General features: G+C 37.2%; 48 protein-coding genes (1 of these 48 running past the window's edge). 17 read left to right on the top strand and 31 right to left on the bottom strand.

Features of this window, described 5'->3' with window-relative positions:
• The 3 genes from GJU43_RS20795 to GJU43_RS20785 form a co-directional block, all read right to left on the bottom strand.
• Positions 1 to 1,540, bottom strand: the 5' portion of a protein-coding gene (locus GJU43_RS20795; RefSeq protein ID WP_154343582.1) for a RagB/SusD family nutrient uptake outer membrane protein. Its footprint begins 23 nt before the window's first position; the window shows 1,540 of its 1,563 coding nt (coding positions 1-1,540); it begins with the start codon at positions 1,538 to 1,540; its stop codon lies beyond the left edge, outside the window.
• An 11-nt stretch (positions 1,541 to 1,551) separates the two neighbouring features.
• Positions 1,552 to 4,719, bottom strand: a complete 3,168-nt coding sequence (locus GJU43_RS20790; protein WP_154343580.1) for a TonB-dependent receptor — start codon at positions 4,717 to 4,719, stop codon at positions 1,552 to 1,554.
• A gap of 312 nt (positions 4,720 to 5,031) precedes the next feature.
• On the bottom strand, positions 5,032 to 5,910 hold the full coding sequence (locus tag GJU43_RS20785; protein WP_127339733.1) for an AraC family transcriptional regulator: 879 nt from the start codon (positions 5,908 to 5,910) through the stop codon (positions 5,032 to 5,034).
• 301 nt (positions 5,911 to 6,211) lie between these two features.
• Between GJU43_RS20785 and GJU43_RS20780 the strand changes: the two genes are divergently transcribed.
• The 7 genes from GJU43_RS20780 (at position 6,212) to GJU43_RS20750 (ending at position 15,881) form a co-directional block, all read left to right on the top strand.
• Positions 6,212 to 7,339, top strand: coding sequence for a glycoside hydrolase family 26 protein (locus GJU43_RS20780; protein WP_229655100.1), 1,128 nt, complete (start codon positions 6,212 to 6,214; stop codon positions 7,337 to 7,339).
• A 123-nt stretch (positions 7,340 to 7,462) separates the two neighbouring features.
• The gene (locus GJU43_RS20775; RefSeq protein WP_154343579.1) at positions 7,463 to 8,854 is read left to right on the top strand and encodes an MFS transporter; all 1,392 of its coding nucleotides are present in this window, start codon (positions 7,463 to 7,465) and stop codon (positions 8,852 to 8,854) included.
• Positions 8,855 to 8,882: 28 nt separating this feature from the next.
• Complete coding sequence (locus GJU43_RS20770; protein WP_154343577.1) at positions 8,883 to 10,073, top strand: glycosidase; 1,191 nt, start codon at positions 8,883 to 8,885, stop codon at positions 10,071 to 10,073.
• Positions 10,074 to 10,079: 6 nt separating this feature from the next.
• A complete protein-coding gene (locus GJU43_RS20765) occupies positions 10,080 to 11,270 on the top strand; it encodes an AGE family epimerase/isomerase (protein WP_370455674.1) in 1,191 nt (396 codons plus the stop codon).
• A gap of 26 nt (positions 11,271 to 11,296) precedes the next feature.
• Positions 11,297 to 12,529, top strand: a complete 1,233-nt coding sequence (locus tag GJU43_RS20760; protein WP_154343573.1) for a glycoside hydrolase family 26 protein — start codon at positions 11,297 to 11,299, stop codon at positions 12,527 to 12,529.
• 11 nt (positions 12,530 to 12,540) lie between these two features.
• Positions 12,541 to 13,830 carry a cellulase family glycosylhydrolase gene (locus GJU43_RS20755; protein ID WP_154343571.1) on the top strand — a complete coding sequence of 430 codons (1,290 nt, stop codon included), beginning with the start codon at positions 12,541 to 12,543 and terminating at the stop codon, positions 13,828 to 13,830.
• 62 nt (positions 13,831 to 13,892) lie between these two features.
• Entirely contained in the window at positions 13,893 to 15,881 is a 1,989-nt protein-coding gene (locus tag GJU43_RS20750; RefSeq protein WP_154343569.1) for a glycoside hydrolase family 97 protein, read from the top strand.
• A 64-nt stretch (positions 15,882 to 15,945) separates the two neighbouring features.
• Here GJU43_RS20750 and GJU43_RS20745 read toward each other — a convergent pair whose 3' ends face one another.
• The 6 genes from GJU43_RS20745 to GJU43_RS20720 form a co-directional block, all read right to left on the bottom strand.
• Positions 15,946 to 16,914: a zinc-binding alcohol dehydrogenase family protein gene (locus GJU43_RS20745; RefSeq protein WP_154343567.1), complete on the bottom strand. Its 969-nt coding sequence runs from the start codon at positions 16,912 to 16,914 to the stop codon at positions 15,946 to 15,948.
• Between the two features lie 97 nt (positions 16,915 to 17,011).
• On the bottom strand, positions 17,012 to 17,581 hold the full coding sequence (locus GJU43_RS20740) for a Crp/Fnr family transcriptional regulator (protein ID WP_154343565.1): 570 nt from the start codon (positions 17,579 to 17,581) through the stop codon (positions 17,012 to 17,014).
• Positions 17,582 to 17,596: 15 nt separating this feature from the next.
• Complete coding sequence (locus tag GJU43_RS20735; RefSeq protein ID WP_154343563.1) at positions 17,597 to 18,553, bottom strand: aldo/keto reductase; 957 nt, start codon at positions 18,551 to 18,553, stop codon at positions 17,597 to 17,599.
• A gap of 595 nt (positions 18,554 to 19,148) precedes the next feature.
• Positions 19,149 to 21,443, bottom strand: a complete 2,295-nt coding sequence (gene bglX, locus GJU43_RS20730; protein WP_154343607.1) for a beta-glucosidase BglX — start codon at positions 21,441 to 21,443, stop codon at positions 19,149 to 19,151.
• A gap of 358 nt (positions 21,444 to 21,801) precedes the next feature.
• On the bottom strand, positions 21,802 to 23,181 hold the full coding sequence (locus GJU43_RS20725) for a sialate O-acetylesterase (protein ID WP_154343561.1): 1,380 nt from the start codon (positions 23,179 to 23,181) through the stop codon (positions 21,802 to 21,804).
• Positions 23,171 to 24,265: an SGNH/GDSL hydrolase family protein gene (locus GJU43_RS20720; RefSeq protein WP_154343559.1), complete on the bottom strand. Its 1,095-nt coding sequence runs from the start codon at positions 24,263 to 24,265 to the stop codon at positions 23,171 to 23,173. Before GJU43_RS20720 ends, GJU43_RS20725 begins: the two co-directional genes overlap by 11 nt.
• A 190-nt stretch (positions 24,266 to 24,455) precedes the next feature.
• Between GJU43_RS20720 and GJU43_RS20715 the strand changes: the two genes are divergently transcribed.
• Positions 24,456 to 24,968 carry a C40 family peptidase gene (locus GJU43_RS20715; protein ID WP_154343557.1) on the top strand — a complete coding sequence of 171 codons (513 nt, stop codon included), beginning with the start codon at positions 24,456 to 24,458 and terminating at the stop codon, positions 24,966 to 24,968.
• 82 nt (positions 24,969 to 25,050) lie between these two features.
• Here GJU43_RS20715 and GJU43_RS20710 read toward each other — a convergent pair whose 3' ends face one another.
• Both GJU43_RS20710 and GJU43_RS20705 read right to left on the bottom strand, forming a co-directional pair.
• Positions 25,051 to 26,634 (bottom strand): murein L,D-transpeptidase, encoded by a 1,584-nt coding sequence (locus GJU43_RS20710; RefSeq protein WP_154343555.1) that lies wholly within the window; start codon positions 26,632 to 26,634, stop codon positions 25,051 to 25,053.
• A gap of 153 nt (positions 26,635 to 26,787) precedes the next feature.
• Positions 26,788 to 27,210: a DUF1573 domain-containing protein gene (locus tag GJU43_RS20705; protein ID WP_154343553.1), complete on the bottom strand. Its 423-nt coding sequence runs from the start codon at positions 27,208 to 27,210 to the stop codon at positions 26,788 to 26,790.
• A gap of 162 nt (positions 27,211 to 27,372) precedes the next feature.
• Here GJU43_RS20705 and GJU43_RS20700 point away from each other — a divergent pair, with 162 nt between their 5' ends.
• From GJU43_RS20700 to GJU43_RS20690, 3 genes are read left to right on the top strand one after another with little or no spacing between them, the layout of a single operon-like run.
• Positions 27,373 to 28,635 (top strand): sensor histidine kinase KdpD, encoded by a 1,263-nt coding sequence (locus GJU43_RS20700; RefSeq protein ID WP_154343551.1) that lies wholly within the window; start codon positions 27,373 to 27,375, stop codon positions 28,633 to 28,635.
• Positions 28,632 to 29,312: a response regulator transcription factor gene (locus GJU43_RS20695; protein WP_154343550.1), complete on the top strand. Its 681-nt coding sequence runs from the start codon at positions 28,632 to 28,634 to the stop codon at positions 29,310 to 29,312. Before GJU43_RS20700 ends, GJU43_RS20695 begins: the two co-directional genes overlap by 4 nt.
• A gap of 58 nt (positions 29,313 to 29,370) precedes the next feature.
• Entirely contained in the window at positions 29,371 to 30,135 is a 765-nt protein-coding gene (locus tag GJU43_RS20690; protein WP_154343548.1) for an MBL fold metallo-hydrolase, read from the top strand.
• Here GJU43_RS20690 and GJU43_RS20685 read toward each other — a convergent pair whose 3' ends face one another.
• A complete protein-coding gene (locus GJU43_RS20685; protein WP_154343546.1) occupies positions 30,136 to 32,340 on the bottom strand; it encodes a radical SAM protein in 2,205 nt (734 codons plus the stop codon).
• Between the two features lie 145 nt (positions 32,341 to 32,485).
• Here GJU43_RS20685 and GJU43_RS20680 point away from each other — a divergent pair, with 145 nt between their 5' ends.
• A complete protein-coding gene (locus tag GJU43_RS20680; RefSeq protein WP_154343544.1) occupies positions 32,486 to 36,544 on the top strand; it encodes a T9SS type B sorting domain-containing protein in 4,059 nt (1,352 codons plus the stop codon).
• A gap of 64 nt (positions 36,545 to 36,608) precedes the next feature.
• On the opposite strand, the gene GJU43_RS20675 is transcribed toward GJU43_RS20680, so the two are convergent.
• The 5 genes from GJU43_RS20675 to GJU43_RS20655 all read right to left on the bottom strand — a co-directional run bounded on the left by GJU43_RS20675 (position 36,609) and on the right by GJU43_RS20655 (position 41,476).
• Positions 36,609 to 37,886, bottom strand: coding sequence for an MFS transporter (locus tag GJU43_RS20675; RefSeq protein ID WP_154343542.1), 1,278 nt, complete (start codon positions 37,884 to 37,886; stop codon positions 36,609 to 36,611).
• A 184-nt stretch (positions 37,887 to 38,070) separates the two neighbouring features.
• Complete coding sequence (locus tag GJU43_RS20670; protein ID WP_154343540.1) at positions 38,071 to 38,604, bottom strand: hypothetical protein; 534 nt, start codon at positions 38,602 to 38,604, stop codon at positions 38,071 to 38,073.
• Positions 38,605 to 38,640: 36 nt separating this feature from the next.
• On the bottom strand, positions 38,641 to 39,330 hold the full coding sequence (gene prfH, locus GJU43_RS20665) for a peptide chain release factor H (RefSeq protein WP_154343538.1): 690 nt from the start codon (positions 39,328 to 39,330) through the stop codon (positions 38,641 to 38,643).
• A gap of 11 nt (positions 39,331 to 39,341) precedes the next feature.
• A complete protein-coding gene (locus GJU43_RS20660) occupies positions 39,342 to 40,733 on the bottom strand; it encodes an RtcB family protein (protein ID WP_154343537.1) in 1,392 nt (463 codons plus the stop codon).
• The gene (locus GJU43_RS20655) at positions 40,733 to 41,476 is read right to left on the bottom strand and encodes a hypothetical protein (protein WP_154343535.1); all 744 of its coding nucleotides are present in this window, start codon (positions 41,474 to 41,476) and stop codon (positions 40,733 to 40,735) included. Before GJU43_RS20655 ends, GJU43_RS20660 begins: the two co-directional genes overlap by 1 nt.
• 485 nt (positions 41,477 to 41,961) lie before the next feature.
• On the opposite strand from GJU43_RS20655, the gene bshC reads away from it, so the two are divergent.
• The 3 genes from bshC to GJU43_RS20640 all read left to right on the top strand — a co-directional run bounded on the left by bshC (position 41,962) and on the right by GJU43_RS20640 (position 45,606).
• A complete protein-coding gene (gene bshC, locus GJU43_RS20650) occupies positions 41,962 to 43,551 on the top strand; it encodes a bacillithiol biosynthesis cysteine-adding enzyme BshC (protein ID WP_154343533.1) in 1,590 nt (529 codons plus the stop codon).
• A 119-nt stretch (positions 43,552 to 43,670) separates the two neighbouring features.
• The gene (locus GJU43_RS20645) at positions 43,671 to 44,942 is read left to right on the top strand and encodes an acyltransferase family protein (protein WP_154343531.1); all 1,272 of its coding nucleotides are present in this window, start codon (positions 43,671 to 43,673) and stop codon (positions 44,940 to 44,942) included.
• Positions 44,943 to 45,186: 244 nt separating this feature from the next.
• On the top strand, positions 45,187 to 45,606 hold the full coding sequence (locus GJU43_RS20640; protein WP_154343529.1) for a nucleoside-diphosphate kinase: 420 nt from the start codon (positions 45,187 to 45,189) through the stop codon (positions 45,604 to 45,606).
• 75 nt (positions 45,607 to 45,681) lie between these two features.
• Here the strand turns inward: GJU43_RS20640 and GJU43_RS20635 are convergent, their stop codons facing one another.
• The 3 genes from GJU43_RS20635 to GJU43_RS20625 all read right to left on the bottom strand — a co-directional run bounded on the left by GJU43_RS20635 (position 45,682) and on the right by GJU43_RS20625 (position 47,283).
• Positions 45,682 to 46,401 (bottom strand): hypothetical protein, encoded by a 720-nt coding sequence (locus GJU43_RS20635; RefSeq protein WP_154343527.1) that lies wholly within the window; start codon positions 46,399 to 46,401, stop codon positions 45,682 to 45,684.
• Between the two features lie 164 nt (positions 46,402 to 46,565).
• Positions 46,566 to 46,862: a DUF721 domain-containing protein gene (locus GJU43_RS20630; RefSeq protein WP_154343525.1), complete on the bottom strand. Its 297-nt coding sequence runs from the start codon at positions 46,860 to 46,862 to the stop codon at positions 46,566 to 46,568.
• On the bottom strand, positions 46,843 to 47,283 hold the full coding sequence (locus GJU43_RS20625; RefSeq protein WP_154343523.1) for a hypothetical protein: 441 nt from the start codon (positions 47,281 to 47,283) through the stop codon (positions 46,843 to 46,845). Before GJU43_RS20625 ends, GJU43_RS20630 begins: the two co-directional genes overlap by 20 nt.
• Positions 47,284 to 47,516: 233 nt before the next feature.
• Here GJU43_RS20625 and GJU43_RS20620 point away from each other — a divergent pair, with 233 nt between their 5' ends.
• The gene (locus tag GJU43_RS20620; RefSeq protein ID WP_154343521.1) at positions 47,517 to 48,581 is read left to right on the top strand and encodes a serine hydrolase; all 1,065 of its coding nucleotides are present in this window, start codon (positions 47,517 to 47,519) and stop codon (positions 48,579 to 48,581) included.
• A 132-nt stretch (positions 48,582 to 48,713) separates the two neighbouring features.
• Here the strand turns inward: GJU43_RS20620 and GJU43_RS20615 are convergent, their stop codons facing one another.
• From GJU43_RS20615 to GJU43_RS20565, 11 genes are all read right to left on the bottom strand, one after another.
• On the bottom strand, positions 48,714 to 48,893 hold the full coding sequence (locus tag GJU43_RS20615) for a hypothetical protein (RefSeq protein ID WP_154343519.1): 180 nt from the start codon (positions 48,891 to 48,893) through the stop codon (positions 48,714 to 48,716).
• Positions 48,894 to 48,901: 8 nt separating this feature from the next.
• Positions 48,902 to 49,855, bottom strand: a complete 954-nt coding sequence (gene ftsY, locus GJU43_RS20610; RefSeq protein WP_154343517.1) for a signal recognition particle-docking protein FtsY — start codon at positions 49,853 to 49,855, stop codon at positions 48,902 to 48,904.
• A gap of 247 nt (positions 49,856 to 50,102) precedes the next feature.
• Positions 50,103 to 50,255, bottom strand: coding sequence for a DUF4295 domain-containing protein (locus GJU43_RS20605; protein ID WP_154343515.1), 153 nt, complete (start codon positions 50,253 to 50,255; stop codon positions 50,103 to 50,105).
• A gap of 7 nt (positions 50,256 to 50,262) precedes the next feature.
• Positions 50,263 to 50,445 (bottom strand): 50S ribosomal protein L33, encoded by a 183-nt coding sequence (rpmG, locus tag GJU43_RS20600; protein WP_017495179.1) that lies wholly within the window; start codon positions 50,443 to 50,445, stop codon positions 50,263 to 50,265.
• 27 nt (positions 50,446 to 50,472) lie between these two features.
• Positions 50,473 to 50,709, bottom strand: coding sequence for a 50S ribosomal protein L28 (gene rpmB / locus GJU43_RS20595; RefSeq protein ID WP_008468080.1), 237 nt, complete (start codon positions 50,707 to 50,709; stop codon positions 50,473 to 50,475).
• 71 nt (positions 50,710 to 50,780) lie between these two features.
• The gene (locus GJU43_RS20590; protein WP_154343513.1) at positions 50,781 to 52,034 is read right to left on the bottom strand and encodes a CinA family nicotinamide mononucleotide deamidase-related protein; all 1,254 of its coding nucleotides are present in this window, start codon (positions 52,032 to 52,034) and stop codon (positions 50,781 to 50,783) included.
• A gap of 222 nt (positions 52,035 to 52,256) precedes the next feature.
• Positions 52,257 to 52,601 (bottom strand): Hpt domain-containing protein, encoded by a 345-nt coding sequence (locus GJU43_RS20585; protein WP_154343511.1) that lies wholly within the window; start codon positions 52,599 to 52,601, stop codon positions 52,257 to 52,259.
• The gene (locus GJU43_RS20580; protein ID WP_154343509.1) at positions 52,601 to 53,212 is read right to left on the bottom strand and encodes a fumarylacetoacetate hydrolase family protein; all 612 of its coding nucleotides are present in this window, start codon (positions 53,210 to 53,212) and stop codon (positions 52,601 to 52,603) included. The genes GJU43_RS20585 and GJU43_RS20580 overlap by 1 nt, the downstream gene beginning before the upstream one ends.
• 98 nt (positions 53,213 to 53,310) lie before the next feature.
• Entirely contained in the window at positions 53,311 to 54,081 is a 771-nt protein-coding gene (locus GJU43_RS20575; protein ID WP_154343507.1) for a 3'-5' exonuclease, read from the bottom strand.
• A gap of 163 nt (positions 54,082 to 54,244) precedes the next feature.
• Positions 54,245 to 55,594 carry a dihydrolipoamide acetyltransferase family protein gene (locus GJU43_RS20570; protein WP_154343505.1) on the bottom strand — a complete coding sequence of 450 codons (1,350 nt, stop codon included), beginning with the start codon at positions 55,592 to 55,594 and terminating at the stop codon, positions 54,245 to 54,247.
• Between the two features lie 84 nt (positions 55,595 to 55,678).
• Positions 55,679 to 56,842, bottom strand: coding sequence for a glycosyltransferase family 2 protein (locus tag GJU43_RS20565; RefSeq protein WP_154343503.1), 1,164 nt, complete (start codon positions 56,840 to 56,842; stop codon positions 55,679 to 55,681).
• Positions 56,843 to 57,007: 165 nt separating this feature from the next.
• Between GJU43_RS20565 and GJU43_RS20560 the strand changes: the two genes are divergently transcribed.
• Positions 57,008 to 57,616, top strand: a complete 609-nt coding sequence (locus tag GJU43_RS20560) for a hypothetical protein (RefSeq protein ID WP_229655099.1) — start codon at positions 57,008 to 57,010, stop codon at positions 57,614 to 57,616.
• Positions 57,617 to 57,671 lie beyond the last annotated feature (55 nt).

The following is a 57,671-nucleotide window of genomic DNA, read 5'->3' as shown; positions in this document are numbered from 1 at the left end:
GAGCCTCTTTTAACTTTGGATTTTTTCTAACATCATTTGCCGGTTTAGGAAAAATAAAATCTGTTTCTACCGGTGTGTAATGTTTTACACCTTCGTAATCAGAACCTCTGTCCTGTTTCGAAATGATATCAATCGCTTCTGCTCTTGGCAATCTTCCGAGGTCATACCAGAATTCTCCCTCGAAAGCAAATTCAACTCTTCTTTCCTGAAACAACGCTTTTTTGGTTAATGGCGTATTGACATTCAATTCACTTAAACCTGCTCTTCTTCTGATTTTATTATACGATTCTTTTGCATTAGGGTCACTTGTTTCATTAGCACCCGCCAATATTGCTTCAGCATGAATTAACAGCACATCTGCATAACGCATGATATAGTTACAGTTACTCATAGAACCCCATCTGTCCGCAACACCTGTTTCACTGGTTGCCTGACCCACTACATATTTTTTTACAGCTGCACCGGTTGCATCTAATACGTTTGGATATTTTGTTTTATCTAATGTAAAACCAACTACATCATCTCCTTTTAATGCCGGATAAGAATCTCCATAAATCATGTACGACTCTTTTCTTCTTAAATCCCCTACTTCGAAAGCCTGCTGAATATCATTCGAAGGAATATAAACTGCACCATACGAGGCATTATCATTTAAAATATCAAGACCATACTGAACATTTGAAGGATTTCCTGCCTGATATTCATTGACCGCTCCGGACCATTGCCAGGAATAAATAGACTCTTCGTTATTATTTTTACTGGTCAGGAACAAATCTCCATAGTTAGGTAAAAGTCCAAATTCTCCTGAATTAATTACTTTTTCAGCCATTGCTCTGGCGTTGGTATAATCTTTTTGATACAGGTATATTTTTGCCAAAAATGATTCTGCAGTTCCCTGTGAAACAAATACATTTACCGTACTTGAACCTCTTAATCTCACTTTTGGCTTCAGGTTTGCTGCGGCATATTTCAGATCGTTTTCGATAAACTTATAAACATCTTCAATTCTGTTGTTATTTACCATAGGATTTTTAGCCAATGCTAAATTATCTTCGATAATAGGTACAGGACCAAATAATCGTACCAGGTAGAAATAAGAAACTGCTCTGAAAAAATGTGCCTCTGCGATTGTATTCTTAATCACATCCGGACTCACTCCTGCTTTTGCATTGGTATTCAAATTATTAATCAGATCATTTGATTGGGCAACGATACCAAAACAAGATCTCCACGGATCTGATAAAATGAAACTATCCGACGTTAATTTGAACTGGATTACCTCATTCCCGTCAACATTTGACCAGCAGTTTCCGGAAGACATTTCGGAAAGCGCGAAAAAACACTTTGTAAAAAAGGGAGCCCACATTCTTCCATACATTCCGTAAGTGGTACGTTGTACCTGCTCATCTGACGTATAAAAATTATCACTTACATATCCGTCCTGGGTAGGTCGGTCCAAATAATCCTCACTACATGAAGCAGATAAAGCCAGCAAAGCCACTACTGCTAAGCTTTTAAAATTTATTTTATATATTTTCATAATAGTTTTTATTAAAATTCAACATTCATTCCAAACGTAATGGTACGATTGGTAGGATAACGCCCTGAATCAATTCCGCTCAATAAAGCATTCTGATTATAGTCTCCAATTTCAGGATCATAACCCGTGTATTTGGTGAAAGTGTACAAATTCTGAACACTTGCATAAAATCTTAGTTTGCTTAGTTTGGTTTTAGAAAGAATATCTGAAGGCAGGTTATAAGCAAAAGTCAGTTGTGAAATTCTCAAAAACGAACCGTCTTCCACATAACGATCTGAAATGGCGATATTAGGATGTCCGTCTCCACCGTCAGGTCTTGGATATTTAGCGTTCGGATTGTCCGGTGTCCAGAAATCTGCTGCTTCTGCCAGTTGATTTTCGTAAAGACGCTGGTTTTTTGTTGCCGCTCTTCTCGTTAAGTTCATTACTTTACCTCCCTGAGAACCCTGAAGGAATACGGTAAGGTCCAGATTTTTATACTTGAATGTATTGTTCAGACCATACGTAAAATCAGGCATTGGATTTCCAATATAAGTCAAATCTTTTTCATCAATTAGCCCGTCTTTATTCTGATCTACGTATTCTACATCTCCCAAAACACTTTTTGTAGCTTTGTTACCGGTAAAAGGGATAGGCGCATTTGCCAATTGCTCGTTTGTACGAATGATTCCAACCGTCTGATATCCGTAAAACTGACCTATTGGCTGACCCACTTCACTTTTAGTAACTGTTTTGGTGGTGTACCCGTTCACCTGAACTTCTTTTATTAAATCAAAATTTTCGGCTAAACTTAGTAGTTTGTTGTTATTTTTAGAGAAGATAGCTGTTACATCCCAGGAAAAATTTGGACTAAATTTATTAGAATATTTCAATGTAGCTTCTATACCCTGGTTTCTCATGCTACCAAGGTTTACGGTAGGAGCAGCCAAACCACCCTGATACTGTTCTAAACCTGTAACATACGTTGGCAATGGCAGTACAAATAAAAATCCTGAAGATTGTTTTCTGTAAACGTCAACACTCGCATTCAATTTTGATTTAAACAAACTAAAATCAAGTCCTAAATTGGTATCTTCTGCAGTCTGCCATGTAAGACCCGGATTTGCGATATTACCAGCGGTAAAGAAATTACCTAAAGCCGATTTGATGGTTTGTATATTAGAAAGATACAATCCTCCGCCCACAACCTGATTTCCCGTTTCTCCGTAACCCACTCTGAATTTGATATTGTCTACGTAATCTTTTGTATTTTCCATGAATTTCTCATTGGAAAGATTCCAGGCTCCGGAAATGGCAGGAAAGTAACCCCATCTTTGATCTTTGGCAAAATTAGAACTACCATCAGCTCTTATCGTACCCTGAATACTGTATCGGTTATCAAAACTATAATTAAAAGTACCGAAAAAAGAGTACAGGGCATTACTTCCTTTATATTCACTTGCCACCAATGTATCCTGATCTCCAAGATTTATGGAGTGAACATCATTACTTAATAGTCCCCCAATAGACTGGCTGTTTCCAAACCAGGTTGCATCAGTAGCTTCCTGAGCTCCAATAAAATTAAAACTGTGTTTCCCTAAAGAAAATCGGTACGTCAGCATGTTTTTAATATTCAGCTGATACCAGGTATTCGCTCTCTCCTGAAGCTGGTTTACTTTATTTACAGCAGCTCCCCAAACATAAGTAGGCTGAAAGGCTTCAAAATTCTGAAGCGAAGTATTTGCTCCCAATTCGAAACGGTATTCTAATCCTTTCGCTAATTTAAAAGTGGAATAAAAATTCCCCTGGAAGTTCTTTTGTACTAAATAATTCGTATTCATTAAAGTACTGGCAACCGGGTTAATCCAGGCACCCTGCGAACCATCCTGCGGAGGTCCTGCATAACTGCCATCCAGATTTCTAACGGCAACATCGGGAGTAGATAATATAGTGGTACCTATAATACCATCACTGTACCCTTCAATCGTAATGTTCTGATTCGTGATACCTGCTGTTAAACTCACGCCCATCGTCAACCAATCTTTGACTTTTGATTCTAGATTAGTTTTAAAAGTATATCTTTTGAAATCAGATCCGATCACCACACCATCCTGATTCAGATAAGATCCTGAAACATAATAATTCGTGCTGTCACTCGCTCCTGAAAAAGACAACTGGTGGCTTGTCATTAAGGCTGTTCTGTATATTTCGTCCTGCCAGTTGGTTCCGTTACCCAAAACAGAAGGAACAGCAAACTCGTCACGCGGTGCCACACCATAATATTGTGCCAATGCATTTTGTTGTGTCGCGTACTGGCTTAAATTCATTGTTTTAAGCAGTCTTGTTACATCCTGTACCGAAAATGCAGTATCGTATGTTATTCTTCCGGCGCCTTTTTTACCTTTTTTAGTCGTAATAATAACCACTCCGTTAGAAGCTCTCGAACCGTAAATAGCGGTGGATGCAGCATCTTTTAAGATATCCATCGTTTCAATATCATTCGGGTTCAAAAAGGCCAGAGGGCTATTGGTCACACTACCTGTATTGGTTCCGATGTATCCACTCACAATCGTTCCTCCCGTAGCCTGACTGGTAGCATCACCCGAAATTGGAATACCATCTACTATATATAAAGGTTCGTTACTGCCTCCTAAAGAAGCATTTCCTCGAATTTTTACCGAAACACTTCCTCCAGGTTTACCGGAATTATTAGTAACAACAACACCCGCAGCCCTTCCCTGAAGCATCTGCTCTATCGTAACTTGCTGGGAATCCTTAAAATCTTTTGATGATACAGAAGAAACGGCACCTGTGATATCTTTTCTCTTCTGGCTTCTGTACCCGACATTTACCAATACTTCACGCAAATCTTCAGCGTTAAGTCGCAGTACCACATTAATGGGTCCGCCATTTTTTACATTAATGGTCTGAGTAACATATCCAATAAATGAAACTGAAATGCTGGAGTTAGCAGGAGCATCAATAGTATACTTTCCATCAAAATCTGTTGAAGTCGTTTTTTTAGTACTAACTACCGTAATATTTGCTCCGGGTATAGAAAGGCCCTTATCATCAGACACGACTCCTGTAACTTTTACCTGAGCAGTAATAAAATTACTCGTCAGTAACAAAAATAAAATCAAAGGAACCGCTATGTGGTTAGCATTCCAATGAATGAAATTAGTCATTAGTTTTTTCATAATAATGTTTGGTTAGTTTAAATTAGTATTGTTATAATTAAGCAATAAAGAGTTGGTTATTATTTTCTTAAATTATTTAACAAATCTATAACAGAAGGAAACATTAAATCGATAGTATTATATCATTTAATGATAATATTTTTACTATACTCGTTTAAAAAAACATATATAAAAATAATTTCAGTTAAAAATTACATTATTCGCAATGAGCATCTGGTATTTGAATACAAATTATAAATTAAAATTAACGAATCACTAAAAATGCAAACGATTTCGTTAAAAATAATATTTGTTTGTGCAAAAAAAGTATCACTACAAAATACGCTTTAATCCAGAAAAATCTTCCCTATACTGACTTGGCGTACAATTTTTAGTAGCTTTAAAACTACGATTGAAGTTCGCAATATTATTAAAGCCGGATTTAAAAGCAACCTCGGAAACGCTCATATCCTTTTCTACGAGCCAACGCGCCGCATATCCGATACGGATATCATTTATATAATTGACAAAAGTTTTGCCTGTTCTCTTTTTTATAAACCGATTAAAGGAAATAATCGACATGCTGGCCACATTGGCAACATCTTCCAGCGTAATCTTTTCTGCAAAATGTTTCTGCACATATTCATAAACCAGCTTCATTTTATCATAGTCATCAAACGTATCGTAATCTACTGTATAAGTAGAAAGCAATCGCTGATTCCTGGAGTTAGCGAGATCATACAATAAAGAAGTAATTTCCAAAAAGTAGTCCATACCATCTAATTTAGAGAGCCTTACCAATCTTGGTGTTAATTCTTCGGCTACTTTTTTGGAAAACAAAATACCATGAATCGAACGATTAAACATATCACGAATCGGATTCATAATACGTCTTGAAAGTAACGATTCATGAAAAAGATCATTATGAAACTGAATGGTAATTTCATGAATTTTTTTACTCGTACATTTATTCAATTCCCAGCCGTGATACAAATTTGGTCCGATTAAAACCAGTTCAACATTGTCAATCTCTTCTATATTATCTCCTACAACGCGCTTTACCCCTTTTCCGTTTAAGATAAAATTGATCTCAAATTCCGGATGATAATGCACCGGAAAATCGAAACTGTCTTTCACTCTGTCGAAAACTAAAAAACTATCTCCGGCCGAAAGCGGCGCAATTTCTCTGTAAAAATTCTTGGAACTACTCATCTTAAATCGGTTTTTAGAAGTGATATTTGATTTTTTTATTTGCAATAATATGATATATAATTGATAAAATAATATTAATTATACGATAAACATCCGTTTATCTTTGAAAAATAGAATTATCATTTTTACAAAAAGACTATTAATAATAAACATTAATCATTTTTAATATAATATCTTTTTAAAGTTTTAATAATTTTAGGCGACAAAGCATATTGAATTATCGATTAAAAAAACAAGCAGCCGGAAAGTGGTATTAATTTAACGATCAGCACCTATAACACTGAAAACAAACTTATTCGTAATGAAAAAAAATATTTTAATGTTCATAACTTCAGTATTTATAGGGACTTCCTGTTCTTCACAGCCTATGGGAACTAATACTAATTTGTCACTTTCAGATAAAAAAGCAACACCCGAAACTGTTTCACTATACAAAAAATTGAATCAGCTCACTCAAAAAGGCTTTCTGTTTGGCCATCAGGATGATCTCGCGTATGGTGTAAACTGGAAATATGAAGACGGACGCAGCGATGTAAAAGACGTTACAGGTGATTATCCTGCCCTATACGGATGGGACATTGCCGGTTTAGAAAAAGACGACACGAATAATATAGACGGTGTTCCTTTTGCCAAAATGAAACAATACATCCAAGAAGCCAATCAAAGAGGCGGAATATCGACCATAAGCTGGCATTTTGACAATCCCGCCACCGGAAAAAGCGCCTGGGACAACACCCCAAATTCACTAAAGACTATTTTGCCCGGCGGAGAAAACCATCAAAAATTCACTTCATGGTTAGACAAAGCGGCAGCTTTCTTCCTTTCCTTAAAAGACAATAAAGGGAAAAACATCCCGATTCTTTTCAGACCTTATCACGAACTTACCGGAGGGTGGTTTTGGTGGGGAAAAGGCAATTGTACCCCGGAAGAATTTAAAGCTGCATGGAAATTTACTTTCGAATACCTGCAAAAGAAAGGGGTTCATAATTTAATTTACAGCTACAACACCGGCAGTTTTGATTCTAAAGAAGACTTTTTGGCCCATTATCCGGGTGACAATTATGTCGACATGCTGAGTTTTGACGCTTACCAGAATAATGATGATAAAGAAGGTAAAAAGTTTATTGAAGGCGTTCAGAAACAATTTAAAATCCTAAATGAAATCGGCTTGGAAAAACACAAACCTATTGCGCTGGCAGAAGCAGGATACGAGGCCATTCCCGATGCCAACTGGTGGACCGGAACTTTACTAAAAGCGATAGGAGATTATCAAATCTCTTATGTTTTATTGTGGAGAAATCATGGCTGGCAGGAAAAAGAACAAAAAATGCATTATTATGTTCCGTATTCCGGACAGGCAAGCGAGAAAGATTTTGTGAATTTTTACAAGCTCGACAAAACATTATTCGAAAAAGATATTAAAAATTGAGAATTAAAAATCTGCGTGATCTGCGTGATCTGCGTGATCTGCGTGATCTGCGTGCAAAAAAAATCAGCACACAGAAAGAAAACAACTAACTAAATAGAAACCACAACAATTAAAAAACACCTGATGCACGACAAAATTAGTTTAAAAGAAAAAGTAGGTTACGGTCTTGGAGATGCGGCATCTTCGATGTTCTGGAAAATCTTCAGCATGTACCTTTTATTTTTCTACACCGATGTTTTCGGATTGGCGCCAGCCGTTGTCGGAACCATGTTTCTGATTACCCGAATCTGGGATTCCTGTTTTGATCCTATTGTTGGAATCATTGCTGACCGGACAAAAAGCAAATGGGGAAAATTCAGGCCTTATTTGTTATGGGTGGCCGTGCCTTTTGCCGTCATCGGAGTCCTAACTTTTTACACACCTGATTTTGACGAAAAAGGAAAAATCATCTATGCCTATGTTACCTACTCGGCCATGATGATGATTTATTCTTTAATAAATGTTCCGTACGCTTCTCTTTTAGGTGTCATGTCGTCTGACCGAAAAGAAAGAACAACACTTTCCTCTTACCGCATGGTTTTTGCCTTTGGCGGAAGTCTTCTGGCGCTGTGGCTAATTGAACCTTTGGTAAATTATTTCGGCGGAAGCCTGAACTCTAAATCGGGCTGGCTGGCTACGATTTCAGTATTTGGCGTGATCACAACGGCTTTTTTCTGGGGCTGCTTTTTCTTCACGAAAGAAAGGGTAAAACCTATTGCTGACGAAAAAAACGATTTAAAAGAAGACTTAAAAGATTTACTTAAAAATAAACCCTGGTGGATTTTACTGGGAGCCGGAATTGGCGCTTTGGTATTCAATTCCATCCGTGACGGAGCGGCAGTGTATTACTTTAAATATTATGTAAGCGGCAATATAAACTTTGACTTTTCATTATTTGGAACTGATTTTCACATGACGCCAACCTCCATTTATTTGGTTTTAGGCCAGGCAGCCAATATCATCGGAGTGATCATTGCAACTCCTATTGCAAACAGAATAGGTAAAAAGAAAACTTTCTTTGGTGCCATGGCTTTGGCAGCGCTTCTGAGTCTGATTTTCTATTTCTTCGGAAAAGACGATATTTTCCTTATTATGGGTTTCCAGGTACTGATCAGTATTTGTGCAGGCTGTATTTTCCCTTTAATCTGGTCCATGTACGCTGACAGCGCCGATTATTCAGAATGGAAACAAGGCCGCAGGGCAACAGGACTGGTATTCTCCGCTTCCTCCATGTCACAAAAATTCGGATGGACCATTGGCGGTGCGGGAACCGGATGGCTTTTGGGCTATTATGGCTTTCAGGCCAACGTAGAGCAAACCGCAGTGACTCAAAACGGAATACAATTAATGTTAAGCATACTCCCTGCAATCGCAGCAGTTATATCAGTAGCTTTTATTTTGTTTTATCCTTTATCCGAAGAAAAATTACAAACCATAGAACAGGATTTAAACGAAAAAAGAGACCCCAATAATTAAAACAATACAGATACAGAAATCGATTATTATGACAACAATAGCCACTTCAACTACATTTCAGGATAGAAAAGTAGCATTAGAGAAAGAACATAAAACACTGATTGAGCAAAAAAATACTCCTCAGGACACCATCGGAAACGGTATATACCAACGCTACAAAAATCCGGTAGTTACGGCAGCCCACGTCCCTTTAAACTGGCGTTTTGACCTCAACGAGGAAACCAATCCTTTCCTGCAGGAAAGAATCGGAATTAATGCCGCCTTTAACGCAGGTGCCATCAAATGGAACGGAAAATACCTGCTTGCCGTTCGCGTAGAAGGAATCGACAGAAAGTCTTTTTTCGCGATAGCGGAAAGTCCAAACGGAGTGGATCATTTTAAATTTTGGGAAAAGCCCTGTGTGATTCCACAAACTGAAGAACCGGACACCAACGTGTACGATATGCGTCTGATTCACCATGAAGACGGTTGGGTATACGGTATTTTTTGTACCGAAAGAAAAGACCCGAAAGCACCAAAAGGCGATACCAGTTCGGCGGTAGCCAATGCCGGAATCGTCCGCTCGAAAGATTTGGTAAAGTGGGAGAGATTGCCTGATTTAATTTCGAATACCGGCCAACAGCGCAATGTGGTTTTGCATCCTGAATTTGTAAACGGGAAATATGCTTTATATACGCGTCCACAAGATGGTTTTATTGATGTCGGAAATGGCGGCGGAATTGGCTTAGGCTATATCGACGATATGACCAATCCGGTGGTAAAAGACGAGAAAATCATCTTTGGAAAAAAATACCATACGATCTATGAATTAAAAAATGGTGCCGGCCCTGCTCCCATCAAAACAGAAAAAGGATGGCTGCATTTAGCACACGGCGTTCGAAATACCGCTGCAGGTTTACGCTACACCTTATATATGTTCATGACTGATTTGCATGACATTACCAAAGTCACTCATGTTCCTGCCGGACATTTTATGGGCCCTGAAGGTAGCGAAAGAGTGGGCGATGTATCCAATGTATTATTTACCAACGGCTGGATCGAAGACGCTGACGGAACTGTTTTTATCTATTACGCTTCCTCAGACACGAGAATGCACGTCGCGGTTTCATCGGTAGAAAAATTAATTGATTATGTAATGAATACCCCTGAAGATACTTTTATTTCGGCAGGTTCTGTCAATACAATCATCAGTCAAATTGATAAAAATAACGCAATCTAATTGATAGTGCTAGTACAACTAAAGCAACTCAAAACCGAAGTATCAGCAGAGCTTGAAAACATTTTAGACTATTGGTCCAAAAACTCGATTGACATCCAAAATGATGGATTCGTCGGGCAGATCGACCATAACGAAAACGTAATTGAAAATGCTGAAAAAGGAGCTGTTCTGAATGCCAGAATCCTATGGTCGTTTTCTTCGGGATATCAGGTTACCAAAAATGAAGCACATAAAAAAATAGCACAAAGAGCTTTTGAATATGTATCGAATCATTTTTACGACACCGAATCTGGCGGTTTATTCTGGAGTATCCATGCCGATAAAACACCAAAGGATACTAAAAACCAAATTTACGCTTTAGCTTTTGCTATTTACGGATTATCAGAATATTATGTTATTTCTAAAGAAGATAAAGCGTTAGAAATCGCTATTATTCTATATAAAGAAATTCAGAAGCACAGTTATGATCGGGTAAACAAAGGATATTTGGAAGCTTTTACCAGAGACTGGCAGCCTATCGAAGATCTGCGCCTGAGCGACAAAGATGCCAACGAAAAGAAAACGATGAACACGCATTTGCACATCGTAGAAGCGTATGCCAATTTGTTTAAGGTCTGGAAAGACAAAACGCTTCAAAGCGATATTATTGAACTTTTACAAACCATAGAAAAACATTTCATCAATACTGAAACCGGGCATTTACGTTTGTTTTTTGATGAAAACTGGATTGAAAAACCAGACATGATCTCCTACGGTCATGATATCGAAGCGGCCTGGCTTTTATTGCAGTGTGCAGAGATTTCAGAAGATCAGACGCTCATTGCTAATTATAAAAAACATGCCGTTCAGATGGCAGAAGTGACCAAAGAAGGCCTGGACTCCGATGGCGGTTTATGGTACGAATTTGATGCTGAAAAGAACGAACTGGTTGCCGAAAAACACTGGTGGGTTCAGGCCGAAGCCTTAATTGGCTTTTATAATGCGTATCAACTTACCGGCGATGAAAATTATTTAGACATCGTTTTCAAAAACTGGGATTTTATTAAAACCCACATTCTGGATACTCAAAACGGAGAATGGTTCTGGGGAATTTACCGCGATTACTCTTTGATCGAAAAGGATAAGGCCGGTTTCTGGAAATGCCCCTATCACAATAGCCGAGCCTGTTTAGAACTTATTCACAGAATAAAAACCTAACCGAACTAACTTAACTAACCTGACCCATGAAAACTACACTTCTTAAAACAGCATTTATAAGTTTATCGATGTTGACGGTTCTAAGCTGCTCGTCTGATAACGAAAACACCGGTGATGAAGTCATCATTGATCCGCCAACGCAGAGTGATCCTTTAACGACCACAAACGTAACCAGTTATATCGTTGATGCAAATGCCACCAAAGAAACTGTGGCTTTATTTTATAATTTAAAGAAACTCGCCAAAACCAAAACAGCTATTGGTCAGCAGGATGCTTTTAACAGCTACTATATGGATGCCGGCGGGGATTCTGATATTAAAAAAAATACCGGTTTTGACCCTGCTGTTACAGGCTCTGATTTTATGTTTATTACAGACAAAAACAACAACAATCAGTCTGGCAACTGGTTTTTCCAGCAAGAGCAAAAAATAATAAGCGATACCAAAGCAGCTTATGCTAAAGGCATGATCAATACTTTTTGCTGGCACCTGAGAGAACCGAACAAAGAAGAATCTTTTTACGCTTCCGACATGACAACGGAACAAAATACTACCGCCTTCAAAAGTATTTTGCCGGGCGGAGCCAATCATGAATGGTACAAGAAAAAACTCGATAAAATAGCCAGTGTAGTTTCAAACTTAAAAGCTACAAACGGCGAATTGATTCCGATCATCTTCAGACCTTTTCATGAATTTGACGGAAACTGGTTCTGGTGGGGAGCAAACTTTTGTACGCCGGAAGAATACAAAAAGTGCTTTCAGTTTACAGTTGATTATTTAAAAAATACCAAAGGCGTTCACAATATCCTCTACGCTTTTTCTCCGGACAACTCGTATACCACAGAAAGCAATTATTTAAGCCGCTACCCGGGCGATAAATACGTAGATATTTTGGGAATGGACAATTATGGTGACTTCGATAATAAAGGACAAAGCGGAGCAAATACCGCCAATTCTAAATTAAAAATGATAGCTGATATAGCCAAAAACAAAGTAAAAATTGCTGCTTTGACCGAGACCGGTTATCGCGTTACGGAATCAATTGCTCCGGTAAAAGATTGGTTTTCCGTTTATTTGTACAGTGCATTAACATCGAATAATATAGAAGTGAGCTACGTATTATTTTGGAATAATAACAAAGACGGCTATTATGTTCCGAATGCCTCGGTTTCGAATGCGGGCGATTTTAATGCTTTCAGCAAAAAAACAAGATCGGCATTACTAAATTCGCTGCCTAAAATGTACGAGTTTCCAAAATAAAAAAATAAATTATGAAAAATAATTTCCTAAAAGCACTTGGTTTAGCGTTACTTTTCTCGACAATGGCTTCTAAAGCACAGGAAAGAATTACCGTTAAAGGAACCCAATTTTACAAAGGAGATAAACCCTACTCCTATATCGGAACCAATTACTGGTATGGAAGTCTGTTAGCTTCTAAAAAAATCGGAGACCGAAAAAGATTGCTGCGTGAACTGGATTTGTTAAAAAAAGAAGGAATTGATAACCTGAGGATTCTGGTGGGTGCAGACGGCGGAAAATATGATTTTACCGTTCGTCCTGCTTTACAATACGAACAGGGAAAATATGATGAAGATTTACTGGACGGTCTGGATTTTCTGATTCATGAAATGAGCAAACGCAAAATGTATGCGGTTTTGTATTTGACGAATAACTGGGAATGGTCGGGCGGAATGTCGCAATATTTAGAATGGAATGGAAAAGGCCCGATTCCGATTCCCAATATCGCCCCGAATACCTGGCCACAATTTATGGCGTACACGGAACAATTTCACAGTTGTGCCCCTTGCATGGAAGGTTTGAACAATCATGTAAAGTTTATCATAGGAAGAACAAATAAATATTCCAAAAAGAAATACACCGAAGACAACACGATTATGGCCTGGCAGGTTGGAAATGAACCACGTACCTTTACAGCGGAAAACGAAGCCAAATTTACGGTTTGGCTGAATAACATTGTCGACTTAATTGACAGTTTAGATCAAAATCATTTGATTTCAACCGGTTCTGAGGGCTTAAACAGTTCGAATGACAGCATGGAAATTTTTGAAAGAACACATCAAAATCCGCATATTGATTATCTGACCATGCACATCTGGCCCAAAAACTGGGGCTGGTTTAAAGCCGATAATGCTGAAAAAACGCTGCCAACAACGCTTGAAAATACCGGAATTTATATCGACAAACATGTAAAAGTGGCTAACGACCTGAAACGTCCGATTATTATTGAGGAATTTGGACTGCCCAGGGAAAATGAAAGTCTGGTCAGCAGTTCTTCTGTTGCCAACAGAGATGTTTTTTACAATTATATTTTTGGCCGTGTGGCTGAAAGTGTGGCCAATAACGGCCCGTTGCAGGCTGCCAACTTCTGGGGATTTGGCGGTGAAGGAAAACCGGTTACAGCCGATGGAAAATGGAATCCCGGAGATCCTTTGACTACAGATCCTCCGCAGGAACCACAAGGACTGAATTCCGTTTTTTCGACGGATAAATCTACTTTGGAGATTGTAAAAAAATACAATCTAAAACTTAAAAAAAATTAAACCATATAAGTCAGGCTTTTTTTAAATGAACTTATATAACTTATATGGTAAAAAAAAACAGCATGAAAAAATTATTTATTTTGTTTCTTGTCCTGATTGTAAATCTTTCTTTTTCACAGAAGGGAAAGGAATTTATACTGAAATCTCCTAACGAAAAAATTGAAATCCGGATTCTGGTGAACGACAAAATCACCTGGACTATTTCTCATGAAAAAGATGTTATTCTGGCGCCTTCAACCATGTCAATAACTTTAGGCGAAAATCAGGTTTTAGGAAAAAATGCGGTAGTTTTAAATTCGAAAACTGCAACGGTCAACACTTCATTTGATGCTCCGTTTTATAAAAAGAAATCGGTTAAAAACAATTACAATCAGCTGACTGTAAATTTTAAAAATGATTTCAGTGTTGAATATCGCGCTTTCGATGATGGCGTTGCCTATCGTTTTGTTACCAAAAAGAAAAAAGACATTACGGTACAATCAGAAGAAGTGGTTTTGAATTTCGACCAGGATTTCCCTACTTTAATGCCATATGTCCGTGATCTAAGAAACCCGAAAGACCCTTATATTTCTTCTTTTGAAGCTCATTATGAAAATAAAAAAATCAGCGAATTTGCAAAAGATACCCTGGCATTTTTACCTTTTTTAATTGACTATAAAAATCATAAAAAAGCAGTATTTCTGGAAGCCAGTCTCGAAGATTATCCGGGGTTGTTTGTCACCAACAATCCGTCGAAATCGGGTTTTGAAGGTCGTTTTTCCCACTATCCTTTACAGGAAAAAAATGGCGGATTCAATAATATTAACCGATTGATTACGGACAGAGCTGATTATTTGGTTCAGACAAAAGGAACCCGAAATTTCCCCTGGAGAATTGTTGTCATTTCAGAAAATGACAGTGCTTTGGCCAATAACGATATGGTTCAGAAATTATCGGAACCTACCCAAATAAAAGACCTCAGCTGGATAAAACCCGGAAAAGTAGCCTGGGACTGGTGGAACGACTGGAACATTTATAACATTGATTTTAAAGCCGGAATTAATACGGAAACATACAAATATTACATTGACTTTGCCTCCAAAAACAAAGTGGAATATGTCGTTCTGGACGAAGGCTGGAGCCTCGAAGAAGACATTATGAAACACAACCCAAATGTGGATCTAGAAGCTTTGCTTGCTTACGGGAAAGAACGAAACGTGGGAATTATTTTGTGGAGTTCCTGGATGGCTTTGACCAAAAATACAGACGGGATTTTAAAGAATTACGTCGATTTGGGAATCAAAGGATTTAAGGTTGATTTCTTAGATCGTGACGATGCTAAAATGGTGCAATCAGTTTATGATATTGCCCAAAAAGCAGCTGATCAGCATTTGCTTCTGGATTTTCACGGAATGTATAAACCAACGGGAATTCAGCGTACTTTCCCCAATATCCTGAATTTTGAAGGGGTAAAAGGTTTAGAAAATAACAAATGGACACCCAATGACGATGTTCCGACTTATGATTGTACCATTCCGTTTATCAGAATGGTGGCCGGCCCAATGGATTATACGCCGGGTGCGATGCGGAATGCCACCAAAAGTGAATTCAAACCCAGTCATTCCAACCCAATGAGTCAGGGAACCAGATGCCATCAATTGGCCTTGTACACAATTTTTGAAGCGCCTTTGCAAATGATGGCCGATAGTCCGACAGCCTATATGAAGGAACAGGAAAGCACCGATTTTATAGCCAAAACCCCAACCACTTTTGACGAAACCGTAGCTTTAGACGGAGAAGTTGGAAAATTCGTGGCAATTACGAGAAGAAAAAATACAACCTGGTATTTAGGGGCCATTACCAACTGGGATTCCAGGGACATTACAATTGATTTTTCTTTCCTTGAAAAAGGTAAAAAATTCGAAGCTGAAATTTTCTCCGATGGCTTAAATGCCGATAAAGCGGCGACAGATTACAAAAGAGAAATAATTACAGTTGACTCTAACACAAAACTAAAATATCATTTAGCACCGGGCGGTGGATTGGCTGCAATTATTCAGCTAAAAAATTAAACAAAAAACATGTAGAGACACATAAACGCTGCTTCTCTACATGTCTTTTATTAAAATTACACTTTTAAATTGTAATTACTAATCTTTTTCCATCAGGGATAGTTTCACTCCAGGCTTTTTCTATGTCTTTTAGAGCTACAGCAACCGTTTCAATCACTAACTTTTTCGATACCGCCAAGTCAAACATTTCGGGTAAAATTTCTGTTATTAATTGCATCATTTCCGCTTTCGTCCAGCTTCCGAAACCTGAACCTGACAATTGAAGATCGACACTTCTTAAAATTTCTGACGATAGCTGGATAGTATCCCCAGCCAGAGAACCCACAGAAACAAATCTGGTTTTAGGCGTAAAAGAGCCATTCCCTTTCAAAGATTTTAGAATTAATTCCGCTGAGTGTCCCCACAAATAATCAATTATAATATTAATTGGTGTCGTACTGTGAATCTTTTTTATGTGTTTTATAAAGTCTTCATCCGGCTGCGTCAGAAGGACATATTCATCTGCACCTAAATCCAATAAGCCTTTTAATGTTTCTTCCTTTCTTCCGGTCACAACTATTTTTTCTGCTCCGTAATGTCTCGCCAGCTGAATGGCTATTTTTCCCGTCACACCTGTGGCGCCGTTGATTAAAACCGTTTCTCCTTTCTGAATATCGACTCTAAATCGCAACGCCATGGCAGAACCTGCAACCGCATTCGGTAATGCTGCTGCCGTACAATCGTCAAGACCTTCGGGAACTTTTACCATTTTATGTTTATCCACAACGGCTTTTTCAGCAATCATTCCCGTCACGCCCAAGGCATAAACTCTCGTTCCGTCTTCCAGGAAACCAACACCATCGCCTCCGGCCACTTTTGCCGTTGCTTTATCGTCTGCCGAATAATGTTTTCCGCTTGCTATGTTTTTGTCTAAATTTTTAACTGCCGAAGCTTTAACGTTCATTAATAACTGATTTTCATTCTCGATAATGGGATCCGGGAAATCAGTGTACTGTGGTAATTCTCCTTTTTTATAAACTACTGCTGCTTTCATATTTTAAATTTTTAAGTGTTATTTAAATTTTATGAAGCAAAATTAGTCTGCGGTAAATGACCAGGCGATAACATTTGTTATCAAATGCAGTTTCCGGTTATTTTAGCATTTTATTTTTTATCCTGCTTAAATGAACAGAGGTTATGCCGAGATAAGAAGCGATGTAATGCTGGGGAATGCGTTGTATCAGCTGTGGCTTTTCTTTTAAGATATTCAGGTAGCGCTGTTCAGGCGAATCTCTTATAAAAGAGACAAAATGTTTCATATAATCGAAAGTACGCTCAAAAAGAATATCTATAAATTTTTCCCGTATTTCCGGAATTTCAATTAATTCGCAGAGGATGCGGTCCATCTCTTTTTTATCAGCATACCATAAAATGCTTGGTTCAATGGTTTCGATCGTTACCGGGCTTGGGATTTTCTTTCTGAAACTTTCAATAGATGCGACCATTCCGCCTTCCAGAAAAAATTGCATGGTGAGGTCTTTTCCATCTTTATTAAACCAGCATCTCACACAGCCTTTTTCAATAAAAAAGATGCGTTCTGAAATTTCGCCTTCGTTTAAAAGAACGGTTTTAGAAGGAAGCTCCAATTTGTTGAAACAATTGAAGTAACGCTCCCATTTCTGGTCTTCTATAGGAAATTTATTTTTAAGATGATCAAACATGGGAGCGCTGGTAAATTATTGCAGAATGCTTTCTATTGCATTTATTTCATCTGATGAAAAATCAGGGTTTTGCAGGCAGTCAATATTATTGTTCAATTGTCGAACAGAGCTTGCACCAATCAAAACAGAAGTAATTCGTTTGTCTTTCTGTAACCAGGCCAAAGCCATTTGCGCCAAAGACTGATTTCTGTTCTGCGCAATTTCATTTAACTGCACTAATTTCTGAATGCGTTCAGGTGTTACCTCAGCTTCTTTTAAATGTCCGTTTGGATTATGCGCTCTGGAATTTTCCGGAATTCCGTTTAAATATTTGTCCGTTAAAAGACCCTGTGCCAAAGGCGAAAATGCGATACAGCCCACTCCTTTTTCTTCCAAAACATCCAGCAGACCATTTTCTACCCAGCGTTCCAGCATGGAATATTTGGCCTGGTGAATTAGACATGGCGTTCCCAGTTGTTTCAAAACATCAACGGCCACTCTGGTTTCTTCTGCCGAATAATTACTAATTCCAACATACAACGCTTTTCCACATCTTACAGTGTGATCCAAAGCCATCATCGTTTCTTCAATTGGTGTTTCGGGATCGGGACGATGTGAATAAAAAATATCTACATAATCTACATTCATGCGTTTTAAACTCTGGTCTAAACTTGACAGTAAGTATTTACGGGAACCCCAGTCTCCATAAGGCCCGTCCCACATGGTATATCCGGCTTTGGTTGAAATTACGATTTCATCGCGCAGGTTTCCCTGAAAATTATGCCATAATATTTTACCAAAATTCTCCTCAGCAGAACCCGGAACCGGTCCGTAATTGTTCGCTAAATCAAAATGCGTTATTCCTTTATCAAAAGCTTCTTTAGCGATACTCTCGGCATTTTCGAAATTATCTACTGATCCGAAGTTATGCCATAATCCTAAAGATATTTCAGGTAATAATAAGCCGCTTTTTCCACATCTGTTGTATTTCATTTTTTTGGTTTAATGGTTTGAAGTTTTTAGGATTTAAAAATACAAAAAAACTCTCGCAGATTTTGCAGATTATGGAGATTAAAAAAATCAACAAACCCTGCAGTGTTTAAACCAAACTCCAAAACTCTCGCAGATTTTGCAGATCATGGAGATCAAAAAATCTGTCAAATCTGCAAAATCTGCGAGAAAAATATTTTCTTCTCTAACGTAAAATAGTAAACCCGACAGGTTTTAAAACCTGTCGGGTTTACGTTTTCGGTTCAATCAGATATTTTTTTTTCCATTATTGTAAAAAATGAGCTTCAAAACTCTCGCAGATTTTGCAGATCATAGAGATTAAAAAATCTGTCAAATCTGCAAAATCTGCAAAATCTGCGAGAAAAATATTTTCTTCTCTAACGTAAAATAGTAAACCCGACAGGTTTTTAAAACCTATCGGGTTTACGTTTTCGGTTCAACTAGATAATTCCCTTCATTATCATAAAAAAACAGCTCCGAAACTCTCGCAGATTTTGGAGATTATGGGGATTAAAAAATCTGCCGAATCTGCAAAATCTGCGAGAAGAATATTAAAAAAAAAAAAAAAAATTGTTTTTTATTTTAATTCAAAACCACTTTCCAAGCCTTTATCCGAACTTCCTCCCACCATGATTTTGAAGGTTCCCGGTTCAATCAGATAATTTCCTTCATTATCGTAAAAACCCAGTTCGTTATCTGTTAACGTAAAAGATATTGTTTTCGTTTCTCCTTTTTTTAACTCCACTAATTCGAACCCTTTTAGTTCTTTTATTGGTCGGATGATACTGGCAAATTCATCGTGAATATACAATTGCACCACTTCTTTTCCATCATAATTTCCGGAGTTGGTAAGTTCAACCGAAACCTCAACGGTTTCTCCTTTTGCAAAAGAGGTTTTGTTTACTTTCAGGTTTTTATAATCGAATTTGGTATAACTCAAACCAAAACCAAACGGAAACTGAGGTGTTTTTTCTACATCGGAATAATGTGACCAAAATACATTTTTATCACTGTCTGTTGGTCTTCCCGTGCTGTATTTATTGTAGTAAATCGGTACCTGACCTACATTTCTCGGGAAAGACATGGGCAGTTTCCCACTCGGATTGTAATCGCCGTATAAAACCTGTGCTACGGCATTTCCGGTTTGGGTTCCTAAATGCCAGGCTTCCACAATGGCCGGAATATGTTCCGCTGCCCATGGAATTGTTAACGGGCGTCCGTTATTTAAAACCAAAACGATATTGGCGTTCACTTTATAAATTTCCTCCAGTAATTCCTGTTGAACGCCCGGCAGATCAAGATGGGTTCTGCTGCGCCCTTCCCCACTCTGAAAACCGTGCTCGCCTAAAACCATTACGACAACATCTGCTTCTTTTGCGGCTTTTATAGCGGCTTCAAAACCGCTTCTGTCGTTGGTATTCAAAACCACTTCATTTAAGAAAGACGTTTTTCCAACTACCAGATCAGCCCCTTTTTCAAAAGTCAGTTTATTGTCCTTGTACTGCTGCATTCCTTCCAAAACCGAAACGGACGTATTGTCATCAGAAGCAATTCTCCAGCTTCCCAACGGACTGTTTTTATCATTTGCCAAAGCTCCGATTAAGGCAATTTTTTGTCCGGATTTCTTTAGCGGAAGCAGGTTTTTATCATTTTTCAACAGTACAATCGACTTTTTCGCCATATCCAGAACGCCTTCATTATTGGCTTTATTTCCCACAACTGCTTTTTCTCGTTTTTCGTCGCAGTATCGGTACGGGTCATCAAAAAGGCCCAATTCAAATTTTACACGCAAAATTCTTCGAACGGCATCATCCAGCAAAGCTTCTTTTACTTTTCCTTCTTTTACTAAATCAGCCAGTTTTGTCACATACAAATACGATTCCATATCCATATCAGATCCCGCCACAACTGCTTTCAAAGTTGCATCGCCTTCATCTTTTGCATAACCGTGTGCGATCATTTCACGAATGGAAGCATAATCTGAGATCACAAAACCGTCAAACTTCCATTTTCCTTTCAGGATATCTCTTTGCAGGAAAACATTTCCCGTTGCCGGAACACCGTTTAAGGTATTGAATGAATTCATAAACGTTCGAACTCCAGCGTCTACAGTAGCTTTAAACGGAGGCAAAACCGAATTGTACAATTTAGAATTGCTGATGTCTACGATATTATATTCTAATCCGGCTTCAACATAACCGTATGCCGCGAAGTGTTTCGCACAGGCCGCAATGGTATTCACTTTAGCCAAATCGGCAATTGTTTCTCCCTGAAAGCCTTTTACTCTCGCATACCCAATTTTACTGCCCAGATACGGGTCTTCCCCTGCACCTTCCATCACACGTCCCCAGCGCGCATCGTTCGAAACATCTACGTTGGGGCCAAAAGTCCAGTTAATTCCTGATGCAGAAGCTTCATCTGCTGCAATCGCCGCCGATTTCTTAATTGCCTCCAGATCCCAGCTTGCCGCTTCTGCCAGTGGAATCGGGCTTAATGTTTTATATCCGTGAATGACATCAAAACCAATAATCAACGGAATTCCCAAACGGGTTTCTTCTACAGCAATTTTCTGTACGGCACGAACTTCTTTTACTCCGCGAACGGTAAGCATAGAACCTACCAGTCCTTTTCGTAAATGTTCGTATTTCAATTCGGCCGTTCCGCCTTTTGGAGCGGGTCCCGTAACATCCCAAAAACCATTATACTGATTCATCTGTCCTACTTTTTCCTCGAGCGTCATTAAGGGCAAAAGCAGGTCGATACGTTGTTCAATTGTTTTATTTTTATCCAGATATGGTTTTTTCTGTGCATTCATATTTCCAATGGTCAGCAGGGCAAAAAGCCCAATAGTTATTACTTTTTTAGTATTCATGATAGTATAATGGTCAGATAGTTTCATAATTTGGGCGTGTCCCTCCGGGTCGGGCTATTCGCTGCAAGTCCTCGCACTTCCTTCGTCAGGCTGTGGGCTTTCCACTACTATCCCTCACGCGAATGGGTAATGAGATAATTTTGTTCTTTTTAAGAGCTATCCCGATTTCCTCCATCTTGTCATCCTGAGGAACGAAGGATCACACTAGAAACTCCGCACAAATAATCGTCAATCCTTGTCGAATTATGAGTGTGATTTCTCCTCTGTCGAAATGACAAAAAATGTAATAAAACAACAAAAAAACCAGCGCCAATCTGTTTAAACCTGTAAAACCCGTGGGCAAAAATCTAAAATCTTCTTACTCCGTAATAAAACAGGATGCCGGCAAATTGGTTTTATTAAACAAATCCGATTGTATTGTATTTCCCCAGGCAAAACGAGCTTTTACCGGGGTCGTCACTTTTTTGCTTGTCAAAATCACCTGATCGTTTTTAATTAACGCTTCTGCTGTATAAAAAACGCCATCGGCTCCGGCCAATTCGAATTGATTTGAAGTCTTATTTTTGAAATGCAATCCTTCAGCGTAATCAAACGAAACTATTCCTTTATTTTTATCCACTTTAAAATCCTTGTAAAGAGGTCCGTTTACCAAATTAGAATTGGTTTTATAAGTATGGGTCAAAGCCAGATTTGCCAGACGGATTCCGACATCTTTTTTATTCTTAGGGTGAATATCGATTGTATCCGAGATATCGCTTATGACGACCATTCCGGTTTTGGTTATTTCTTTAAGTAGTTTTCTTTGGGAATCTCTTACGATAACATTCGAGAAATTATTGCTGCCTGTTTTATAAGGCGCGATCTGCACATAATAAAAAGGGAAATCATCCTGCCAGGCTTTTCTCCAGGAAGTAATCAAAGCCGAAAGTGTCTTGTCGTAAACGGTAGAACCCACATTCGATTCGCCCTGATACCAAAGTGTTCCGGCAATTTTAAATCCGACAAAAGGATAAATCATGGCATTGTAAGCACGTCCGGGTTGTCTTGGGCCGTATTCCTGTTCGTTTAGTTTTTTGGCATTTTCCAATAAAAGCGGATCGTTATTCACCACTTCTTCCGCTATCCAGATTTCTGCAGGAGTTCCGCCCCAATTGGAAGAAATTAAACCGATTGGAACATTTTTTAAATCTTCTCGTAAACGCTTCGCAAAAAAGTAGCCGACAGCACTGAAATTTTTCATGGTTTCCGGAGTCGATTCTGTCCAGCTTCCCAATAGATTATTTTGTGGCGTGGTTGCGGTTAATTTCGGAACAGTAAAAAACCTAATATTCGGATTTGTGGCCTTTTTCGCTTCTTCCTCCCCATGATCAATTCCCCAGCTTGCTGACATTTCCATATTCGATTGTCCAGAACAAACCCAGACTTCACCGATTAAAATATTCTTCAAAACCACTTCATTGTAGCCTTTTATCGAAATGGTGAACGGTCCTCCGGCCTCGGGCGTTTTTATTTTCAGTTCCCATTGTGCCTGATTGTTTGCCACAACTTTATATTCCTGATTATTCCAGCTTGAAATTAATCTGATTTCTTCCTTTGGATTGGCCCAGCCCCAAATTTTAACTTCGGAATTTCGCTGTAAAACCATATTATCACCAAAAATATTCGGAAGGGAAACGTTTGCCATCATAGTAGTGGAAATCAACAGAAAGAAAACAAACTTAAATATATTATTTTTCATTTAGCAATTTTTTTAAAACCGGAGCATAAGCATCCGCCATTACTTTTTGGTCTGCAACATCGGGATGTCCTAAACAGCCTTTTGGAGTCATCGGTTTAAATTTGAAAATCACAATCGGTTTATGTGTTTTATCCTCTTTAAAAGCATCTTTAATTTTGTTCAGGCAATCTTCAAACAGAACTCCCTTTTCACCGCCCACCATAGGACTGTTGGTAATGACTATTTGTGTTTTTGGATTGTGCGTATAGAGCATTTTTATAAAATCAATATAATTCGAAATATATTTTTGGGCATTAAACGGCAGGCGCTCTTTTTTGCCATCTCCTCCCGAAAAATCATTGGTTCCTAAAGCAATACTGATAATATCAGGCTGAAAAGCAAAATCGTATTTAGGTTTGGAAGGATCTTTTGTCAGGTAAAGATTCCCGTATAAGTCGGGCATAATACCTTCTTCCTTATTTTCGTCATTCCAGTTTCTGTACATTCCGATTCCGGAAACAGAACTCATGAGATAGGCTGCACCAATTGCTCTGGAAAGAACCGGTCCGTAAGCATAATACCCATTATGATGGTCAAAATATTCGCCTTTATCACAAGGCACATCGGAATCGTCACTCGCCGCACCACAGGTTATGGAATCTCCAATAAATTCAATTTTCTTTTTCTTTCTGGAAGCAATAGGAGCCAGTTTGGCCGTGGTTCCGGCAAATAAAATATTTCCGCTTTGGGCTTCCGTATTTTTATAAATGGTAAGATTATGCACTTTCTTATTCGAAGTGATTGTTATCGGAAAGGATTGTGCCTGGCCTTTTTCAATTCTCAATTTCCCCATATACTTGCCGTCCAAAACCAACGCCACGTAATTATGATGCTCATAGTGATCTACACTTTGTAAGGAAACCGAACAGGTATTACCTGTAAAATTGAAGGACACGGAAGAAGCGGTTCCAATCAGAATCACGTTATTATCCTGAAGTTTATCCACACGGCCTTCATAAAGAAAGTTGTTGTTTTTATTTTGTGAGGTCGAAACAACGCCAATCAGCAAAAACAAAATTAAAAGCGGTATTTTTTTGAGAAACATAATTTATTTGTTAAAATATAAATGAGATTCACAAAGATACCAGAAGTAATACGTTCAAAAAGATACTAAAACGTCAAAAAGCAATAAAAAAATACCATCTGCGGTTCTTATTGTTTATTTCCGGTCTTCTTTAAACAGCTTTGATTTGACAAAGTAACACGCTATCTTTAGCCATTAAACCCCTCTTCTTATGAAATTCCCGCTTTATATCGTATTTGCTTTTTCTGTCTTATTTCTTTCTTTTTGTAAAAAAGAAACCAAAACCGTCCTTCCGGTCCTTTCACAAAAAGAAAAAAATCAAATCGCTGACCGGGATTCCATTATTGATTATGCCAAAAAATATCTGGGGACTCCTTATTTATATGCCGGAAATGATCCTCAAAAAGGATTCGACTGTTCCGGATTTGTCAGTTATGTTTTTAAGAATTTTAATGTAAGCTTACCCAGAAGCTCCAATAGTTATAAAAACCTCGGAGTAGCACTAGATCCCGAAGATTTTAAGGTGGGAGACATTTTGGTTTTCTACGGCTATAAAGACAGGACAGTTGTAGGGCATCTTGGCATTATTTGCGAAGCCGATGGAATGCACTCCAAATTCATTCACGCTTCTTCCGGAAAAGTAAACAGCGTAACGATTACGGCACTAGACACGGAACATTATACCAAACGTTTTTATAAATGTATTAATGTTTTATCGAAATAGATAAGCCTTTTTTTTCCAACTAATTATTTCTATAGCTTTTCTTTTGTAAAATAATTTGTTGCCTTTTTCTTACTACTGCAACTTATTCTTCAGTCAGTAATTTGATCAGGCTTTCGTCTCTGCTGTACACATCGTTATAGAAATTCAATTGTCCTTCCCGGTCTACCCAGGCGGTAAAATAACCGATATAAACGGGTACTTTCTTTTTTAGTGTATACCAGCTTTCTTTACCGGCATGCATGGCCTTATCAATTCGTGCGGGTGTCCATTTCGGGTCATTTTGTAATAGTTCGATCGCTAATTCTCTTGGTTTTGCTACACGCACACAGCCATGACTAAACGCCCTGCTTTCTCTTTCGAACAAACTTTTGGCTGGCGTATCATGCAAATAGATATTGTTTGAATTTGGAAATAAAAATTTTACCAGACCAAGGGAATTATTTACGCCCGGTGCTTGTCGAACGGCACCATTGTTCCATTCTAAATGTTTTTCTGACAGATAATTTTTGTTTTTAGCCATACCGGGTTTGATCTCCTTATTAATAATGCTCTGGGGCACATTCCAATACGGACTGAAAACAATATTGCTCATCATGCCGCTGAAAATAACGGTTTTGGTCATGGCTTTTCCAACCACAACGGCTGAAACAAAACTAATTTCATGATTGCGAATCAGGTAGAGTCTAAACTCCGGAATATTGACTTCAATGTATTCTTTCCCTTTTTCCAGTTCGGGGTCGATCCATCGGCAACGTTCCATGTTTGCGATAATGGTTTTGATTCTTTCGGCAACAGGAACATTCAGATCCTCAATATGCTCCTTTAAAATAATATTCTTAGGTGTCTTTCCGTGATGTATTTCGTAGTTTTTCATCGCAGCAATTAAAATCGAATCGCAAACGGCGCTTTTGTTGTTTTCTTTTAGTTCTCCTGTTACCGCAAGCCTTTCTCTGATCTGCGCTATTGCTGCTGCTGAATCTCCAGGTTTTAAATTTTTAAAATCCTCTCCGGCTTCAATCGTTTTCCATCCTCCTTTTTTCTCAATTTCGCGATATTTTTTAAGTGCATCACGAAGTTTATAATATTGACTGAACATTTTACTTTTATTATCATCATTGATTGTAGCATGTTCGAAAATAGAATCTGAAAACGCCTGATAATTTACTTTTTTACGGGGTAAAAGCCATTGTAAAGAGGTTGATGTTTTTTCGTCTACACCGCTAAACACTTTTTCCGCATAATAGAAATATAGGTTTGTAATCATCAGATCGGTATCTGCCTGAGATAATTTATTGTCTGAAATGCGTTCAAAAATGGGGTTTATTTTTTCATTATACGGAAAATTGGCTTTCAATCCTTCTTCTTCCAGTCCTTTGTACTTATTGAATAAAGTACTTCCAAACTCAACGATTCCTTTATTATCCAGCCATAACTGAATAGAACCTTTTTTCTTATAAAGCGCTAAAACATCTCCCTGAAATTTAACCAATTTCGGATACGTCTGATAAAATTTAGAAATAGCAACACTGTCTATCGGTATTTTAAGTTCGGGAACTATTTGCTCTGCAGCATTTTTTGGGTTGCCTTCCTTATCACTGGATTTAGAATTACAGGAAACAACCATAAAAAGCATCATCAATGCGGCTAGCGGATATAAAATTTTCATACTTATATTTTTAATAAAAATAAACAAGTTTTTACAATAACATCTCTTTTGCAAAAAAATAAATACCGACTTAACAACAACATTATGAAAAAAAAAAACTCCGGATACATTACATATCCGGAGTTTTCCCCTTTATAATCTCAACCTTTTATTTTAGATCACCGTTCCTTTTAAAGTAAGGATTTTTGGTGTTGTCTCTGCGCTTGTAGTTACCGTAACTGTTTTAGTGAATCCGCCTTTATTAGCTGCATTATAAGTAGCAGTCACCTTAGCCGATTTACCAGGTAAAACGGGCTCTTTGGTATAATCTGTTGCTGTGCAGCCACATGACCCCTGAACACTTGTAATAACAACGGCTGTTTTTCCGGTATTTTTAAATTCATATACAATTGCTTTTGGAGTTCCTTGTGGAATTTCACCAACATCAATCGTTTCAGCTTTCCATACAATCGTAGCAGCTGTTGTTTTTGTCGTTTCTTTTTTCACATTAGAAACTAGTGTTTTTACCGGAGCAATTGCTGAAAAGGACATTAATCCTAAAACTAAAGCCAACATCGAAATTTTTATAATTTTCATCGTATTTTATTTAAATGGTTAATGGTTACATTTTATATTTCAAAGGTACTTTGTAAGAATTCAATGGCGTGTTAAGTGGTTTCAAATGTTTGTTAATGACCTGTTAATGGGTGTTTTTAATTTAAATTTTGACTAATATTACACCTGTAAATCTGATTTCTTTTGAAAATAAATAAACTCAACAGCATTATCCTCCTTGGACTTGTGGCTATTATCAGCATACTGGTCGCACAATTACTATGGACCAAAGAAGCCTTCAATCTCGAACAAAAAAAACTGAGCCAGAAAGCACATATTGCTTTACTTGAAGTCGCCCGAAAACTCTATGAAGGAACGAATCACGAATTGCCGGCGGTAAATCCGGTTCAGAAAATTGCCAATGATTATTATATCGTTAATGTCGAAAATGATTTTGAGCCTGATATTTTAGAATTTTATTTAAAATCAGAATTCAAAAAAATGAACATTACCACTGATTTTGAATACGCGATGTACAACTGCCAGAGCGATGAAATGGTTTATGGCAATTATATTTCACTGTCCCAGAAAGGAAAATCAAAACAAACGGTTTACTTTCCAAAGCACAAAAATCTGGTGTATTATTTCGCCGTTCGTTTTCCCAATGAAACGACTTATTTATTTAGTTCAATGCGTTTTTGGTTTATACTTTCTACCGTGCTGATTCTTATTTTACTGATTTATGTGTATTCGATTTTTACACTTTTGCAGCAAAAAAAATATTCCGAATTACAGCGTGATTTTATCAATAATATGACGCATGAATTTAAGACACCTCTGTCTTCTATCTTAATTGCTTCCCAGTATTTAATTGAACAGAATGCTATTAAAGATGATAAAAAGCTCCACACGTATACCGATATCATTATCAATCAGAGCCATAAACTGAACAATCACATTGAAAAGATCCTGAATGTAGCTAAATCGGATCATACCTCTTTGGAGTTAAAAACAGAATTGGTTTTAATTGTTCCGGTTATTGAAGAGACAATTACGAATATTCAGCTAAAATATCCGGAAGCCAATATTGGAATAGAAACAAATGATCCTGATTGCAGCATAGAAACTGATGTTTTTCATTTTACCAATTTAGTGTATAACTTACTGGACAATGCGGTAAAATACTGCAATGAAAAATCGGAAATTCTCATTCGTATTTCCAAAGAAAACCAGTTTTTGAAATTAGAATTTATTGATAACGGAATTGGAATTTCACCTAAAAATATCGCTTCTGTTTTTGATAAATTCTATCGCGTTCAGAATGAGAAGAGTAACGAAGTAAATGGATTTGGTCTTGGGTTGTATTATGTAAAAGAAATTTGTAACTTACAATATTGGAAAATAAATGCCACGAATAATTTAGAAAAAGGTATTACGATAACGCTGACAATTCCTTATAAAAAATGAAACAGTTTAAAATTTTATACGCCGAAGATGATGAAACATTAGCGTTTCTGACCAAAGATAATCTGGAACAAAACAAGTATAAAGTCACGCATTGTTCTAACGGAAAATTAAGTTTAGAAGCTTTCAAAGAGGAAGTTTTTGACATTTGTATTCTGGATATCATGATGCCAAAAATGGATGGCTTTGAACTGGCAACTGCGATCCGGAAAATTGATGTAGATGTTCCTATTATTTTTCTTTCTGCCAAAACTTTGAAAGAAGACCGCATAAAAGGCCTGCGTTTAGGTGCCGATGATTACCTCATCAAGCCTTTTAGTATTGAAGAATTACTGCTGAAAATCGAAATTTTCCTAAAGCGTTCACAGAAAAACGGGATCAAAAAATCTGTTTACGAAATTGGCAAATATCAGTTTGATACCCAAAATTTTATCCTTTTTAATGAAACGGAAAAAATTAGTCTGACACAGCGTGAATCTGAACTTTTGAAACTCTTTGTGGACAATAAAAACCTGGTTTTAAAAAGACAGCAAATCCTTACTTCGCTATGGGGTGACGATGATTATTTTATGGGACGAAGCCTGGATGTCTTTATTTCCCGCCTTCGAAAGATTCTGGCTAATGAAAAAGGAATTTCCATTGAAAACTTACACGGAATCGGTTTTAGATTTACAATGTAATTTTTACACTTAAAACTATATAATTTTGTATTTTTAGTATCAAACAAACTTACAGGATATGAAACTGCATCATTTGCGTAACGCGACTTTGGTTATTGAAACAGAAAAGCACGTGATCTTAATTGATCCCATGCTGGGGAAAAGAAAAACTATTGCGCCATTTACGCTATTCCGTTACAAGCCCAAAAGAAACCCGCTTACCGCACTGCCCAAAAACAGCAGGGATATCCTTAGTAAGGTAACGCATTGCCTGATTACACATTTGCATCCGGATCATATTGATAAAGCCGGGGAAGTTTTCCTGAAAAGAAAATCGATTCCGGTAATCTGCAGTATCAAAGACGAAAAAGCACTTACCCAAAGAGGTTTAACTATTATTCAGACATTGGATTACTGGGAACCACAGCATTTTCTGGATGGCAAAATCACTGGTATACCCGCAAAGCACGGTTATGGTTTTATTGCAAAACTGATGGGAAATGTTATGGGTTTTCATATCGAACTTCAAAATGAAAAATCGGTTTACATTAGTTCCGATACCATTTTTACAGAGCATGTACAAAAAGTACTGACCGAGCTGAAACCTGACATTGCAACAGTCGCCTGCGGTACGGCACGATTAGATATTGGCCAGCCATTATTAATGCGAATGGATGATATCCTGAAATTTGCCGTCCTTGCGCCGGGGAAAGTTTTCGCCAATCATCTGGAAGCTTTAAATCATTGTCCCACCACGAGAGAAGAGCTAAAACAGGCCCTGATACAAAATAATCTGATGTCAAAAACAGTGGTTCCGAATGATGGGGAATGTGTGGAGTATTGATTACAAAACCAACAACCCAAATTCGCGTAAAGTGTTGACAGGTTTTGAATACCAAAACAATTCAAAATCTTCAAACTCGGTTTCAAAATCTGCTTTTACTTCCTGAAAAGTATAATGTTTGTTATTGGAAACCGTGATTTTTTTCAGAATTTCTACCAGCCAGTCCCCTTCATTTTTATTAGTCTGAATGGTAAAACTTTCTTTTTTATCGTGAAAAGTCAGCGTCATCATTTCCCAGCTCTGTCCTTTTTTAGATTTGGTAAAGTATTCCAAAGAAGGCTTCCCTCCTAACCAAACCACTTTTGCATTGGGTTTCGTATTGAAATCATTTCCTTCTTCGAGTGCATTAAAAATAAAGTCAGGGCCAATTTTGGTTTTCGGAATTTTAAAGTCAAACCAGTCCTGTAATTCGTAATCAAAACAGATTCCGTGCATGAAATTGAAAAGGGACTTCTTTAATCCAAAACTAAATTTATCGTGATTGATTCCTGTAGCATCGGTATAATCAATATCGTTATTGGCAAAAGTTCCAATGGCTTCCGTTGCTTTTGTAACACCAAATTTCTCCGGATACAAGCCAACCGGACTATGCGCCGTCATGGCAAACTGATGCCAGAATCCGGATTGTAAAATTCCCGCTTCAAACAACTGACGCACCATTTCGAGGCTGTCAACCGTTTCCTGAATCGTTTGTGTCGGATATCCGTACATCAGGTACGCATGCACCATGATGCCGGCCTCGGTAAAATTTCGGGTTACTTTTGCAACCTGTTCTACGGTTACGCCTTTGTCGATTAATTTCAACAATCGATCGGAAGCCACTTCCAGGCCGCCGGAAACCGCGATACAACCCGAAGCTTTCAACAACAGGCATAAATCAGCAGAGAAGCTTTTTTCGAAACGAATGTTCGTCCACCAGGTAACGGCCAACTTTCGACGTAAAATTTCCAGCGCCAAAGCACGCATCAGTGCCGGAGGGGCCGCTTCATCTACAAAATGAAAACCATTCTGCCCTGTTTGCTGCATCAGGTCTTCCATTCGGTCACACAACAAATTAGCCGCAACAGGCTCGTATACTTTTATATAATCTAAAGAAATATCACAAAAAGTACATTTTCCCCAATAGCAGCCGTGGGCCATAGTGAGTTTGTTCCAGCGTCCGTCGCTCCACATTCGATGCATCGGATTTACGATTTCGATTACCGAAATGTATTTATCCAAAGGCAAATCAGAATAATCGGGCGTTCCAACGTAGGCTTGTTTGTAATCGTGTTTTAACGAATTGTTTTTGTAAACCACTTTTCCGTTTTCCAGCAAAAAAGTTCTTTTATAAGAATTGGAATTTGGGTTTTCTAAATTGAATATTAACTCTTCAATAGGCACCTCTCCATCATCCAGCGTAATAAAATCGAAAAACTCAAAAACACGGGCATCCGAAAGAGAACGCAATTCGGTGTTTGGGAAACCTCCTCCCATCGAAATTTTAATTTCGGGATGGTTTTGTTTTACCCATTGCGCACATCTAAAAGCGCTGTATAAATTCCCGGGAAAGGGAACTGAAATCAAAAATAAAGTAGGATGAACAGCTTCGATTTTAGCTTTCAGTACCGAAATTAAAATCGCATCAATATACGTCGGTTTTTGTTGCAGGGCTTCGTACAATTCATCAAACGAGTTGGCACTTCGGCCTAAACGTTCGGCATAGCGGCTGAAGCCAAAATTTTCATCGACACATTCCACAATAAAATCCGAAATATCTTCAAGGTATAAAGTCGCTAAATGTTTCGCTTTGTCCTGAGTTCCCATTGTTCCGAAAGCCCAGTCGAGTTCTTCCAATTGTGCAAACCGGGAAGCTTCCGGCAGAAAATCTTCCTGACAAATCTGCAACGCCAAAGTTGGATTTTTCCCCTGCAGAAACTGAATAACGGCATCAATCGTTTTGATGTATTCGTCCTGTAAAGCAAAAATACGCTTCGAATTATCCGAGATTTCATTTCCAACAACTTCAAACCTGGAACATGAAACCTGAAACAAATCTATTAGTCCTTTCTTCGAAAACAATTCCAAAATCACATCAATACCCAAATCGGCCTGGACCGCTGCTACATTTTTGGTATTCAGAAACCCTTTGATATAAGCGGTTGCCGGATACGGAGTATTCAGTTGCGTAAATGGAGGCGTGATTACAAAAAGCTTGGTTTTCAAAGGGAATTATTTTCTGCAAAAATACGGGATATTTATAATCTTTTCAGGAAAAGATTCAGGAGGATATGTTTGTATTTTGAAACCGGAACTTTTAGACTTATTTAGTAGATATTTAATTACATTTGCGACGCTATAAATCTTACTTATGAAGCGAATTTTACTTTTTTTATTACTGCTGATTTTTATGCCTGTTTTGGCACAAAACAAAAATCAATCTATAGGTTTTAAGGAAAACAAAGGTCAGATTACAGACCAGAAAGGCAGGCCCAACAATGCCGTTAAATATTTATTAAACACAGGAGGCTTGAATGTTCAGTTACGCAAAAATGGTTTTTCTTATGACATTTATGAAGTAAAAAAAACACCGATTGTACGCTCTAATACCTCAAAAACAAATCCTTCCGGAATACCTGACAAAGATAGAACAGAACAGCCTGATTATACTTTAGAATACCTGTTTCACCGAATAGATATTGACTTTGTAAACTCAAATTCCAAAGTGGAATTGCTTACAGATCACAAATCAACGGATTTTGACAATTATTATAATATCCCAAACAAACCTGAGGGAATTATAGGCGTACATCAGTACAAACAGATCACGTACAAGAATATCTATCCGAATATCGATGTAGTTTTTACGATTCCGAATGATCCTGAAAAAGTCGTTGAATACAATTTTGTTATTCATCCAAAAGGAAAGATCTCTGATATTCAATTAAAATTTAAGGGTGCTGAAACTGATTTAGCAGATAACAAAATCCGGATGAATGTTCGCTTTGGAAAAATGGAAGAAACACTTCCGGCGAGCTGGATTGAAGATGAGACTGGTAAAAAGGAGATTTCTATTGCATACCGAAAGATTAAAAAAGAAGTTTACGGTTTTACCGGTTCAGAATCGGTTTCTGATAAAACGGTGATTATTGATCCTGTACCGACAAGGCTTTGGGGAACTTACTATGGAGATGGAGATAATAATATTTTTTCAGATATCGATTCTGACAGTTTTGGAAATATTTATTTTACGGGATGTTCAACCAGCTCTTCGGGTATTTTTGCCTCATCAGGAGCATATCAAACTACAAAAAGTAATGATTTTGACGGAATAATTGCAAAATTTGATTCCAATGGACAAAGGATATGGGGAACCTATTATGGAGGAGAAAGCTATGATGGAATAAAAGGACTAAAAGTTGATAAACAAAATAATCTTATTATTACAGGTATCACCTTAAGTAAAACTAATATAGCAACCAATAATTCATATCGTTCAGTTATGAATAATAATGCTAAAGATGCTTTTTTAGCTAAATTTAATGCTTCAGGAGCTATTTTATGGGCTTCTTATTTTGGTGGTTTTGGTGAAAATAGTGCAACTGATATTGATGTGGATATAAATAATAATATCTACATAGTGGGAAATACAACAAGCTCAACAAATGTTTCAATAAATAATAATTTTCAAACATTATTGAATCATAATAATGATACTTATTCCATTTATAATGATGGCTTTTTGGCGAAATTTAATCCTGATGGAAATCTCATTTGGAGCACTTATGTTGGAGGAGAAAGTGATGATTTTATCACAACAATTAAAGTAGATTCAAATTATTTAGTTTTAGGAGGAGATACAACAAGTAAAAGTTATATCGCAACACCAGGTACATTTCAACAAGCTTTATATGGTCAGCACTCTAATAGTGGGATAATTTTTAAATTCAATTTGAATGGAAATAGAATCTGGAGCACATATTATGGTGGTGAGAGCGGTATTAACTACATTAGAAGCATAGAAACAGATGACGAAAATAATATATATTTTGGAGGACAGACCTATAGTAAATATAACATAGCTACTCCAAACAGTTTTGATGAATTTAATCAAGAATACGAAAGAGGTTTTATCGCAAAACTAAATAATAACGGACAACGAATGTGGGGCACTTATTTTGGAAGTGCTACTATTATAACATCACTTAAATTCAACAATAACAAAATCTATATTGGAGGTATGGCGGGTTCAATGGGTAGCAATAGTGTCCCAATAACCACTCCTTGTGCATTTAAAAGAAATTTCGACACAGATGGATACCTAGGAAGATTCAGTAAAGATGGTAAATTAGAATTTGGTACTGCTGTGGGTGGTTATGGTCAATACTCAGCGAACAAAATATGTTTTACGAACAATAATATAATTATTGGAGGAGATACTTTTGGGGACAAGGTATTAACTGATGCAAATTCTTATCAAAAGAATATGTTAGGAAACACAAGCTTTTATTTAATTAAATTTCAGGATAATAATACAACTGGCGTCCCTGATCCGGCAAGTAACTCTCCAGTATGTATTGGCAAAACACTCGAACTAAAAGCTTCGGGAGGAACCAATTATTTCTGGACAGGCCCAAACGGTTTTACTTCAACAGAACAAAATCCAATCCTAACAAATGTAACAATTATGAATAGCGGAAAGTATAGCTGTTTAATCACCGGAACTGCTGGTTGCGATGGTACCGGGGATGTTACTGTTGTAATTGGAGATACTGAAGCACCTGTACCCGACTTAGAAAATCTTACAACTATAACCGGAGATTGTACTACCACAATAACTACATTTCCAACAGCAACCGATGCCTGCGCAGGAACAATTACAGGGACAACGACAGATCCTTTATCTTACAACTTGCCCGGAACATATACTATTGTGTGGAATTATGACGATGGAAACGGAAATAAATCCCATCAGAATCAAACGATTACCATTAGCAGTCAGCCTTTACCGGCGGTAACTTCACCACAAAACTTCTGTATTCAGGAAAATGCAACCATAAACAATATCAGTGTTACAAACGGCCAAAATATCAAATGGTATGATGCAGCAACCGCCGGAACACTTTTAGCCAATACAACTGTACTTCAAAATGGTCAAACGTATTATGCCTCACAGACTATAAATGGCTGTGAAAGCGAGAGAGCAGCCGTTACTATCAAAATTCAGGACAGTCCCTTGCCTACTGGAGATGCAAATCAGCCTTTTTGTACCGGTCAGAATCCAACTTTAAATAGTATTAGTGTTAACGGAGAAGACAAAAAATGGTATGATGCGCTGACCAATGGAAATAACTTACCGGACAATACCAGTCTTCAAAACGGAAAAACCTATTACGTTTCCCAAACGCTAAATTTATGCGAAAGCAAAAGATTAGCCATTACTATTTCCGTGCAAAACACACCTTCAATACCTACAGGAGATTTAAATCCGAAGTTTTGCAAAAGCGAAAATGCTACTTTAAATAGTATTGATCTTAACGGTCAGAATATAAAATGGTACGATACTACTATTGCAGCAGGCACCTTACCAAGCACAACTTTATTAGAAAATAATAAAACCTATTATGCTTCACAAACTATTGGATGTGAAAGCGAAAGAGTACCAGTATTAGTGAAAATCTATGACACACCATTCCCAAGCGGAATTAATGATCAGCAATTTTGTATTGACGAAAAAGCAACTATTGCCAATCTGAACTTTACAGGAACAGCCAGTAAATGGTACGATGCCCCAGCAAATGGTAATATTTTGCCCGAAACAACACTTTTACAAAACGGTATCTATTATGCAACACAAACACTAAACAATTGTGAAAGTGAAAGATTTCCAGTTTCTGTTAAAATACAAGAGACTCAAAGACCAATGATTGACTTCCCACAAGTATTCTGTATCCAGCAAAACAGCTCCATAGAAAAAATTAAAATTAATGGCGAACGTATAAAATGGTATGATCGGGCTATAGGAGGAATGATTTTATCTGAATCAACACCACTAGAAAACGGACTTACCTATTATGCATCGCAAACCATTAATGATTGCGAAAGTGAAAGAACTCCGGTAACGATAAAAATCTTAGGAGCCAAAACTGCCGAGTGCATTAATTATGTCGATGAACTCCCCTTTCCGAAATTCTTTACGCCGAATAATGACGGCCATAATGACACCTGGACCATTGATTTTAACTATTTAGCGCCAAATTCTTCTATAAGAATATTTGACCGATATGGAAAGTTCATTAAAGAGTTATTGAAGAATACGGAATGGGATGGAACGTACATTGGTAATAACGAGCCTGCCTCGGATTATTGGTTTGTAGTGACCCGTTTAAATGGCACTGAATTTAGAAGTCATTTTAGCCTGAAACGTTAAAAAAAGAAAAGGTTGTCCGAATTTGATCTGGACAACCTTTTTTAATTATTTACTTTATGATTATTTAAAACTTATGTTCCTTTTTGCTAATAACCAGCAGAGAAAACAAAGAAATACAGGCCGCAATGGTCAGATAAAAACCAACATAGGTTAAACTATAGGTACTGGCCAGCCAAATGGCAATCATCGGTGCAAATGCCGCACCAAGAATTCCTGCAAGATTAAACGTTAATGAAGCTCCGGAATAACGAACATTTGTAGGGAATAATTCGGACAGGAAAGTTCCTAAAGGTCCATAAGTGAATCCCATCAATGACATTCCTAAACATACAAAGAAAGTTACCATAAATATACTTCCTGAATTTAAAAAATGAGAGAAGAAAAAACCAAAAACGGCAATAGCAGTTGTAGTTATAATCAAAATTTTGCGACGTCCAATTTTATCTGCAACGACCGCTGAAACAGGAATAAAAGCAGCAAAAAACAACACTGAAAACATCTGAATCAATAAGAAATCCCTTTTGGCGTAACCCAGATCCGAAGTGGCCCAGCTCAATGTGAATACTGTCATCAGGTAAAACACCAGGAAGGTAGTAATCGCTGCAAATGTTCCAAAAATCAATTGGTTTTTATACGATTTGACCAAAGTAAAAAAGGGAACTTTTACTTCTTCATGCTCCTTTTTTGAATTTTCAAAAGATGGCGTTTCTGTAATTTTAGTTCTAATATAAAACCCTACTACCACCAGAAGAGAGCTGGCAATAAAAGGAATTCTCCAGCCATAATTCATAAAATCTTCATTCGTCATGGAATCCGTTAACAACAGGAAAGTACCTCCCGAAAGCAACAATCCGATGGGTGCCCCCAATTGCGGAAACATACCGTACCAGGCCCGTTTGTGTGGTGGTGCATTTTCGATCGCAAGCAAAACAGCACCTCCCCACTCGCCTCCTAAACCAACCCCTTGTCCAAATCGGCACAACATCAATAATAGCGGAGCCGCGACGCCAATACTGGCATAACTTGTTAAGAATCCAATGGTTACGGTTGATATCCCCATCGTCAGTAAGGCAGCAACCAGTGTAAACTTACGCCCGATTTTATCGCCATAATGCCCAAAAAATGCGGAACCTAAGGGACGTGATAAAAAGGCAATCGAAAAAGTCGCCAGTGATTCTAAAGTGGCCATGGTTTTATCTGAACCTGGGAAAAACAATTGCGGAAAAACCAATACCGCAGCATTGGCATAAATATAAAAGTCAAAAAATTCGATGGTGGTACCAATCAAACTGCCAAAAAGAACATGTCGAAGCGAGTTCTTCTGATTAGGGTTATTTTTCATTTGGTTTTGATATAGATTTTTTTTTAAGAAAATAGAGTATAAAAATGAATCTATTTTTCGAAAGTAACAAACATTTATCTGTTAAAATAAAACATCGTTGTGAAAAACTCAAAACCAAAACACTAAGCATTACAATTCAACTATACCATAAAAAAAGGATGCCGCTTTGACATCCTTTCTGGTATTACTTATTCTTTTTATCCGCTGATTTTTCTTTTTTAGATCCGGTTTTTTTCGATTTTTTATTTGTTTTTTTATGCAATCGTTTTTCGGTTTCTTCCATAAGATAATCATATTCATTGCTTAACGTTTCAAGTCTTGCTTCTTTTAGTGCTTTCAATGCCTTTTTAAAATCTTTCCGGCTTTCTAAAAGCATCACTTTTTTAAGAAGAATCTCTACTTTGTTAATGCCTTTAATCGTTAAAGCAAAATCGATAAGCCTTGTCGCTTCCGTATAATCTTCATTCAGGATTAAAGTATTGATGTAATACGAATACACTTCGATAGCATTGATATTAATCGAAATGGCCTGGTGAAAATATTCCTTGGCTTCTTCATATTTCAATAGCTGATCGGCCTGAACACGGCCATAAAGGCATAATGCCATTGTATTCTTGTCGTCATAAGACAAAGCATAATCCAGTGATTCTATGGTTTCCACCAGCGAATACGGATAATTGTCTAAGGCTTCAAAAATGTATTTATCTACTGTTTTCATAATTTTTTAGATTTGGAAAATTCAAAAATCGGGGTATTATTCCCTGTCGAAATAACCTTCTTTTTTTATTTTTTGCCTTTCCTGTTTGTATTTTTTTTCCTGTTTTTGTTTTTTAAAATCCGAACCCTGAAAAATCCGGACTGGATTACCTCTCTGAATCTGCAGCTGATTCATCCATTGCGCCTGAAATTCAGCTTTAAAATGCTTTACGGCCTCTTCTTTGAATTTCTGTAATAACCTTTCAGTGGCCAGTTTTTTGTTCTGGTGCTGTGAGCGCGAATCCATAGAAACCACGCTGATTCCGGTTGGAAGATGCGTCGCCCTTACTGCAGAACTTACCTTATTGACATGCTGCCCTCCGGCTCCGGAACTTCTCATGGCCTGATACTGAATATCCTTTTCCGAAATTTCGGTTGCTGTAGATTTTTCTATTTCGAAAATGCCGATAAACCAGTTTTTCCTTTTATGAAATTTCCTGAACTGACTTTGCCCAATCCATTGAACAGTTCCGAGCCATGAGTTGACAAACGGATCCAGCCTGTCGCTTTCGAGTAAAATCGTAGCGGTTTCTACTGTTCCGTTTTCAATTCCGATTTCCCTGTGAAGCATTGTTGTTTTTATATTATTTTGCTTGGCTTCTTCTATAAAGGTTTTTAAAACCTGGGCCACAACCCAGCTGCATTCCGCCGGGCCACGACCTGATGTTATTTGAATTATTTTTTCCATTACTTACTAATTTAGCGGTCCATTCTAACGATCTTCGGTGTGAATGTACCGAGTACATCAACCAGTTCGTTTTGGTTTGCCATTACTTTATTGATGTCCTTATAGGCCATTGGAGCTTCATCTATATTTCCTCCAATTAAAGTGACATCGTTTGCTTTGAGCACTTTATTAATTTCGCTTTGCGTGAATGATTCTTTGCACTTTCTACGGGAGAAAAGCCTTCCGGCCCCGTGCGATGCTGAGTTTAAACTCTCCGCATTTCCTTTTCCCTTCACAATAAATCCCGGAGCCGTCATGGAACCCGGAATAATACCCAGTTCACCAACGTTGGCAGGAGTCGCTCCTTTGCGATGTACAATGGCTTCCTTGCCGTTTACGATTTCTTTCCAGGCAAAATTGTGATGGTTTTCAATGGTCACCACCACTCGCTTTCCGATCGCTTTTGCCATTCGGCGGTGAATGTCATCGTGACAGGCTTTTGCATAATCGCCGGCCAAATTCATCGCCAGCCAGTATTCCTGACCGTCATGTGTATTCAGATCTAACCAGGCCAAGTGCTGTACATTTTTAGGCAAAGGACATTGTTTGGTCGCCAGATACGTATAATGTTTCGCAATATTGGCTCCCAAGCCTCTTGAACCGCTGTGTGAAAGCACCGCAAAATATTCGCCAACCCCAATTTTCCATTCGTTAAGCGGATTGGTGATTTTTGCAATTCCAAATTCCACAAAATGATTGCCTCCGCCGGAAGTCCCTAGCTGTTTGTACGCTTTAGGCAAAAGATTTTTCAAAAGTGGAATATCCTGAAATTCACTTCTGCTGAACAATTCATGATCTGCTTTTATGGCGTGGGTCTCATACATTCCGAATTTGGTATGGTCTTTTAAAATCGCCTGCAGCTGGTGTTCTTTTCCTTTGAAAAATGAAGCCGGAATGTCAAAAATGGACAAACTCATGCGGCATCCGATGTCAACGCCAACTCCGTACGGAATCACGGCATTGTCTGTGGCAAGCACACCGCCAATCGGCAGTCCGTAACCGGAGTGCGCGTCGGGCATTAAGGCGCCTGCAACTGAAATTGGTAATTTTAAAGCATCATACAACTGGTACTTCGCCTGTTCATCAATTTCATTTTCTCCGAATATCGAAAACGGCGCCCGGGTATTATTAAGCTGATGCATTCGCACCGCTACCGGATTTACCAATCCTTCCGCAACTTTTCCCCAGGTTCCGTGTCCTGTAAATTTTTCTGGAAACAATAAAACTTCCTTCGCTTCGGTTAATATGCTCTCTTTTTTTTCTCTTTTTCTGTATCTGTTAATCTGCCCTAAAGCAATATTGATACTGTTATTCTTTGGAAAGCCTATTTTAATCAGGTCTTTTCCGGATAATTTATTTCCCATTAGGTATATTTTTCTTCCAAATACTGTTCGTATATCGTATTCAGATTGTTATTATTTAGTTGATTGTTATTTTTCAGTTTTTCCAAACTGGAATAATAATAGGCCTCTCTGTTGCCGGTTTTATAAATCTTATATCCCAGATCCCGGTTTTGTATGTAATTTTCAAGTAACCTCAATTCACTTTCCAGCACGGCATCTACCGCTTTTTTATGGGTAATGATATTGGGCTCAATTTTAAATACAAATCGCCAGGACTCCGTAAATTGATAATACGTCTTAAAACAACGCCATCTGTCCGACCATTTTTCGATTCGTGTAAAGCAGGATTTTTCCTTGTCAGTCAATTCGAGTTTATTTGCATTCCACTCACTGACACTAATTTTCGACAGAAATTGCTCCCTTGGATGGTCTGTCTTTTTTCCGGAACGCTTTTTCCGATTGATAAATGTTTTTTGATTTGAAAATTGGAAAGTGTTTATCTTTTCCAATATATCCACATAGAACATCGCCCCGGCTGAGCGTAAAACATCTTTTCGAACTACAAAAAAACGAACCCAGCCTTTTTGATAAGGTTGTTCCAATTCAATCAAAGGCAACTCTTTAATTGCCAGATAGATTGCGTGTTTTCGTTTTGATAATCGAACCAGATGTTTTTCAAAATCCTCTTTCACCAATCTTTTTTTGCGTCTTCTATTCTTTAAACGACTACTTTCAAAGTAATCGTCGAAAAGAGAATTGTCCATTAAAAAAAAAATTAAATGAATTCTCACCCAACATTTAAAAATGCAGGGCAAAACATTTTATCTTAAACAGATAAATTAAGTTCTTGATCGGGAATTTCTGAAGTGTCCAGAATACAAAAAAGCCCGAAAGTTATTTTCCTTCGGGCTTCTTTCTATATCTAAAATTGATTTGCTAGGATTGAGAAAAGCCACGAAGACACATGCCAACAGAATCTGATCCTGATGCGATGTTTTGAGAGGTAAAGTTTAGTACAAACATTGTCTTCGTTATTAATAATTAATGATTTATTTTTCTGAAGCAAATTTTGTGAAATATTTTCCTAATAAACAAATTATTCTTGAAATATTTTTAAAAACCATTAAAACACCTTGATTTACAGTTATTTATAGTCAAAAATAAAATTCAATTCATAAGCAATCGTTAAAACCAATTTTAACTGCATATTTTGCTTAAATTTACAGCTATCAAAAATAAACCCAAAATTATGCCAACCGACTGTATCAGCTACCAAAACTCAGGATATTTCTCGACTTTGATACAAGATTATTTAGAACAAAAACCGGACCTTCAACCGCTATATAATAATTTTCCGGCACTGGAAAACTTTGAAAAACAAATCATTGAAAAGCAGCAGAATTTCAATAATCAAAACCGGATTCCACTGGTTTCTGTTTTAAAAGCACAATATGCCGCCCTTGAAATTTCAGATTTAACACAACAAAATATTGAGCTTTTAGCTCACGAAAGTACGTTTACGGTTACGACTGGGCATCAGTTAAATCTTTTTAGCGGGCCGCTATATTTTCTTTATAAAATCATATCGACCATCAATCTGACCAAAGAATTGAAATCGAAATATCCTAATTTCAATTTCGTACCGATTTATTGGATGGCGACGGAAGATCACGATTTTGAAGAAATCAATTATTTTAATTTTAAAGGAAAAAAATTCCGCTGGAATACCGAAAGTACCGGTCCCGTAGGAAGACTTTCGACAGAAGGCCTGGCTGAATTTTTCGAAATTTACGCCTTGGAATTAGGATCTAGTACGAATGCCAACTCGTTGAAAAAACTATTTGAAGACGCTTACCTAAACCATGATAATCTGGCAGATGCAACCCGTTTTTTGGCGAATGGTTTATTTGCTTCTCAGGGTCTGGTGATTATAGATGCCGATAATGCCGATTTAAAACGTGCCTTTATTCCTTACATCAAAGAAGAGTTGCTGGAACAAGCTTCTTTTAAAGCTGTTCAGGAAACGATTGAAAAACTAAAAAATTATACCGTTCAGGTAAATCCGCGTGAAATCAATTTATTTTATATTGAAGATAATCTTCGTGAACGAATTGTTTTTGAGAAGGACAGATTTATTGTCAATAACACTAAAATCTCATTTTCAAAAGAAGAAATCTTAAAATTACTGGAAAGCAACCCGGAGAAATTTAGTCCCAATGTGATCATGCGTCCGTTGTATCAGGAAATTATCCTGCCCAATTTATGCTACATTGGCGGAGGCGGGGAAATTGCCTACTGGCTGGAATTAAAATCTTTCTTTGATGCCGTAAACATCACCTTCCCTATAATTCTGGTTCGAAATTCGGTATTGCTGACAACGGAAAAACAAGCTAAAAAAGCCGATCAGTTGGGTTTAAGCTGGAAAGATTTATTTACCAAACCAGCCGATTTGGTAAATGCTGTCACTTATAAAATATCAGAATTCCCAATTGACCTGACTCCTCAAAAAGAAATTCTGGAAAAACAATTTGAATACTTGTCTGAATTAGCCCAAAAAACAGACAAATCCTTTACCGGAGCCGTAAAAGCACAGGAAGTAAAACAGAAAAAAGGCCTTGAAAATTTAGAGAAGCGTTTGCTTAAAGCACAAAAAAGAAAATTAAACGACCAGTTAGAGCGTGTTGTGGATTTACAATGTCAATTGTTTCCGAACAACAGCTTACAGGAACGCCAGACTAATTTTTCTGAGTTTTATTTAGAAAAAGGCGAACAGTTGATACCATTATTAACGCAGAAATTAAAACCTTTATCCACTAATTTCTCCATTATAACAATATAATTTATACTTTACCACAATACTTTCAGGATAAAATAACCACCTGATTCTGAAAGTATTGTTTTTTTTTAAACCAAATAGCGACTTTTAAAATTATTAACTAACCAATTTACCCAAAACCAATGGTAAAAGAACGCTTAATTTCGCTAGATGTCTTTCGCGGACTAACAATTTTATTAATGACAATTGTCAACAATCCCGGAGATTGGGGACATGTTTTCCCTCCACTTTTGCATGCCGAATGGAACGGCTGTACGCTAACCGACTTAGTATTTCCTTTTTTTGTATTTATTATGGGAGTGGCAGTTCCCCTTGCCATGCCGGATAAAAAATACGATGGCACGACCTTTAATAAAATCCTGGTACGTTCGTTACGAATGTTATGTCTCGGGATTTTCTTCAATTATTTCGGAAAAATACAGCTTTTTGGTCTCGAAGGAATTCCGTTGCTTATTGGCCGTTTAATGATTACAATCGGTGTCGGCTATGCGCTGATGGGGAATTTTAATACTAAACTAAAAAACATATTTGCTTTTTCGATCTTACTCATATACCTCGTTTTGGCCTACAGCGGAATCGAAGCGTATCAGGATGTGCGTCTTCCGGGCGTTTTACAGCGAATTGCAGTAGTCTATTTTGTGGTTTCGCTATTGTATTTAAAAACATCACAAAAGACCCAAATCATAACCGGAGTTGTTTTATTATTGGGATATTGGGCGACGATGACCCTGATACCAGTTCCCGGAATTGGCGAAGCAAACCTTGATAAGGGCACCAATTTAGCCTCATGGCTGGACGGTGTTCTCCTGAAAGGTCATATGTATCGCGGCACTGTCACCTGGGACCCGGAAGGAATTCTCAGTACCATTCCATCGATTGTAAACGGAATCATTGGTCTGCTGATTGGTCAGTTATTACAACTTAAAATTGCAAAAAATGAGATTGCTAAAAAAATGATAATAACTGGAATAGCCTTAATTATTGCCAGTTTGCTTTGGAATATGGTGTTCCCAATTAACAAATCAATCTGGACCAGCAGTTACGTTTTATACACAACCGGACTGGCCACGACTGTTTTGTCAATTCTCTATTACATTATTGATATTGCAGAATATAAAAAAGGCTTCAAATTATTTTTAATCTGGGGGGTAAATCCCATGATTGTATTTTTTGCTTCTCAGATCATACCACAGGCTTTGGTCATGATTCAGTTTGAAAATCCGAACAAAACCGGAGAGCAGATCAATCTTCTCAGTTATTTGTACGGCTACGGAATTGCCCCGTTTTTCAGTAATCCGATGTTGGCTTCCTTTGCCGGAGCGTTGGTTTATGTTGCCATCTGGACTTTTATTCTATGGATCTTCTACAAAAACAAACTCATTTTTAAAGTTTAGTTTTTTCTTACCATATAAGTTATGTAAGATATTATAAGGAAAAGGACGCACAACACTGTGTCCTTTTTTTTTCAACTATGCAAAAAATAACAGCCTGCACTTAAATGAACTTACATAACTTATATGGTAAAAAAAATTGCTCTTCTTTAACAAAACAACATTTCACGATGTTTTAATTATCAATTAATTAAAATTAATTCATAAAAAAGTCTATTTTTGCACAAAATTTAAAAAACGCAAGAAAATGGCAACAAATAGAACTTTTACAATGATTAAGCCGGATGCTGTAGCAAACGGACACATTGGGAATATCTTAGCAATGATTACTAACGGAGGTTTCAAAATCGTTTCGTTAAAACTAACTCAATTAACTGTAGCGGATGCTCAGGCATTTTATGCTGTTCACGCTGCAAGACCATTCTACGGAGAATTAGTAGAATTTATGTCACGCGGACCAATTGTTGCTGCTATTTTAGAAAAAGATAACGCAGTAGAAGATTTCAGAACTTTAATTGGAGCTACAAATCCGGCTGAAGCTGCTGAAGGAACTATTCGTAAAGCATACGCAACTTCTATCGGAGAAAATGCAGTTCACGGTTCAGACAGCGACGAAAATGCTGCTATCGAAGCGGCATTCCACTTTGCAGGAAGAGAGCAGTTCTAAGATTTTAGATTTTAGCGCAAAAAAAAATCCATTCGCTTCGCGAATGGATTTTTTTTTATTCTGATTGTAAAATTATTAAAGTTTACCGTCTGTCTTTTTAATGATTTTAGCTACTTTTTCATCTAAATCTTTCAAAAGTTCGTCTAAAGCACTTTCACACATTGGTAATATTTTTTCGGCAGTTAAAACGGGAATTCCACTTATAATAGCTCCGGTCTTTTTGGAGTTTGCTCCTTCACTAAAAGCAAATACTTTTTTTCCTGTTTTATCATATAAAGCAATTCTCGCATACGCTTTCATTTTAACTGTTCCGGTTCCTCCAACAGCGAATCCTTTTTGCAAAGCAAAATGTATTTCAGTAAATAAAACACCATCTGCAACATCTTTAAAAATGGTAGCGGTTCCTACTTCATTTTCAGAACCATTCATACCTTCATAAATATATTTATATCCAGGGTAATTGATGATTGTTTTCCCGGCATCTCCTTCTCTGGCAAATTTAGGAACGAAATCAATATATTCCTGTTTTTGGATTACTTCATTTTCAGGAAGTAAGTCAAAAGGGAATTGTTTAGAAAAAACATTAAAAAAAGAATTATGATACTTCTCCAAAATAGGAGTAAGATTAAAATCAGGATTATTACCTAAATCAGCTATGGCAGCCACACCATTTAGTCCCAAATCAGCAAGACTGATGGTTTTGTCGGTGTAAAAACCGACAACTGCGACTTTTTTCTTTTGCGAATAACTGTTTAAAGCTAATAATACGGTTAAAATAAGGAATACTTTTTTCATTGTTTTGGATTGTTTTTGGATTTAATTATTAAAAAAATATGTATTAAAAAAAATACTTATCGGTCAAATATATCATAAAAAAAACACTTCCAAAGTAGAAGTGTTAATTTTATTTTTTAATAGTAAAACCCAGCGATACAAATCGTTTAAAAGCCAAATAAAATTTAACGTAAAACAACATCCTTTACCACTTCACGCCCTAATTCTTCATTAATCATTTTGACAATTTTAGATTTTCCATGGCTCAGTTCCTCTCTCAAAACGGCAGATCCAAGTTCTACATAAAGCGTGCTTCCTTTCAGGACAACGTTTTTGGTATACGTATTTACTCCGTTACCCATAAGCTGCCTCCAGGCTTCTTTTACATCAATCTGATCCATTCCGGGCTGCAGTTTATTCACCTGAATAATCTGCTGTAATACATCTCCAATTGAACTTTGATTATTTAACCTTTTTGCCATCGTCTAATAAATTTATGGGTCCTGCTTTTTTATAATGATATTCCTTGTTCTCAGCATTTTTCACCACCAGTTCTTGATCCGATAATGAAATCAATTCCTCACTCCACTTTGCATAATTCGTTTTATAATCTAAAAAAGTCCGGCCATCAGCAAAACGAACCGAAACATTTTCAAAAGAATCACTCGTCAAAAAAGTTCCGTCAAATTGCGGCATCACTTTCTTTCGGATTCCTTTGTTTTTTTTAATTTCAAAAAAATCAAAACTTTCATTCATTCCGTAATCCTTCTCTTCCCCTTTATCAAAAACAACTTTCGTAATTTCCCAGTAACCGTTCAGTTTTGCAATATCGGTTGGTTTAATTTCCTGTTTGCAGCTCACAAACAAAAAAGATAAAACCAAAATAATTAAAGCGTTTTTCATAATAATTATAATATTAATAAGGAGCTGATTCCTGCTGTCCGCTGTATCTTTTATGGCAAACACCGCCATAAAAGGATGCCGCTCCCATCAGGGCTAAGACTCCGGTTTTCAAAAGAATATTTCGTGAGTTACAAAGTTAACCTTATAAAAATTCAAAAGAAATAAAAATTCATAAAACCCATTAAACTATTTTGCATATTTTTGGTCAAACCCCAAACCAAAAAACCAAAAACATGACCAAAACTATTTTTAAGCTACTGATACTCTTAAGTTTTATCAGTTGCAGCAAAGAATCATCCGATGATGCATCCACCCCGGTACAATCCATGTATTTTCCTCCTTTAACCGGAAGTACCTGGGAAACAAAATCCGTTTCAGACCTCAAATGGAATCAAAATGCAGTCCAGCCGCTTTTAGATTATTTAGAGCTCAAACATTCCAAATCGTTTATTATTTTAGTAAACGGACGAATTGTTTTAGAAAATTATTTCAACAACCACACTGCAACCATCAACTGGTATTGGGCAAGCGCGGGAAAAACATTAACGTCAACCATGACCGGAATTGCACAGCAGGAAGGTTTTTTAAACATCAACAATAAAGTTTCAGATTATATCGGAACAGGCTGGACAAGTGAATCACTTGCACAGGAAAACCAGATCACCTGCAAACATTTACTCACCATGACATCAGGACTTGATGACACTACAGACGAGGTAGATCCTGCCAGCTTAATCTACAAAGCCGATGCCGGAAAACGCTGGGCATATCATAATGTATATGTAAAACTGCAGGATGTCGTTGCGAAAGCAAGCAAACAAACCTGGGAAAATTATTTCAATACAAAATTAAGAGACAAAATTGGCATGAATGGTAATTGGGTCCAACTTGGCGTAAATAGCGTTTACACCAGCACCACAAGAAGTATGGCCCGTTTCGGACTCTTAATGCTCAATAAAGGAAAGTGGGAGAATACGACCATTCTGAACGAAAGTTACTTTAACGAAGCTACCAATACTTCACAAAACATCAATTTAGGATATGGGTATTTGTGGTGGCTGAACGGAAAAGCCAACTACCATTTACCACAATCACAACTTACGATCCCGGGAAGTATAATTCCAACCGCACCAAACGATATGTTTATGGCATTAGGAAAAAATGACCAGAAAATATACGTCATTCCAAGTAAAAATATGGTTATCGTCAGAATGGGAGACGCCGCTGATGATGTCAATCTGGCTTTATCCGATTTTGATGAAACGTTATGGGAGAAAATTAGTGCCTTGTACCAATAGTTTTTTTTTAAAAAATTACAATTTTTAAATTCCAAATTCCAATACAGAAGCTTTAAATTCCAATAGAAAAATCCCAAATTCCAACTGTTATAATTGGAATTTGGGATTTAAAAAAATTGAATATTTATTAATTTATCGCTTCGTACGGATTCTCTTCAGCATTCCCATAAAAAAGAATACCAGACCCAAAACCAATAAGATGTAATAAAAAGACAAACTTTTATCTTTTAAAACATTTGCTAAAACAAAACTTAAAACACTTGCGAAATAAAAAGTAACAGGCGTTATATTTTTTAAAGAAGAAAAACTCATTTCTGCTATTATTTAAAGAAACTATCTACAAATTCATATTTATTAAAGACCTGTAAGTCTTCAATTCCTTCACCAACCCCAATATATTTTACAGGAATCTGAAATTGATCTGAAATACCAATCACGACACCACCTTTGGCAGTTCCGTCCAATTTAGTTACAGCAAGAGAAGTTACCTCTGTAGCGGCCGTAAACTGCTTTGCCTGCTCGAAAGCATTCTGACCGGTTGAACCATCCAAAACCAAAAGAACATCATGAGGTGCATCGGCAACCACCTTCTGCATCACACGTTTTACTTTGGTAAGTTCGTTCATCAAATTGATTTTATTATGAAGACGTCCGGCAGTATCAATAATTACGATATCGGCATTTTGAGCTACAGCAGATTGCAGGGTATCAAAAGCAACAGAAGCAGGGTCGCTTCCCATATTTTGCCTTACGATTGGTACATCTACCCGGTCTGCCCATACCTGTAACTGATCTATGGCAGCAGCACGAAAAGTATCTGCAGCGCCTAAAACGACTTTATAACCTGCTTTTTTAAACTGATAAGCCAATTTACCGATTGTAGTGGTTTTACCCACCCCGTTAACGCCAACCACCATTAAAACGTAGGGCTTTTTATCTTTCGGGATTTCAAACTCAGTAGCTTCACCGGTATTCGTTTCAGATAACAAAGAACCAATCTCTTCTCGAAGAATCTGGTTTAATTCTTCTGTTCCTAAATATTTATCTTCGGCAACACGTTTTTCGATTCTTGAGATTATTTTCAATGTTGTGTTTACCCCAACATCAGAAGCTACCAGAATTTCTTCCAGATCATCTAACACATCGTCATCAACCTTAGATTTTCCGGCTACAGCTTTGCTTAACTTTGAGAAAAAAGTATTTTTTGATTTTTCAAGACTTTTATCTAAAGTCTCTTTTTTGTCGGTAGAGAATAATTTTTTAAAAAAACTCATTTTTTATTTGTTGTTAGTTCCAGACTATATGATTTTTTTGGCAATCTATAATCTTAATGTTTACAGAAGAAATTTATCTTCTCGTGGTTTCCGGTTGCCTCAGCAATTGACTTCAATTATTATAAGAAAAATCAGAAACGCTTTACGAAGAACAATACGGTTATCTTTCTGTAAATTTTAGACAAATATAAAAAATAAAAAAGCTACTTCCGAATGAAAGTAGCTTTTCTATATGCTATGTATGTTATTATTTCTTTTTCAAGAAATTATCAACTTCTTCAGGAGTCATAATAGATTCTACGAATGTATATGCACCAGTTTTAGGAGATTTCACCATTTTGATGGCTTTTGATAATCTCTTAGAAGATGTTTGTAACGATGCTACGGTTTTCTTTGCCATGACTTAATTATTTAATTTCTTTATGAACAGTTACACGTTTCAAGATCGGATTAAATTTTTTAATCTCTAATCTGTCCGGAGTATTTTTCTTGTTCTTAGTTGTTATATATCTAGAAGTACCTGCAACACCAGAAGTCTTGTGTTCTGTACATTCTAAAATTACCTGGATTCTATTACCTTTCTTTGCCATCTTGCTATATATTTATTTAGGAAAAGATTATTTGATAAATCCTTCTGACTGCGCTTTTTTCAAAACAGCAGTGATTCCATTTTTATTAATTGTTTTTATCGTAGATGCTGCTACTCTAAGAGTAATCCATCTATCTTCTTCTGGAAGATAAAAACGCTTTTTAACTAAGTTTACAGAAAACTTTCTCTTAGTTTTGTTCATAGCGTGAGAAACGTTATTTCCTACCATCGCTCTTTTACCTGTAAGGTCACAAACTCTTGACATTATACTTATCTTTTATCGTTATTCAAAATCAGGGTGCAAAGAAAAGAAAAATAAACCATTGTAGCAAAAAATTAATGCACAATTTTTAAAATTTCTTTCTGTAATATTTCTAAACTCTTAATCGTAGCTCTATCTATCACTTTTTCACGTGGTTGACCAAAGTTAAATTCTTCTACAATTATATCATTTGGTGTTGCCAAAGCGATAAAAACAGTGCCAATTTCAGCATCTGAGTCCCCTTTTGACGGTCCCGCGTTCCCGGTAGTGGCAATTGCATAGTCTGTTTTAAGTATCTCTTTCACATTCAAAGCCATAGCCGATGCCACCTCTGCACTTACTACCGAATATTGATCAACAATATCCTGCGAGACCCCAAGAACATTAACTTTAGCCTCTGTTGCATACGTAACCACACTGCCTTTAAAATAGCTGGAAGCTCCCGGAACAGCCGATAAAACTGATGCGATTTTTCCACCCGTAAAACTTTCAGCCGTAGCAATGGTTTTATTTTGTTTCGTCAATAGTTTTCCAACTACCGACTCTATCGTTTCGTTTTCTTCGTAACCTACTATAATATCATGAATTATAGCATCTAATGTTTTTATATTGGCTTCTAACGCCTCTTCAAGTATTTCTTTATCTGTCCCTCTTGCCGAAAGACGCAAACGTACTCTGCCGGGATTTGGCAGGTACGCCAACTTAATAAAATCAGGCAGATTATTCTCCCAGTCTTCAATACGCTCCGCGACTAAACTCTCACCCTGCCCATACGTTAAAATCGTTCTATGAATGATATATGGCCGCTTGTATTCGCGAATAATTTTTGGAATTATTTCGTTTTCGACTAAATATTTCATTTCATACGGAACTCCCGGAAGCGAAATAAATACTGTGTTTTCTTTCTTCATCCACATTCCCGGCGCTGTCCCCACTTTATTATGCAGCACCGTACAGGTCGACGGCACCAGTGCCTGATCTTTATTTAATTGCGAAATCGGACGTTTGTAAAACCCTTCTATCAATTCCGTTACATGCGCCAATACTTCAGGATTCACGACAAGTTCATCATTAAAATATTCGCAGAATGTTTTTTTAGTGATATCGTCTTTTGTAGGCCCTAATCCGCCTGTAATCACAACAACATCTACTTTGTTCTGCAATTGCGCAAAGGTATCTAAAATATGTTTTTTGTCATCGCTTATCGAAATCATTTCATGAACCTCAACACCGATTCGGTCTAATGATTTTGCAATAAAACCAGAATTGGTATCTACGATCTGACCGATTAAAATTTCATCTCCAATAGTAATGATAGTTGCTTTCATAGCTGTGGAATATTTTTACTTACTTCATCGTAAGTCATTATTTAGAAGGTTATTAATGCTCCATTTTGCGCGAGGGGTCAGAAAAAAATCCTTTGAGAAAAGGACATGTATTTACGCAAAATATTTCCGGAACAAAAGGAATAGTGGTTCCGATCGCTATCGGTATGATCCAATTTTTAATCTGATTTTAAAAAAGATAAAAATTGAATTACGCTACTATTATTACAAATCAAAGTCTTTTTTGATTTCCTTGATCGCGTCTTTTACCTGTATTCTTATACTTTTAAAAGTTTCGATGATTTCTTTTTTCTTACCTTCCGCTTTTGTCCAGGCCTCCACTTGCAGGATTTCTTCGAATGCAACGTTTAAACCCATTAAATCCAATGTTGGTTTTATCTTATGGGCATAAGAATAAGCATACTTATGATCTTTCTTTTTGATTCCTTCTTTGATTTGTTTCAAATCCTCGGGAACTTCGGTAACAAATAGTTTTAGAATTTCGTTTACGAATTCAGGATCATTATCTGAAAGCGCATATACTTTCGAAAGGTTGTATTTTAAAGCCATTATTTTACTTGTATTCTGAATAATTTTTTATCTTCTAAAAAGCCTTCCAAAACGTCGTTTGGTTTAACCCGGGCAACGCCTTCCGGTGTTCCCGTAAAAATAATATCGCCAATTTTTAATGTAAAATACTGCGACACAAACGATACCAGTTCATCAATTTTCCAAAGCATAAAGCCGGTGTTTCCTTTTTGAACCGTTTTGGAATTATTTGTTAATTCAAAAGTAAGATTTTCCATAGAAACAAAATCGGTTTTAGGTAAAAAATCACCGATAACTGCAGAACCATCAAAGGCTTTGGCTTTTTCCCAAGGCAATCCTTTTGCCTTTAATTTATCCTGTAAATCCCTGGCAGTAAAATCGATACCCACACTTATTTCGTCGTAATACTTATGGGCAAACTTAGGTTCGATATACTTTCCAACCTTATTTATTTTAACAATTATCTCAATTTCGTGATGAATTTCCTCAGAAAATTCAGGGATTACGAAAGGATGATGCTTTAATAAAACCGCTGAATCCGGTTTCATAAAAACAACAGGTTCTGTTGGCCTTTCGTTTTTTAATTCCTCAATATGATTGGCATAATTCCTACCGATACAGATTATTTTCATTTTTTTTTAGTTTTCAGTCTCGGTTTTCAGTCACAGTATTTACTAAACGCAAAATCAGTCCCAGCGCAAAACTGCATACTGAGACTGCGACTGAAAACTTATTTCGTATTTAACTTTCTTAGTTTGATTGCCGTCAGCACTTTTTTGGTATACAATGGAAAATCAGCATTTTGAATCCAGCTGAAATAACCTGGTTCTGTTTCTAATATTTTGTCGACTTTGGCACCTTTGTGTTTTCCGAAAGTGAAGATTTCTTCATTGTCTTTATCAAAAGCGATCATTCCGGCAAAATCGGCAATTTTTTTACGTGTAGTAAATTCGGATAATGACTTCATATCATTTTCTAATTCCGGATAACGGTCTAACTGTGCTTTCAGGATTTCGTAAGTCGCCATAGTGTCTGCTTCCGCCGAATGGGCATTTTCGAGACTTTTCCCGCAGTAAAACTTCAAAGCAGCACTCAGGGTACGCTCTTCCATTTTATGAAAAATAGTCTGCACATCTACAGAGACTTTATTTTTCATATCAAAATCAACTCCGGCGCGAAGTAGTTCTTCTGCCAGTAACGGAATATCAAAACGATCAGAATTAAACCCTCCTAAATCACTGTCTTTAATCATATTATAGACCTGTGGAGCCAACTCGTTAAAAGTAGGTTCGTTGGCTACTTTTTCATCTGTTATACCATGGACGGCGGTAGTCTGAGGCGGAATTGGAATTGTCGGATTCACCAACCAAGTTTTACTTTCTTTATTTCCGTTTGGAAAAACTTTAAATATTGAAATTTCTACTATTCTGTCTTTTCCGATATCAATACCAGTAGTTTCAAGGTCGAAAAAGCAAATTGGTTTATTGAGTTTGAGTTCCATTTTTGAATTTTATAAGTTTACAAATATAAATTTTAAAGCTGAATTTCACTCCTTTTTTTCATAAAGTTCCCGATTTCTATTCAGATTTTAAAAATACAAAAAGAAAAAACCCTTTCCATGTTCAAAACACGAAAAGGGTTAATTATTTATAAAACAGTTCTTTTTAGAAATCCCTGTCTACATCAAAAGCTTCTAAATATTCTGCAACTCTCTTTACGAAACTTCCTCCAAGAGCACCATCTACTACCCTGTGATCGTAAGAGTGTGAAAGGAACATTTTCTGACGAATTCCAATAAAATCACCTTCCGGAGTTTCAATAACTGCAGGCACTTTACGAATTGCTCCAAGTGCCAGAATTCCAACTTGCGGCTGATTGATAATTGGCGTTCCGAAAACACTTCCAAAAGTTCCTACGTTTGTAACCGTGTATGTACCGCCTTGCGTATCGTCCGGTTTTAGTTTTCCTGCTTTTGCACGATTCCCCAGGTCATTAACTGCTTTTGCCATTCCGACAAGGTTTAACTGATCTGCATTTTTGATAACCGGAACGATTAAGTTTCCGTTTGGCAAAGCTGCAGCCATTCCTAAATTAATATTTTTCTTTTTAATGATATAATCACCATCAACAGAAATATTCATTCCAGGGAAATCTTTCAGTGCTTTTGCAACGGCTTCCATCATAATTGGCGTAAAAGTAAGTTTCTCGCCTTCTCTTTTCTCGAAAGCAGCTTTTACTTTATCTCTCCATTTTACGATATTGGTTACATCCACTTCAATAAAAGACTGTACGTGAGCCGAAGTCTGCACCGAAGCCACCATGTACCCTGAAATCAATTTACGCATTCTGTCCATTTCGATGATTTCATCACCTCCGTTTACAGAAACAGGAACCGCCTGCTGACTTTTCTGAACCACTGCCGGTTCTGCCGCTTTTACCGGAGCAGCGACTTCCTTAACTGTTTCTGCAACAGCTTTTGGAGCAGCAACCGCAACTGATTTGCGATCTTCAACATATTTTAAAATATCTTCTTTTGTAACACGTCCGTCTTTTCCGGAACCCTGAACATTTTCTAACTCAGCCACAGAAACACCTTCTTCCTTTGCAATATTTTTAACAAGCGGAGAAAAGAATTTATCCGATGCTGAAAAATCCTGAGGAGCAACGGATTCTTTAGTGGCATCGATTGTTTTTTCTATTTCAGCTGCTGCGGCCGGAGCTTCATCCTCCAGCACTTTATCGACTAAAAATGACGATGCTGTTTCAACGCCGCCTTCTGTTTCGATAATTGCAATAGTCTGCCCTACCTGAACTAAATCATCTTTGCCAAATAATTTTTCGACCAAAATCCCTGACACTTCGCTGGGTACTTCACTATCAACTTTATCAGTTGCTATTTCCAGTACTGCTTCGTCTGCTTCAATTTTGTCTCCAACCTCTTTCAACCAGTTTGTAATAGTTGCTTCAGCTACACTTTCTCCCATTTTGGGAAGTTTTAATTCAAATCTTGCCATATTGTTAACCTCAAGGGTGATTTTGATTTTCAGATTGCGAAATTACTGAATATTTTAAATATAAATTACATTTAATATAATTTTTTACTCAATTTTTACCACTTGCCCCCTGTCATTTCTGGAATTACTTCCAATAATAAAATTTGTGTTTTTGGGGAAAATTTTAAAAGTAATACGCTTATCTTTAATACTTTCTATGATTTTGATACAATTTCCGAATGAAACATGCTGATTATCTAAAATAACCTCAACTGTTTTACCCTTCAAAAGCAGCCACGAATTTACCATTTTTTCTTTTTTGAAATTGAAAACAACCACTTTATTTTCAAAAATAGAAGTCAATTTTTCAGACAATTTCACATCAGAAGAATATAAAAAATAACTTTCGGGTATTGGTTGGTCTTTTGATTTTCCCTGAAACATTTTAACGAACGAAAAAAATACAATCCCGATTTTGATAAAAATAGAGAAAAACAATGATTTCCTGAAATGTTTCTGATAAAAAAACGTCATCGCTTCCTGAAAACGCTGCATGTATTTTTCGTCTTTTATGGTACTTTCTCCCTTGTAATGCAAAACGGTTGTTTCATGAAAATAATAATTACTTTTCCCATTCAATAATGCACGGTACGAAAGATCGATATCATCTGCATACATGAAGCAGTCTTCATCAAAACCTTCTAATTCAAGATATAATTTTCTTTCCATCAGCATAAAAGCCCCCACTAAAACAGCAACTTTACCGGTCTCATTTTCTGAAACATGCTGTGCATAATACTGATTGAACAGCTTGCATTCTGGAAAAATCTTATACAATCCAAAAATTTTGGTGAAAGCGACCCAGGGCGTCGGGATGCCACGTTTGCTTTCAGGTAAAAACTGTCCGGTTCCGTCAATTAATTTACAGCCCACAATCCCCAGGTTGGTTTGTTTTTCTGCGAAAGCTAAAATCTTAGTAAATGTATCTTCGGCCACAACCGTATCGGGATTGAGAATGCAGATGTATTTTCCCTGCGCCTCTTTCACTCCAATATTATTACCTTTTGGAAAACCAAAATTTTCTTTGTTTTCAATAAGTTTTACATCCGGAAAACGTTCTTTCATTATCAGACAGCTATCATCAGACGAATTATTATCAATAACGATAATTTCGGCATCAAGCGTCGCAATGGCTTCCCGGACACTTAAAACACATTGTTCCAGAAAGTAACGCACATTGTAATTAAGAATGATAACGGATAGCTGCATGAAAAACTTGTTCTCTTGATTTTTTCGGAAAGTTAGAAATTTTAAGATAAACCCAGTCGTAAAGAGCCATCGTTTTTACTATTGTCTTACTTTACACCAAAATTAGGACTCTTTGGTTAGTTTCATTTAGCGAATTGATTCGTGGTATTTTTAGAAAAGGTATATTTGAAATTAAAATCCACTCCTTTAAACCGGTTTCTCATTATGATTCGTTTCTCTTTTTTGGTTTTGATCTTATTTATTTCCTGCGGTTTTCTTAGAGAGAACCCAAGTCATACGGACTTAAATCTTGTAGAATCGAATACGTGGTTTATTGCGGGTCCGGCAAAGGAAACTCAGGAAATCCTTAATTCAATTCGACAAAAAGAAGGCATTGTTCGCGTGACAGCCAAAGATTCACCTGTTGGAGAAATTGAGCTGAATGTAATGATTACACCATCTGATTCGAATGATGGTGCTCCCACGAATTTATCAGAAAACTCTAAATTTGTAAGCATCACTTATAAATCCTCACAACTGATCAAACTGCAAGCTCGTGAAGGAAACAAAGAAGGAACGGGCTGCGTACATGGCGGATCGCATCCCAGAGTTGATTTACCCGCTTCTCCGGAAAAATTCACGACGATCAAAATCCCTTGGTCCGATTTCAAACAAGACGGATTACCAAACGGAAAAGTGCTGAATATTCATAATCTTTGCAAGTTCAATTTTGTAAACTACAATCCGGTTTCAGGAGCATCGTTTGAAATAAAATCGGTCATCGTTGAGAATTAGTCGCAGTATTCAGTCGCAGTCGCAGTCGCAGTCTAGCTGAGACCGAGACTGCGAC

This window comes from Flavobacterium sp. LC2016-23, assembly GCF_009674775.1.
Lineage (GTDB): Bacteria > Bacteroidota > Bacteroidia > Flavobacteriales > Flavobacteriaceae > Flavobacterium.
Note: the sequence above shows the minus strand (reverse complement) of the source record. Positions and strands in the feature narration are given on the sequence as shown.

What these genes read in the sequence shown, in the direction of transcription:
- GJU43_RS20790 (WP_154343580.1), bottom strand. Translation starts at nt 4,719, where the DNA reads ATGAAAAAACTAATGACTAATTTCATTCATTGGAATGCTAACCACATA.
- GJU43_RS20785 (WP_127339733.1), bottom strand. Translation starts at nt 5,910, where the DNA reads ATGAGTAGTTCCAAGAATTTTTACAGAGAAATTGCGCCGCTTTCGGCC.
- GJU43_RS20780 (WP_229655100.1), top strand. Translation starts at nt 6,212, where the DNA reads ATGAAAAAAAATATTTTAATGTTCATAACTTCAGTATTTATAGGGACT.
- GJU43_RS20775 (WP_154343579.1), top strand. Translation starts at nt 7,463, where the DNA reads ATGCACGACAAAATTAGTTTAAAAGAAAAAGTAGGTTACGGTCTTGGA.
- GJU43_RS20770 (WP_154343577.1), top strand. Translation starts at nt 8,883, where the DNA reads ATGACAACAATAGCCACTTCAACTACATTTCAGGATAGAAAAGTAGCA.
- GJU43_RS20760 (WP_154343573.1), top strand. Translation starts at nt 11,297, where the DNA reads ATGAAAACTACACTTCTTAAAACAGCATTTATAAGTTTATCGATGTTG.
- GJU43_RS20755 (WP_154343571.1), top strand. Translation starts at nt 12,541, where the DNA reads ATGAAAAATAATTTCCTAAAAGCACTTGGTTTAGCGTTACTTTTCTCG.
- GJU43_RS20750 (WP_154343569.1), top strand. Translation starts at nt 13,893, where the DNA reads ATGAAAAAATTATTTATTTTGTTTCTTGTCCTGATTGTAAATCTTTCT.
- GJU43_RS20745 (WP_154343567.1), bottom strand. Translation starts at nt 16,914, where the DNA reads ATGAAAGCAGCAGTAGTTTATAAAAAAGGAGAATTACCACAGTACACT.
- GJU43_RS20740 (WP_154343565.1), bottom strand. Translation starts at nt 17,581, where the DNA reads ATGTTTGATCATCTTAAAAATAAATTTCCTATAGAAGACCAGAAATGG.
- GJU43_RS20735 (WP_154343563.1), bottom strand. Translation starts at nt 18,553, where the DNA reads ATGAAATACAACAGATGTGGAAAAAGCGGCTTATTATTACCTGAAATA.
- bglX (WP_154343607.1), bottom strand. Translation starts at nt 21,443, where the DNA reads ATGAATACTAAAAAAGTAATAACTATTGGGCTTTTTGCCCTGCTGACC.
- GJU43_RS20725 (WP_154343561.1), bottom strand. Translation starts at nt 23,181, where the DNA reads ATGAAAAATAATATATTTAAGTTTGTTTTCTTTCTGTTGATTTCCACT.
- GJU43_RS20720 (WP_154343559.1), bottom strand. Translation starts at nt 24,265, where the DNA reads ATGTTTCTCAAAAAAATACCGCTTTTAATTTTGTTTTTGCTGATTGGC.
- GJU43_RS20715 (WP_154343557.1), top strand. Translation starts at nt 24,456, where the DNA reads ATGAAATTCCCGCTTTATATCGTATTTGCTTTTTCTGTCTTATTTCTT.
- GJU43_RS20710 (WP_154343555.1), bottom strand. Translation starts at nt 26,634, where the DNA reads ATGAAAATTTTATATCCGCTAGCCGCATTGATGATGCTTTTTATGGTT.
- GJU43_RS20705 (WP_154343553.1), bottom strand. Translation starts at nt 27,210, where the DNA reads ATGAAAATTATAAAAATTTCGATGTTGGCTTTAGTTTTAGGATTAATG.
- GJU43_RS20695 (WP_154343550.1), top strand. Translation starts at nt 28,632, where the DNA reads ATGAAACAGTTTAAAATTTTATACGCCGAAGATGATGAAACATTAGCG.
- GJU43_RS20690 (WP_154343548.1), top strand. Translation starts at nt 29,371, where the DNA reads ATGAAACTGCATCATTTGCGTAACGCGACTTTGGTTATTGAAACAGAA.
- GJU43_RS20680 (WP_154343544.1), top strand. Translation starts at nt 32,486, where the DNA reads ATGAAGCGAATTTTACTTTTTTTATTACTGCTGATTTTTATGCCTGTT.
- GJU43_RS20675 (WP_154343542.1), bottom strand. Translation starts at nt 37,886, where the DNA reads ATGAAAAATAACCCTAATCAGAAGAACTCGCTTCGACATGTTCTTTTT.
- GJU43_RS20670 (WP_154343540.1), bottom strand. Translation starts at nt 38,604, where the DNA reads ATGAAAACAGTAGATAAATACATTTTTGAAGCCTTAGACAATTATCCG.
- prfH (WP_154343538.1), bottom strand. Translation starts at nt 39,330, where the DNA reads ATGGAAAAAATAATTCAAATAACATCAGGTCGTGGCCCGGCGGAATGC.
- GJU43_RS20660 (WP_154343537.1), bottom strand. Translation starts at nt 40,733, where the DNA reads ATGGGAAATAAATTATCCGGAAAAGACCTGATTAAAATAGGCTTTCCA.
- GJU43_RS20655 (WP_154343535.1), bottom strand. Translation starts at nt 41,476, where the DNA reads ATGGACAATTCTCTTTTCGACGATTACTTTGAAAGTAGTCGTTTAAAG.
- bshC (WP_154343533.1), top strand. Translation starts at nt 41,962, where the DNA reads ATGCCAACCGACTGTATCAGCTACCAAAACTCAGGATATTTCTCGACT.
- GJU43_RS20645 (WP_154343531.1), top strand. Translation starts at nt 43,671, where the DNA reads ATGGTAAAAGAACGCTTAATTTCGCTAGATGTCTTTCGCGGACTAACA.
- GJU43_RS20640 (WP_154343529.1), top strand. Translation starts at nt 45,187, where the DNA reads ATGGCAACAAATAGAACTTTTACAATGATTAAGCCGGATGCTGTAGCA.
- GJU43_RS20635 (WP_154343527.1), bottom strand. Translation starts at nt 46,401, where the DNA reads ATGAAAAAAGTATTCCTTATTTTAACCGTATTATTAGCTTTAAACAGT.
- GJU43_RS20630 (WP_154343525.1), bottom strand. Translation starts at nt 46,862, where the DNA reads ATGGCAAAAAGGTTAAATAATCAAAGTTCAATTGGAGATGTATTACAG.
- GJU43_RS20625 (WP_154343523.1), bottom strand. Translation starts at nt 47,283, where the DNA reads ATGAAAAACGCTTTAATTATTTTGGTTTTATCTTTTTTGTTTGTGAGC.
- GJU43_RS20620 (WP_154343521.1), top strand. Translation starts at nt 47,517, where the DNA reads ATGACCAAAACTATTTTTAAGCTACTGATACTCTTAAGTTTTATCAGT.
- GJU43_RS20615 (WP_154343519.1), bottom strand. Translation starts at nt 48,893, where the DNA reads ATGAGTTTTTCTTCTTTAAAAAATATAACGCCTGTTACTTTTTATTTC.
- ftsY (WP_154343517.1), bottom strand. Translation starts at nt 49,855, where the DNA reads ATGAGTTTTTTTAAAAAATTATTCTCTACCGACAAAAAAGAGACTTTA.
- GJU43_RS20605 (WP_154343515.1), bottom strand. Translation starts at nt 50,255, where the DNA reads ATGGCAAAGAAAACCGTAGCATCGTTACAAACATCTTCTAAGAGATTA.
- rpmG (WP_017495179.1), bottom strand. Translation starts at nt 50,445, where the DNA reads ATGGCAAAGAAAGGTAATAGAATCCAGGTAATTTTAGAATGTACAGAA.
- rpmB (WP_008468080.1), bottom strand. Translation starts at nt 50,709, where the DNA reads ATGTCAAGAGTTTGTGACCTTACAGGTAAAAGAGCGATGGTAGGAAAT.
- GJU43_RS20590 (WP_154343513.1), bottom strand. Translation starts at nt 52,034, where the DNA reads ATGAAAGCAACTATCATTACTATTGGAGATGAAATTTTAATCGGTCAG.
- GJU43_RS20585 (WP_154343511.1), bottom strand. Translation starts at nt 52,601, where the DNA reads ATGGCTTTAAAATACAACCTTTCGAAAGTATATGCGCTTTCAGATAAT.
- GJU43_RS20580 (WP_154343509.1), bottom strand. Translation starts at nt 53,212, where the DNA reads ATGAAAATAATCTGTATCGGTAGGAATTATGCCAATCATATTGAGGAA.
- GJU43_RS20575 (WP_154343507.1), bottom strand. Translation starts at nt 54,081, where the DNA reads ATGGAACTCAAACTCAATAAACCAATTTGCTTTTTCGACCTTGAAACT.
- GJU43_RS20570 (WP_154343505.1), bottom strand. Translation starts at nt 55,594, where the DNA reads ATGGCAAGATTTGAATTAAAACTTCCCAAAATGGGAGAAAGTGTAGCT.
- GJU43_RS20565 (WP_154343503.1), bottom strand. Translation starts at nt 56,842, where the DNA reads ATGCAGCTATCCGTTATCATTCTTAATTACAATGTGCGTTACTTTCTG.